Annotated in this window: 48 protein-coding genes, 3 pseudogenes and 1 riboswitch; of the genes and pseudogenes, 24 read left to right on the top strand and 27 right to left on the bottom strand. The window is 73.4% G+C overall.

Translation table 11 applies throughout. The features are described 5' to 3' along the window. The 3 genes and pseudogenes from ACWPXV_RS15260 to ACWPXV_RS15250 all read right to left on the bottom strand — a co-directional run. A pseudogene (locus ACWPXV_RS15260) lies at window positions 1-747 on the bottom strand (hypothetical protein); the annotation flags it as partial. Then, window positions 744-1,547: a PP2C family protein-serine/threonine phosphatase gene (locus tag ACWPXV_RS15255; RefSeq protein WP_454086015.1), complete on the bottom strand. Its 804-nt coding sequence runs from the start codon at window positions 1,545-1,547 to the stop codon at window positions 744-746. The pseudogene ACWPXV_RS15260 and the gene ACWPXV_RS15255, both read right to left, overlap by 4 nt. Window positions 1,548-1,603: 56 nt before the next feature. Continuing rightward, the gene (locus ACWPXV_RS15250) at window positions 1,604-3,085 is read right to left on the bottom strand and encodes an alpha/beta hydrolase family protein (RefSeq protein ID WP_454086014.1); all 1,482 of its coding nucleotides are present in this window, start codon (window positions 3,083-3,085) and stop codon (window positions 1,604-1,606) included. Between the two features lie 233 nt (window positions 3,086-3,318). Here ACWPXV_RS15250 and ACWPXV_RS15245 point away from each other — a divergent pair, with 233 nt between their 5' ends. After that, on the top strand, window positions 3,319-3,639 hold the full coding sequence (locus ACWPXV_RS15245; RefSeq protein ID WP_454086013.1) for a hypothetical protein: 321 nt from the start codon (window positions 3,319-3,321) through the stop codon (window positions 3,637-3,639). 114 nt (window positions 3,640-3,753) lie between these two features. Here ACWPXV_RS15245 and era read toward each other — a convergent pair whose 3' ends face one another. The 7 genes from era to hrcA all read right to left on the bottom strand — a co-directional run bounded on the left by era (window position 3,754) and on the right by hrcA (window position 10,519). Continuing rightward, window positions 3,754-4,659, bottom strand: a complete 906-nt coding sequence (gene era, locus ACWPXV_RS15240; protein ID WP_454086012.1) for a GTPase Era — start codon at window positions 4,657-4,659, stop codon at window positions 3,754-3,756. Further along, window positions 4,656-5,960, bottom strand: a complete 1,305-nt coding sequence (locus ACWPXV_RS15235; RefSeq protein WP_454086011.1) for a hemolysin family protein — start codon at window positions 5,958-5,960, stop codon at window positions 4,656-4,658. The genes era and ACWPXV_RS15235 overlap by 4 nt, the downstream gene beginning before the upstream one ends. A gap of 1 nt (window position 5,961) precedes the next feature. After that, window positions 5,962-6,414, bottom strand: a complete 453-nt coding sequence (gene ybeY, locus ACWPXV_RS15230; protein ID WP_454086010.1) for an rRNA maturation RNase YbeY — start codon at window positions 6,412-6,414, stop codon at window positions 5,962-5,964. Next, a complete protein-coding gene (locus tag ACWPXV_RS15225; RefSeq protein WP_454086009.1) occupies window positions 6,411-7,457 on the bottom strand; it encodes a PhoH family protein in 1,047 nt (348 codons plus the stop codon). Before ACWPXV_RS15225 ends, ybeY begins: the two co-directional genes overlap by 4 nt. A gap of 122 nt (window positions 7,458-7,579) precedes the next feature. Beyond that, window positions 7,580-8,338, bottom strand: coding sequence for a 16S rRNA (uracil(1498)-N(3))-methyltransferase (locus tag ACWPXV_RS15220; protein WP_454086008.1), 759 nt, complete (start codon window positions 8,336-8,338; stop codon window positions 7,580-7,582). Beyond that, the gene (gene dnaJ, locus ACWPXV_RS15215; protein WP_454086007.1) at window positions 8,338-9,456 is read right to left on the bottom strand and encodes a molecular chaperone DnaJ; all 1,119 of its coding nucleotides are present in this window, start codon (window positions 9,454-9,456) and stop codon (window positions 8,338-8,340) included. Before dnaJ ends, ACWPXV_RS15220 begins: the two co-directional genes overlap by 1 nt. Before the next feature lie 46 nt (window positions 9,457-9,502). Beyond that, window positions 9,503-10,519 (bottom strand): heat-inducible transcriptional repressor HrcA, encoded by a 1,017-nt coding sequence (gene hrcA / locus ACWPXV_RS15210; protein WP_454086006.1) that lies wholly within the window; start codon window positions 10,517-10,519, stop codon window positions 9,503-9,505. Between the two features lie 141 nt (window positions 10,520-10,660). On the opposite strand from hrcA, the gene ACWPXV_RS15205 reads away from it, so the two are divergent. The 3 genes from ACWPXV_RS15205 to ACWPXV_RS15195 all read left to right on the top strand — a co-directional run bounded on the left by ACWPXV_RS15205 (window position 10,661) and on the right by ACWPXV_RS15195 (window position 13,924). Then, window positions 10,661-11,557: a DUF3097 domain-containing protein gene (locus ACWPXV_RS15205; RefSeq protein WP_454086018.1), complete on the top strand. Its 897-nt coding sequence runs from the start codon at window positions 10,661-10,663 to the stop codon at window positions 11,555-11,557. Continuing rightward, window positions 11,554-12,834 (top strand): SNF2-related protein, encoded by a 1,281-nt coding sequence (locus ACWPXV_RS15200; protein WP_454086005.1) that lies wholly within the window; start codon window positions 11,554-11,556, stop codon window positions 12,832-12,834. The genes ACWPXV_RS15205 and ACWPXV_RS15200 overlap by 4 nt, the downstream gene beginning before the upstream one ends. 91 nt (window positions 12,835-12,925) lie before the next feature. Continuing rightward, window positions 12,926-13,924, top strand: a complete 999-nt coding sequence (locus tag ACWPXV_RS15195; RefSeq protein WP_454086004.1) for a DEAD/DEAH box helicase — start codon at window positions 12,926-12,928, stop codon at window positions 13,922-13,924. 12 nt (window positions 13,925-13,936) lie between these two features. Here ACWPXV_RS15195 and ACWPXV_RS15190 read toward each other — a convergent pair whose 3' ends face one another. Continuing rightward, window positions 13,937-14,461, bottom strand: a complete 525-nt coding sequence (locus tag ACWPXV_RS15190; RefSeq protein WP_454086003.1) for a DUF4825 domain-containing protein — start codon at window positions 14,459-14,461, stop codon at window positions 13,937-13,939. A 75-nt stretch (window positions 14,462-14,536) separates the two neighbouring features. On the opposite strand from ACWPXV_RS15190, the gene ACWPXV_RS15185 reads away from it, so the two are divergent. The 4 genes and pseudogenes from ACWPXV_RS15185 to ACWPXV_RS15170 form a co-directional block, all read left to right on the top strand. Continuing rightward, window positions 14,537-15,142, top strand: a complete 606-nt coding sequence (locus ACWPXV_RS15185) for a dihydrofolate reductase family protein (RefSeq protein WP_454086002.1) — start codon at window positions 14,537-14,539, stop codon at window positions 15,140-15,142. Further along, window positions 15,139-15,810 (top strand): hypothetical protein, encoded by a 672-nt coding sequence (locus ACWPXV_RS15180; protein ID WP_454086001.1) that lies wholly within the window; start codon window positions 15,139-15,141, stop codon window positions 15,808-15,810. The genes ACWPXV_RS15185 and ACWPXV_RS15180 overlap by 4 nt, the downstream gene beginning before the upstream one ends. Before the next feature lie 49 nt (window positions 15,811-15,859). Beyond that, window positions 15,860-16,120 (top strand): annotated as a pseudogene (locus ACWPXV_RS15175) (dihydrofolate reductase family protein); the annotation flags it as partial. Window positions 16,121-16,160: 40 nt separating this feature from the next. Continuing rightward, window positions 16,161-16,337: pseudogene (locus ACWPXV_RS15170) on the top strand (dihydrofolate reductase family protein); the annotation flags it as partial. Window positions 16,338-16,622: 285 nt separating this feature from the next. Here the strand turns inward: ACWPXV_RS15170 and hemW are convergent. Continuing rightward, window positions 16,623-17,861, bottom strand: coding sequence for a radical SAM family heme chaperone HemW (hemW, locus tag ACWPXV_RS15165; protein WP_454086000.1), 1,239 nt, complete (start codon window positions 17,859-17,861; stop codon window positions 16,623-16,625). Beyond that, a complete protein-coding gene (lepA, locus tag ACWPXV_RS15160; RefSeq protein ID WP_454085999.1) occupies window positions 17,858-19,732 on the bottom strand; it encodes a translation elongation factor 4 in 1,875 nt (624 codons plus the stop codon). Before lepA ends, hemW begins: the two co-directional genes overlap by 4 nt. Window positions 19,733-19,860: 128 nt before the next feature. Between lepA and ACWPXV_RS15155 the strand changes: the two genes are divergently transcribed. Continuing rightward, window positions 19,861-20,001 carry a hypothetical protein gene (locus ACWPXV_RS15155; RefSeq protein ID WP_454085998.1) on the top strand — a complete coding sequence of 47 codons (141 nt, stop codon included), beginning with the start codon at window positions 19,861-19,863 and terminating at the stop codon, window positions 19,999-20,001. A 97-nt stretch (window positions 20,002-20,098) separates the two neighbouring features. Here the strand turns inward: ACWPXV_RS15155 and ACWPXV_RS15150 are convergent, their stop codons facing one another. Next, window positions 20,099-20,662, bottom strand: coding sequence for a hypothetical protein (locus ACWPXV_RS15150; RefSeq protein WP_454085997.1), 564 nt, complete (start codon window positions 20,660-20,662; stop codon window positions 20,099-20,101). A 97-nt stretch (window positions 20,663-20,759) separates the two neighbouring features. Here ACWPXV_RS15150 and ACWPXV_RS15145 point away from each other — a divergent pair, with 97 nt between their 5' ends. The 5 genes from ACWPXV_RS15145 to ACWPXV_RS15125 all read left to right on the top strand — a co-directional run bounded on the left by ACWPXV_RS15145 (window position 20,760) and on the right by ACWPXV_RS15125 (window position 25,546). Continuing rightward, window positions 20,760-22,487, top strand: a complete 1,728-nt coding sequence (locus ACWPXV_RS15145; RefSeq protein WP_454085996.1) for a BCCT family transporter — start codon at window positions 20,760-20,762, stop codon at window positions 22,485-22,487. 186 nt (window positions 22,488-22,673) lie between these two features. Continuing rightward, window positions 22,674-22,934, top strand: coding sequence for a 30S ribosomal protein S20 (rpsT, locus tag ACWPXV_RS15140; RefSeq protein WP_110850608.1), 261 nt, complete (start codon window positions 22,674-22,676; stop codon window positions 22,932-22,934). An 86-nt stretch (window positions 22,935-23,020) separates the two neighbouring features. Continuing rightward, window positions 23,021-23,977: a DMT family transporter gene (locus ACWPXV_RS15135; RefSeq protein ID WP_454085995.1), complete on the top strand. Its 957-nt coding sequence runs from the start codon at window positions 23,021-23,023 to the stop codon at window positions 23,975-23,977. A gap of 64 nt (window positions 23,978-24,041) precedes the next feature. After that, window positions 24,042-25,040 carry a DNA polymerase III subunit delta gene (holA, locus tag ACWPXV_RS15130; protein ID WP_454085994.1) on the top strand — a complete coding sequence of 333 codons (999 nt, stop codon included), beginning with the start codon at window positions 24,042-24,044 and terminating at the stop codon, window positions 25,038-25,040. Continuing rightward, window positions 25,037-25,546, top strand: a complete 510-nt coding sequence (locus ACWPXV_RS15125; protein WP_454085993.1) for an NUDIX domain-containing protein — start codon at window positions 25,037-25,039, stop codon at window positions 25,544-25,546. Before holA ends, ACWPXV_RS15125 begins: the two co-directional genes overlap by 4 nt. Here the strand turns inward: ACWPXV_RS15125 and ACWPXV_RS15120 are convergent. The 3 genes from ACWPXV_RS15120 to ACWPXV_RS15110 form a co-directional block, all read right to left on the bottom strand. Continuing rightward, complete coding sequence (locus ACWPXV_RS15120; protein ID WP_454085992.1) at window positions 25,537-27,441, bottom strand: ComEC/Rec2 family competence protein; 1,905 nt, start codon at window positions 27,439-27,441, stop codon at window positions 25,537-25,539. The two genes, ACWPXV_RS15125 and ACWPXV_RS15120, sit on opposite strands and share 10 nt — an antisense overlap. A gap of 436 nt (window positions 27,442-27,877) precedes the next feature. Beyond that, complete coding sequence (locus ACWPXV_RS15115; RefSeq protein ID WP_454085991.1) at window positions 27,878-28,915, bottom strand: ComEA family DNA-binding protein; 1,038 nt, start codon at window positions 28,913-28,915, stop codon at window positions 27,878-27,880. Window positions 28,916-29,029: 114 nt separating this feature from the next. Further along, window positions 29,030-29,935: a DegV family protein gene (locus ACWPXV_RS15110; RefSeq protein ID WP_454085990.1), complete on the bottom strand. Its 906-nt coding sequence runs from the start codon at window positions 29,933-29,935 to the stop codon at window positions 29,030-29,032. Window positions 29,936-29,994: 59 nt separating this feature from the next. Here ACWPXV_RS15110 and ACWPXV_RS15105 point away from each other — a divergent pair, with 59 nt between their 5' ends. After that, the gene (locus tag ACWPXV_RS15105) at window positions 29,995-30,615 is read left to right on the top strand and encodes an AAA family ATPase (RefSeq protein ID WP_454085989.1); all 621 of its coding nucleotides are present in this window, start codon (window positions 29,995-29,997) and stop codon (window positions 30,613-30,615) included. A gap of 65 nt (window positions 30,616-30,680) precedes the next feature. On the opposite strand, the gene ACWPXV_RS15100 is transcribed toward ACWPXV_RS15105, so the two are convergent. Further along, window positions 30,681-31,655, bottom strand: coding sequence for a hypothetical protein (locus ACWPXV_RS15100; RefSeq protein WP_454085988.1), 975 nt, complete (start codon window positions 31,653-31,655; stop codon window positions 30,681-30,683). A gap of 284 nt (window positions 31,656-31,939) precedes the next feature. After that, window positions 31,940-32,064, bottom strand: a riboswitch (SAM riboswitch). Between the two features lie 134 nt (window positions 32,065-32,198). Here ACWPXV_RS15100 and ACWPXV_RS15095 point away from each other — a divergent pair. Both ACWPXV_RS15095 and ACWPXV_RS15090 read left to right on the top strand, forming a co-directional pair. Next, window positions 32,199-34,028, top strand: a complete 1,830-nt coding sequence (locus ACWPXV_RS15095) for a DUF222 domain-containing protein (protein ID WP_454085987.1) — start codon at window positions 32,199-32,201, stop codon at window positions 34,026-34,028. Between the two features lie 115 nt (window positions 34,029-34,143). Continuing rightward, complete coding sequence (locus tag ACWPXV_RS15090) at window positions 34,144-34,659, top strand: flavin reductase family protein (RefSeq protein WP_454085986.1); 516 nt, start codon at window positions 34,144-34,146, stop codon at window positions 34,657-34,659. Window positions 34,660-34,723: 64 nt separating this feature from the next. Here the strand turns inward: ACWPXV_RS15090 and leuS are convergent, their stop codons facing one another. After that, window positions 34,724-37,633 (bottom strand): leucine--tRNA ligase, encoded by a 2,910-nt coding sequence (leuS, locus tag ACWPXV_RS15085; RefSeq protein ID WP_454085985.1) that lies wholly within the window; start codon window positions 37,631-37,633, stop codon window positions 34,724-34,726. Between the two features lie 252 nt (window positions 37,634-37,885). Between leuS and ACWPXV_RS15080 the strand changes: the two genes are divergently transcribed. Further along, window positions 37,886-38,344 (top strand): Dps family protein, encoded by a 459-nt coding sequence (locus ACWPXV_RS15080; protein ID WP_454085984.1) that lies wholly within the window; start codon window positions 37,886-37,888, stop codon window positions 38,342-38,344. An 83-nt stretch (window positions 38,345-38,427) separates the two neighbouring features. Here ACWPXV_RS15080 and ACWPXV_RS15075 read toward each other — a convergent pair whose 3' ends face one another. From ACWPXV_RS15075 to ACWPXV_RS15065, 3 genes are read right to left on the bottom strand one after another with little or no spacing between them, the layout of a single operon-like run. Next, on the bottom strand, window positions 38,428-39,204 hold the full coding sequence (locus tag ACWPXV_RS15075; protein WP_251840040.1) for an ABC transporter ATP-binding protein: 777 nt from the start codon (window positions 39,202-39,204) through the stop codon (window positions 38,428-38,430). A 47-nt stretch (window positions 39,205-39,251) separates the two neighbouring features. Beyond that, a complete protein-coding gene (locus ACWPXV_RS15070; protein ID WP_454085983.1) occupies window positions 39,252-41,813 on the bottom strand; it encodes an ATP-dependent DNA ligase in 2,562 nt (853 codons plus the stop codon). A gap of 35 nt (window positions 41,814-41,848) precedes the next feature. After that, window positions 41,849-42,217: a DoxX family protein gene (locus tag ACWPXV_RS15065; RefSeq protein WP_454085982.1), complete on the bottom strand. Its 369-nt coding sequence runs from the start codon at window positions 42,215-42,217 to the stop codon at window positions 41,849-41,851. A 169-nt stretch (window positions 42,218-42,386) separates the two neighbouring features. Between ACWPXV_RS15065 and ku the strand changes: the two genes are divergently transcribed. From ku to ACWPXV_RS15040, 5 genes are all read left to right on the top strand, one after another. Then, window positions 42,387-43,349 carry a non-homologous end joining protein Ku gene (gene ku, locus ACWPXV_RS15060; RefSeq protein WP_454085981.1) on the top strand — a complete coding sequence of 321 codons (963 nt, stop codon included), beginning with the start codon at window positions 42,387-42,389 and terminating at the stop codon, window positions 43,347-43,349. 167 nt (window positions 43,350-43,516) lie between these two features. Further along, complete coding sequence (locus ACWPXV_RS15055; RefSeq protein WP_251302855.1) at window positions 43,517-43,819, top strand: DUF1540 domain-containing protein; 303 nt, start codon at window positions 43,517-43,519, stop codon at window positions 43,817-43,819. A 47-nt stretch (window positions 43,820-43,866) separates the two neighbouring features. Beyond that, a complete protein-coding gene (locus ACWPXV_RS15050) occupies window positions 43,867-44,523 on the top strand; it encodes a DsbA family oxidoreductase (RefSeq protein WP_454085980.1) in 657 nt (218 codons plus the stop codon). Next, entirely contained in the window at window positions 44,520-44,681 is a 162-nt protein-coding gene (locus tag ACWPXV_RS15045) for a hypothetical protein (protein WP_454085979.1), read from the top strand. Before ACWPXV_RS15050 ends, ACWPXV_RS15045 begins: the two co-directional genes overlap by 4 nt. A 51-nt stretch (window positions 44,682-44,732) precedes the next feature. After that, on the top strand, window positions 44,733-45,524 hold the full coding sequence (locus ACWPXV_RS15040) for an NAD-dependent epimerase/dehydratase family protein (protein WP_454085978.1): 792 nt from the start codon (window positions 44,733-44,735) through the stop codon (window positions 45,522-45,524). Here the strand turns inward: ACWPXV_RS15040 and proB are convergent. From proB to ACWPXV_RS15015, 5 genes are all read right to left on the bottom strand, one after another. Further along, on the bottom strand, window positions 45,521-46,624 hold the full coding sequence (gene proB / locus ACWPXV_RS15035) for a glutamate 5-kinase (protein WP_454086017.1): 1,104 nt from the start codon (window positions 46,622-46,624) through the stop codon (window positions 45,521-45,523). The genes ACWPXV_RS15040 and proB overlap by 4 nt on opposite strands. Before the next feature lie 34 nt (window positions 46,625-46,658). Continuing rightward, a complete protein-coding gene (gene obgE / locus ACWPXV_RS15030) occupies window positions 46,659-48,200 on the bottom strand; it encodes a GTPase ObgE (RefSeq protein ID WP_454085977.1) in 1,542 nt (513 codons plus the stop codon). 83 nt (window positions 48,201-48,283) lie between these two features. Then, window positions 48,284-48,541, bottom strand: a complete 258-nt coding sequence (gene rpmA, locus ACWPXV_RS15025) for a 50S ribosomal protein L27 (protein ID WP_454085976.1) — start codon at window positions 48,539-48,541, stop codon at window positions 48,284-48,286. Window positions 48,542-48,597: 56 nt separating this feature from the next. Then, window positions 48,598-48,906 (bottom strand): 50S ribosomal protein L21, encoded by a 309-nt coding sequence (gene rplU / locus ACWPXV_RS15020; protein WP_454086016.1) that lies wholly within the window; start codon window positions 48,904-48,906, stop codon window positions 48,598-48,600. Between the two features lie 205 nt (window positions 48,907-49,111). After that, window positions 49,112-49,771, bottom strand: coding sequence for a VOC family protein (locus ACWPXV_RS15015; protein WP_454085975.1), 660 nt, complete (start codon window positions 49,769-49,771; stop codon window positions 49,112-49,114). Window positions 49,772-49,844: 73 nt separating this feature from the next. Between ACWPXV_RS15015 and ACWPXV_RS15010 the strand changes: the two genes are divergently transcribed. Beyond that, the gene (locus ACWPXV_RS15010; protein WP_454085974.1) at window positions 49,845-50,300 is read left to right on the top strand and encodes a hypothetical protein; all 456 of its coding nucleotides are present in this window, start codon (window positions 49,845-49,847) and stop codon (window positions 50,298-50,300) included. Window positions 50,301-50,748 lie beyond the last annotated feature (448 nt).

The following is a 50,748-nucleotide window of genomic DNA, read 5'->3' as shown; positions in this document are numbered from 1 at the left end:
GCCCCAAGGAGCGCGCGCCGAGGGGGTCAGCCCGGCGTCAGCTGCACCAGGAGGCGCCTCGGCCGTCGGTGCCGCGGCGCTCTTCGCGTCCTCGTCGGTGCGGACCGCACCGGCTGCGGCCCCGGCGGCGGTGCCGGCGCCGGCCGAGCCGGTGGCGGGCGGACCGAACTGGGCCGAGTCATCCGTCGGCGAGAGCTCGCTGGCCGTGTCGGGCGCCTCGGCGGGCGTGGCCGCAGACGCACCCGCGACCGCTGCCGCCAGGGCAGGCATGCGGGCCACGGTGAGCTCGACGTCGTCGTCCTCCTCCTCGACCGGCGCGACGGGGACCTCCTGGTCCACGGCGAGGCGCACGGCGGCGGCGCGGACGATGCCGCCGGTGAGGGGCAGCCACCCGCCGTCGTCGGCCGCGGCGCGGATCGTGACGTCGGTGGCCGCGGGCACGACCTCCTCGCGCCACGTCGCGTAGCCACGGGCGGACACGGTGCGACCGGCGATCTCGACGTCGACCTCACCGCGCACGAGCACCCGCAGGCCGTCGGGGTGGGCCTCGACCATGGCAAAGGACGGGAGCGTGGCGATGCCCCGCGAGGCGAGGTACTCGACCCACGCACCCAGGCGCCGCCCGGTGGTCGTCAGCTGCCACAGCTCGCGGGCGACGTCGTCGGCCACGCCGGGGTGGAGCAGCGCGAGTGCGCCGTCGGTCACGAGCGCCGTCCAGCCGCCCGTCTGGTACTCGTGCGCCGTCATCGACCGGCTCCTGCCTCGGCGCGCGGGATCGTGGACCCGTGGTCCTCGCCGGCACGCCGCCCGGTGCTGTCGACGTCGTCGTCCCCGCCGGCCGCGACGACGACGACGGAGACGTTGTCGTTCGCGCCCCCGCCCTGCACGGCGCGGTCGAGGAGGGTGGCGGCGGCCTCGTGCGGGTGGGCGGCGGAGGAGACGATCTCGGCGATCTCGCCGTCGTCGAGCTCGCCGAAGAGGCCGTCGCTGCACAGGACGAGCCGGTCCGGGCCACCGGCGCGGAGCATCCAGAAGTCGATCTCGGGCACGCTGCCGGTGCCGACCGCCCGGGTGATGACGTTGCGCTGAGGATGGCGGCGGGCCTCGGCGCGGCTGATGGTGCCGGAGTCGACCATCTCCTGGACGAGGGAGTGGTCCACGCTCACCTGCTCGAGGTCCTGGGCGGTGCAGCGGTAGACGCGGGAGTCGCCGACGTTGAAGACGAGCCAGAAGGGCTGCCCGTCCTCCTCGGTGAGGATCGCGCCGGCCACCGTCGTGCCGGCCACCGCGTCCTCCCCCGCCATCGTGTCGCGGATCCGCTCGCCAGCGCGGACGAGCGCGGCGGAGACGTCCTCCGGGCGCAGCGGCCGGTCCGAGCGGGCCAGACCCTCCAGCTCGGCGACCACCGTGCGGCTGGCCATGTCGCCGCGCGCGTGCCCGCCCATGCCGTCCGCGACGGCGAAGACGGGAGGCTGCGCGAGCACGGAGTCCTCGTTCGCCTGGCGTCGGCCGCCCGCGTCGGTGGCCACGCCCCAGTGGATCTGCATCCGCTTCCTCTCGCTGTTCCGAGGGGGATCCTACGGGAGCGCGGAGCGCCCCGCGGTCACCAGACCGTGGGGAAGACGCCCCAGTAGCCCGCGGCGAGCAGCAGCACGAGCGCCCCGAGGTGGACGCCGACGAGCGTGATCGTGCCGACCGTCCCGGTGCGCACGCCGCTGCGCCGCACGCGCAGCCAGGTGGTGGCGGACCAGACGCCCACCGCCGTCGTCCCGATGGCGACGGCCTGTACCCCGAGCCAGCCGCCCTGGACGGCGAAGTCGTTGGTCTCGTAGTTGAGGGCGAGGTCCGCGACGACGAGGAGGTAGGAGACGAAGAGCGTCCACACGGCGAGCACGCCCATCGCGAGCGCCGCGGTGGTCCGGGCCAGCGGCGAGGGCAGGGTCTCACTGGGGCGGCGCACGAGCCGGGTGAGCAGCCACAGCACGGGCCCGAGGGCGAGGAGCGCGAGCGGGCCGACGAGGGTGAGGACGATCATGTCGCCCGAGGCGTACCACCGGGGGCTGTCGACCGGCTCGGCGCGGAAGCGCTGCTCGGGCTGGCCGCCGGCGAAGCGCGGCTGGGCGTCCGCGGTCTCGGGCAGGCCCTGCACCCACCGGGCCAGCACCTCCGGGAAGCCGGGCGCGAGCTCACCGTCGATGCGGATGCCGTGGTTGGCGCCCTCGAAGTAGCGCACCGTGTAGCCGTTGTTGCCGGCCTCGGCGAGGTCGGCGATGACCTTGGCGGGCGCCTGGACCACCGGCATCGACACGTCCTCGGTGCCGTAGACCATGAGGACGGGCTGGTCCATGCGCTGCTGGTAGGGGCTGACGTCGAAATCGGCGTAGACGAAGCCGCCGCCGGGGATCTCGCTGCCGAGCAGCCGGGGCACCGCGCGAAGGAGCTGCTCGGGGGCACCGAGGTTGCGCAGGTAGGTGTCGGTGGCGAGGGCGAACTGCTCGCGCGCCGGGACGACGGGCGCGGAGACGAGGACGAGGTGAGCGACCTCGGGGTGCTCGGCCGCGGCGACCGGTGCGACGAAGGCACCCTCGCTCTCGGCGTAGAAGCCCACCCGGTCCGGGTCGACGCCGGGCCGGGCCGCGAGCTGCCGGAAGCTGTGCATGTAGTCCTCGGCCATCGCGGGGTAGTCGCGGTAGCGCGCGCTGTAGGTGTCCATGCGCTTGTCCGGGACCATGGCGACGACGCCGGCGCTGGCGAGCGCCTCGCTGATCTGCCAGAAGTTGTCGTGGGTGGCGGTGCCGGCGCCGTGCATGAACACGAGGCCGGGGCGCAGGCCCGGGGCGCCGACGGGCTCGTGGACGGTGGCCCGGACGGTGGCGCCGTCGAGCTCGACGGTGAAGGTCTCGGTGCGGGTCTCGTAGGTGCCGAGCGGGTCGGTGGCGACGTCACCGCCGATGGCGACGTCAGGGGTCTGGACGACGAGCGTCTGATCCAGCGGCTGGGGGTGCCAGCCCGGGCCCGCGACGGTGCCGATGAGCCCGAACACCAGGACCGCGACCACCGTCACGGCGACTCTCCACGACCTCACCGAGCCAGGGTAGACGCATGCCCGCCCGGGCCAGGTCGCCTCGCCCCCTGCGCGGCCGCTGGACTACTCTCGCCCGCGTGACGGAGACCACTGCCGGACGTTGGTCCGCCTACCCCTTCCCAGGAGCAGTCCGACGCGCTTCGGCCACGTCTGCGTCGTCAGCCGACGGGGCAGTCGTCGGGGTCGGCGCCGTCTGCGATGTCGCGCTGCCGTGGGACCCGGTGACGCAGTCCGTGAGCCTCGCACTGAGCGAGTACGTCGACCTCGAGTCGGGCGAACGCGTGGTGCTCCACAGCGACCGCGGCGTCACCGTGGGCACGCCCGGCGAGGAACTCGCGCCGACGTTCACCGAGGACGAGATCCGTGAGCTCTGCCTCGGTGCACTCCTCCCGGACGAGGGCGACGATCCGGGCGAGGCCCACCCGTGGAGCTGGCTCGAGGAGCTCGCCGCACAGCGCGGCGTGGACGTGAGGCCTGAGGAGCTTCGCCGGCTGCCGTACAGCCTCATTCTCCAGCCGGCCGTTCGAGATCTCCTCCGACCGGCCCCGGGCTGAGCCCACGCCGACGCGTGCTGGATCCCGTTCATCAGCGGGTCCGGATCCAGCACGGCAAAGACGGGCATGCCCGGGAAGCAGCGGTGCGCGACGCCTGCGGCCGGCCCCGTGGGGCTAGAAGCCCAGTCGGTGGAGCAACTTGGGGTCACGCTGCCAGTCCTTGGCCACCTTGACGTGGAGGTCGAGGTACACCCGCGTGCCGAGGAGCATCTCGATGCCCCGGCGGCTGCGGGTGCCGACCTCGCGCAGGCGGGAGCCGGCCCGGCCGATGACGATGGCCTTCTGCGAGTCCCGCTCGACGTACAGGTTGACGCGCACGTCGAGCAGGTCCTTGCGACCCTCCCGCTCGACGATCTCCTCGACGACGACGGCCAGCGAGTGCGGCAGCTCGTCACGCACGCCCTCGAGGGCGGCCTCGCGGACGAGCTCGGCGATCATCACGAGCTCCGGCTCGTCGGTGAGCTCCCCCTCGGGGTACAGCGGCGGGGACTCGGGCATCTGCCCGAGGAGGACGTCGGCGAGGACGTCGACCTGCTCCCCCCGCTTGGCCGAGACGGGCACGATCTCGGCCCACTCCCCGAGCGCGTCGATCTCCAGGAGGTGCTCGGCCAGCCGCTCGCGGCTCACCTTGTCGCTCTTCGTCGCGACGGCGACGACGGGGGTGTGCAGCTCAGCGAGCTCACGGGCGATGAACTTGTCACCGGGACCGATCTTCTCGTCGGCGGGCAGGCAGAAGACGACGACGTCGACCTCGCTCATCGTGTCACGCACGAGGTCGTTGAGCCGCTCGCCCAGCAGGGTGCGCGGGCGGTGCAGGCCGGGGGTGTCGACGAGCACGAGCTGCCCGTCCTCGCGGTGCACGATGCCGCGCACCGCGTGCCGGGTGGTCTGGGGACGGCCGGAGGTGATGGCCACCTTCTGGCCGACCAGCGCGTTGGTCAGGGTCGACTTGCCCGCGTTGGGGCGTCCGACCATCGAGGCGAACCCCGCTCGGAAGCCCTCGGGCCACGAGTACGTCATGAGCTCTCGTCCTCTTCGTTGGGCTCGGGCGCCTCGACGGCCCGCGCCAGGATGGTGGCGATCTGGCGGCGTCGTCCGCCGGCACGCTCGGCCTGCAGGTGCAGGCCGGCGACCTCGACCTCGGCCCCGGGGATCGGGACCTTGCCCAGTGCCTTGGCGAGCAGGCCGCCCGCGGAGTCCACGTCGTCGTCGTCGAGCTCGAGACCGAAGAGCTCACCGAGCTCGTCGACGGGCAGCCGCGCGGGCACCCGGACGAGGCCGCCGTCGAGCTCCTCGACGACGGGCTCGGCGCGGTCGTGCTCGTCGGTGAGCTCACCGACGAGCTCCTCGAGAAGGTCCTCGATGGTGACGAGGCCGGCGATGCCGCCGTACTCGTCGACGACCATCGCGATGTGGAAGTTCTTCGCCTGCATGTCGCGCAGGAGGTCGTCGACGAGGATCGTCTCGGGCACGAAGACGGCCTCGCGGGCGACGGACTCGACGAGGTCGGAGCCGGCGTCGGGCCGCATGTGGGTACGGCGCAGGACGTCCTTGAGGTAGAGGATGCCGCGCACGTCGTCGACGGACTCCCCGACGACCGGCACGCGGGAGAAGCCGGAGCGCACGAACAGGGCCAGCGCCTTCGTGAGCGGGCGGTCGGCGTCCATCGTCACCATGTCGGGGCGCGGCACCATGACCTCGCGCACGAGGGTGCTGCCCAGCTCGAACATCGACTGGAGCATCGAGCGCTCCTCGTCGGCGAGCTGCTCGGACTGGCTCACGCGGTCGACCATGTCGCGCAGGTCCTCGGCGGCCTCCTCGCGCGCCTCGGCCTCCGTGAGCGTCGGCTTGGGTGTCAGCGCCCGGGCGACGGCGACGGCGGGGCGAGTGACGGCGAGGACGACGCCGACGAGGGGCAGCAGCGCGTGGAGCACGCGGCCGGGCTGGCGGGTGCCCAGGCGCCTCGGCCCGGAGCCGGCGACGACGGCCACGAGCAGCGCGGTGACGACGACGGCGGTGAGCAGCACCTGCCACCACTCGGGCAGGAGGTCGGCGACGACGAGGGTGAGGGCGACCGCCGTCGTCATCTCCGCGAGGACGCGCGCGAGGGCCAGCGCGGGCAGCGCCGCCTCACGGGAGTCGGCGAGCTGCTCGACGCGGCCGGCGCGCGGCCGGTCGGCGACCTGCAGCTCGCTGAGGGCCGTACGCCCGATGCGCCGCAGCGCCGCCTCGGCCGCAACGAGCACGGCGGTGAGGACGAGCATGATGAGGGCGAGGACGAGCAGCCACCACTCGGGGATGTCGGAGAGCAGTCCGTCCATGTCAGCGCTCGGCGAGGAAGGTGAGCAGCAGCTTGCGCTGCAGCGCGAACATCTCCTTCTCCTCCTCGGGCTCGGCGTGGTCGTAGCCGAGGAGGTGGAGGATGCCGTGCGTGGTGAGGAGGAGGAGCTCCTCGGCCGTGCTGTGGCCGGCGGTCTTGGCCTGCGCGGCGGCGACCTCGGGGCACAGCACGATGTCACCGAGCATGCCCTCGACGGGCTCCTCGCCCGGCTGGCCGGGACGCAGCTCGTCCATGGGGAAGGACAGGACGTCGGTGGGGCCCGGCTCGTCCATCCACTTGACGTGGAGCTCGGTCATGACGTCGGTGGTGACGAACATGATCGACAGCTCGGCCTGGGGGTGGACGTGCATCTGCTCGAGGACGTAGCTCGCGAGCGCGGAGAACTCCGCCTCGTCGACCTCGTAGCCGGACTCGTTGGCGACCTCGGTGCTCATGCTCGTCCCTCCCGGCGTGCGCCGGTCCGTCGCTGGGCGCGGTTGGCACCGCTCGGTCCGGCGTCCCAGCGCTCGTAGGCGTCGATGATCTCCGAGACGAGACGGTGGCGGACGACGTCGGCCGAGGTGAGGCGGCAGAACGCGACGTCCTCGATGCCGTCGAGGATGCCCTCGACGACCCGCAGCCCGGAGGCCGTGCCACTGGGTAGGTCGACCTGCGTGACGTCACCGGTGACGACGACGCGCGAGTTGAAGCCGAGCCGGGTGAGGAACATCTTCATCTGCTCGGGCGAGGTGTTCTGGGCCTCGTCGAGGATGATGAAGGCGTCGTTGAGGGTGCGCCCGCGCATGTAGGCGAGCGGCGCGACCTCGATGGTCCCCGCGGCCATGAGCTTGGGGATCGACTCAGGGTCGAGCATGTCGTGCAGGGCGTCGTACAGCGGCCGCAGGTAGGGGTCGATCTTGTCGTTGAGCGTGCCGGGCAGGTACCCCAGCCGCTCCCCCGCCTCGACGGCCGGACGGGTGAGGACGATGCGGTTGACGCGCTTGGACTGCAGCGCGTGCACGGCCTTGGCCATGGCGAGGTAGGTCTTGCCGGTGCCGGCCGGGCCCACGCCGAAGGTGATGGTGTGCTCGTCGATCGCGTCGACGTAGGACTTCTGTCCGAGCGTCTTGGGCCGGATGGTGCGGCCGCGGCTGGAGAGGATGTCGAAGGTGAGGACGTCGGCGGGCCGCTCGGCGGTGGGCGCGGTGAGCATGCGGATGGCACGCTCGACGGCGTCGGCGGTCAGCGCCTGCCCGCTGCGGGCGACCTCGGCGAGCTCGTCGACGAGGCGCTCGGCGAGCGCGACGTCACCGGCGGGGCCGGAGAAGGACACGACGTTGCCACGGACGTGGATGTCGACGGCGGGGAAGCCCGACTCGACCGCCCGGAGGACCTCGTCACGCTGGCCGAGGAGGAAGACCATGGGCACGTCGTCGGGGATCGTGATCTGGTGCTGGAGCATCGCGTCCGGCCTGGACGCGTCGTCGCTGTGTGGCATGGGCAGGGGCGCGGCCCCGGTTCCTCCTGGGTGGGTGACAACGTACGCACGAGCATAACGGCGAGGTCCAGCCGAAACTTCCCGATCCGGCGCGGCCGCGGCCGGGTGTCGTCCGGCGGCGGTCAGGACCAGCGGCCGAGGCGGTCCGCCAGGAGCGCGGCGGCCACCGGGCCGGCCGTCGAGGTGCGCATGACGTGGGGGCCGAGGCGGACGACGACGGCGCCCCGCTCGGTGAGGTCCGCCACCTCCCGCTGGCTCAGGCCGCCCTCGGGGCCGACGACGAGGAGCACCTCTCCCGCCTGGGGCAGCGTGACCGTGGACAGCGGCACGGTCGCCTCCTCGTGGAGCACGACGACGGCGCCCCCGCCGTCGACGACGGACGCGACGCGGGCGAGCAGCTGCTTGCCGACGAGGAGCTCCTCGACCTCCGGCAGGCGGGCGCGGCGGGACTGCTTGGTCGCGGCGAGCGCGACGGCCTGCCAGCGCTCGCGCCCCTTGGCGGCCTTCTTCCCGGCCCACACGGACACGCAGCGCTCGCTCTGCCACGGCAGGACGGCGTCGATCCCCACCTCGGTGGCGGTCTCCACGGCCTGCTCGTCGCGTCCGCCCTTGGCCAGGGCCTGGACGAGGACGAGCCGCACCGCGGGCGCGGGCTCGCGGGTGACCTCGGTGACGTGGACACCGAGCTCCTCCCCCGCGGCGGTGGTGACCGCCCCGCGGGCGCGGGTGCCCTCGCCGTCGACGACGTCGACGACCTCACCGGCCCGCACGCGTCGCACCGAGACGGCGTGGCGCGCCTCGGGGCCGCGGACGGTGAGGACCGCCCCGGCCCGCGTCGTCGCCAGGTCGGCGGGGTCGCCGAGGAAGACGGGCACGCTCATCAGCGGCCGGAGAAGCGGTCCCGCAGGCGGGAGAAGACGCCGCTGGACGCGGGCGTGAGGCGAGGCTCGGCCCGCTCCTCCCCGCGGAGGGTGGCGAGCTCGAGGAGCAGCTCGCGCTGGCGGTCGTCCAGGGCCGTGGGCACCTCGACGTCGACCTGGACCTTGAGGTCGCCGCGGCCGGGGCCGTTGAGGCGGCCCACGCCCAGGCCCTCGAGGGTGATGACCTCCTCGGGCTGGGTGCCGGGGTCGATGTCGATCTCCTCGGGGCCGTCGAAGGTCTCGAGGTGGAGGACGGTGCCGAGCGCGGCAGCGGTCATCGGGACCTCGACGCGGGCGTAGAGGTCGTCGCCGCGCCGGGCGAAGACCGCGTGGGGACGGACCCGGAGCTCGACGTAGAGGTCGCCGGCGGGGCCGCCGCCGGGGCCGACCTCGCCGCTGCCGGTGAGCTTGATCCGGTTGCCGGTGTCGACGCCCGCGGGCACCGAGACGGGGATCGTGCGGCGGTTGCGCACGCGCCCCTGGCCGGAGCACTCGGGGCAGGGGTCGGGGATGGTCGTGCCGTGGCCGCCGCAGGCGGAGCAGGGCGAGGTCGTCATGACGTTGCCGAGGAAGGAGCGGGCCACCCGCTGGACCGAGCCGCGGCCGTGGCACACGGCGCAGGTCTGCACGCTCGTGCCCGGGCGGGTGCACGTGCCGTTGCAGGTGCCGCACAGGACGGCGGTGTCGACCTGGACCTCCTCCTCGACGCCGAAGACGGCGTCCCGGAGCTCGACCTCGAGGCGGATGAGGGCGTCCTGGCCGCGCCGGCCGCGCGGCGCGGGGCCGCGGCTGGCGCCGCCGGCCGCACCGAAGAAGGTCTCGAAGATGTCGGAGAAGCCGAAGCCGGCCCCGCCCCCGCCGTTGCCGCCGAGCGCCGACTCCCCGCCGAGGTCGTACATCTGCCGCTTCTCGGGGTTGGACAGGACCTCGTAGGCGCGCCCGACCTCCTTGAACTGGTCCTCGGCCTCGGGCCCGGCGACGTCGGGGTGGAGCTTGCGCGCCTGCTTGCGGTAGGCGCGCTTGATCTCCTCCTGCGTCGCGGTACGCGGCACGCCGAGGATCTCGTAGTAGTCGTTCACCAGGTCACTTCCTGTGGGGGTTCTTCGGGCGGGTGTCGAGGGCCGGTCAGCCGGCGAGGATCCGCGACAGGTAACGGGCCACGGCCCGCACGGAGGTCATGGCCGAGGGGTAGTCCATGCGCGTGGGGCCCAGCACACCGAGGCGGGCGACGCCCTCGCTGCTCCCCCCACCGTAGGCGGTCGCCACGATCGATGCCTCGGACAGCGACTCGTGCCGGTTCTCCTCGCCGATGCTCACGGCGACGGCGTCGTCCTCGGCCATCTCGTGGAGCAGCCGCAGGAGGACCACCTGCTCCTCGAGGGCCTCGAGGACGGGGCCGATGGTGCGGGAGAAGTCGACGTCGGAGCGGGCGAGGTTCGCGGTGCCCGCCATGACGATGCGCTCCTCGGCGTCCATCCGCAGCGTCTCGGTGAGCGCCTCGACGACGCGCGCGACGAGCGGGCGGTGCTCGGGGGCGAAGCGGTTCGAGGTGTGCTCGAGCGCGGAGCCGATGTCGGCGGCGCGGCGCCCGATGCTGCCGGCGTTGATCCGTGCGCGCAGCTCGGCGATGACGCCGAGGTCGAGCGGGGTGTCGACCTCCAGCGCCCGCTGCTCCACGCGCCCGGCGTCGGTGATGATGACGACGAGCAACCGGTGCTCGGAGAGCGGGACGAGCTCGACGTGCCGCAGCGCGGAGTTGCGCAGCGAGGGGTACTGGACGACTGCGACCTGGTGGGTGAGCTGGGCGAGCAGGCGCACGGTGCGCTCGACGACGTCGTCGAGGTCGACGGCACCCTCGAGGAGGTGCTGGATCGCGCCCCGCTCGGCCGCGGACAGCGGCTTGAAGGTGGACAGCTGGTCGACGAAGAGGCGGTAGCCCTTGTCGGTGGGCACGCGCCCGGCGGAGGTGTGCGGCTGGTGGATGTACCCGCTCTCCTCCAGGACGGCCATGTCGTTGCGGATCGTCGCCGGTGACACACCGAGCGAGTGGCGCTCGACCAGGGCCTTGGAGCCCACCGGCTCACGCGTGTGGACGTAGTCCTCGACGATCGCTCTCAGCACATCGAGTCGGCGGTCAGCCAACGGGTTCCCTCCTTACGGCGCTCGGGGCCGGGTCGGCGTGGGCCGGCGGTCAGCACTCACCGGTCCGGAGTGCTAATTCTACGCGCCACGCCCCCGGGTGTCTCGTGACCTCCCCCACCGCGCGCCTACCCTGCGGGGGTGATGGATCGCTACGGCTCGGACGTCCTGTCCTCCGACCCCCACCGCACCGGTGCCCACGCCCACCGTCCCACGGTCCGCGACGAGCCCGCCGAGCTCGGTCTCGTCGTCGAGGACGTCGAGACCGGCTGGGTCGGCGCGGTGACGGCCGTGGAGAAGTCCGGCGGGATGCACGTCGTCGTCCTTGAGGACCGAGGCGGACGCACCCGCACCTTCCCGCTCGGCTCGGGCTTCTGGGTGGACGGCAAGCCGGTGCACCTCGTCCCGCCCGCGCGGAAGGCAGCACCCCGCGGCCCGGTGACGGCCGGGGGGCGGCGGCTCACGGCGTCGGGCTCGATCGCCGTCGACACGAGCCGCGCGCGGGTCGCCCGCGCCTCGCGGATCTGGGTCGAGGGACGGCACGATGCCGAGCTCGTCGAGCGGGTGTGGGGCGACGACCTGCGGGTGGAGGGCGTCGTCGTCCAGCTGCTCGAGGGCGTGGACAACCTCGCCGAGGTGCTCGCCGACTTCGCGCCCGGGCCCACCCGCCGGGCGGGTGTGCTCGTCGACCACCTCGTCCGGGGGTCCAAGGAGACGCGGCTCGTCGAGGAGGCGCTGCGCACCCTGGGGCGCTCGGCACGGCACGTCAAGGTGCTCGGCCACCCCTACGTCGACGTGTGGCAGGCCGTGCGGCCCGAACGCGTGGGCCTGAAGGCGTGGCCGGACGTGCCGCGCGGCACGGACATCAAGTACGGGACGCTCGCGGCGCTCGGCTGGCCGCACGCGGACCAGGCCGACGTCGCCCGCGGCTGGAAGCGCATCCTCGGCACCGTCCGCAGCTACAAGGACCTGTCCCCCGCCCTGCTCGGGCGGATGGAGGAGCTCATCGACTTCGTCACCGAGGTGCCGGAACAGGCATGACGACGGCGGTGCGGCCCGGCGCCGACGTCCGGGAGCTCCTCGCCGAGCGGGCGTCCCTGGCCGAGGCCGCCGCCGCGGTCCTGCGCGAGGAGGCGCGGCTGCGCCGGGGCGTGGTCGCGCTCGTGGACACCTACCGCGACGGGCGCGTGCACGCCGAGCTCGGCGGGATCGAGGTCGGGCGCCTGCGGGAGACCACCGAGCGCAACCTGCGGCTGCAGGCGCTGGAGGACGCCGGCGTGCGGACGGTGCGCGACGTCCTGGACGCCGGGACGGACCGGCTGGAGGCACTGCCGGGGGTCGGCCCGCACACGGCGCGGGCCGCGGCCGCGGCGGCGGAGCGGCTGGCCGAGACCTTCCGTGCCGGGGTACCCGTGCGGATCGAGCCGCGCAGCGACGGGCCGCTCGGGCTAGGCCTTGCGTCCCTGCTGTACCGGCTGGACCGGGTGTCCGGGCCGCTCGAGGCGCACCGCGACGAGCTGGCGGACTTCGCCTCGACGGTGGCGGCACAGGTGCACCAGGCAGCGCCGGCACGGAGCCGGCTCGGGCTGCTGCTGCGCCTGCCGAGCACCCGCGACCGCGCCCGCGAGGCGGTGGAGGCGCTGGCACGGTGGGAGCCGTGGCTGGCCGCGACCGGCCTGCCCGGCACGGTCCGCGAGCTGGGCGCGTTGCTCGCCGAGCCCGGCCCGCTCACCGTGTGGGAGCACCTCGAGCAGCACACGCCCCGCTACTACGCGCTCCTCGACGAGATCGTGCCCGGGCTGGGTGGGGCCGCCGCCCAGGGCACGCTGCCCGCCGAGCTCGTCGAGCGGATCAGCGCCTTCCCGCTCGACGAGTCGCTGCTGCTGGCGCGGCTGCGCGGCTACCAGGTCTTCGGCGCGAAGTTCGCCCTCAACCAGGGCCGGGCGCTCATCGGCGACGAGATGGGCCTGGGCAAGACCGTCCAGGCCATCGCCGTCATGGCCCACCTCGCGGCGGCGGGTGAGGACCGGGCGCTCGTCGTGTGCCCGGCGAGCGTCGTCGTCAACTGGTGCCGGGAGGTCGCGCTCCACAGCGAGCTGCGCGTCCACCGCGTCCACGGCCCCGGCCGCGAGGAGGCGCTGGCCGCCTGGCACCGCGACGGCGGCGTCGCCGTCACCACCTTCGCCACCCTCCCCACCATCCCCTCCCGCCGCCCACCCCTCCCCGCCCACAGCGCCCCCTCCCGCCGACAGCTGACTTGTTACCGCCGTCGCCCATCCCCTCCCCGCCGGCAACGCCCCCTCCGCGCCGGCAGCTGACTTGTTACCGCCGTCGCCCATCCCCTCCCCGTCGACAGCGAGATCACACCCGCCGGCGCCCGCCCTCCTCGTCGTCGACGAGGCCCACTACGTGAAGAACCCGCGGGCACTGCGCAGCCAGCAGGTCGCCGCCTGGGCCGAGCACGCCCCGCGCGCTCTCTTCCTCACCGGCACCGCGCTGCTCAACCGGGTCGAGGAGCTCCGCTCGCTCGCCGGGATGTTGCAGCCGGAGCTCGTCGCCTCCCTCCCGCCGGACCTCGGCCTCGCGGGCGCCGACACCTTCCGCCGCCACCTCGCCCCGGTCTACCTGCGCCGCAACCTCGACGACGTCCTGGTCGAGCTACCACCGCGGGTGGTGACGGACGAGTGGGAGACCATGACGCCGACGGCGGAGCAGCGCTACCAGCAGGCCGTCGCCTCCGGCAACCTCATGGCGATGCGCCGCGCAGACCTCACCGTCGCCGACCCCGCCGACTCCGCCAAGCTCGAGAGGCTGCTCGAGATCGTCGAGGAGGCCCGCGACGGCGGGCAGCGCGTCGTCGTCTTCTCCTTCTTCCTCGACGTCGTGGCGCGGGTGGCCGAGCAGGTGGAGCAGCTGGACGGGGTGCAGGCCTTCGGGCCGATCACGGGCTCGGTGCCCGCGGCCGAGCGGCAGAAGATCGTCGACGCCTTCACCGCGGGGCCGGCCGGTTCGGTGCTCGTGAGCCAGATCGGCGCGGGCGGGGTGGGGCTCAACGTCCAGGCCGCGAGCGTCGTCGTCATCACCGAGCCGCAGCTCGTCCCGGCCGTGGAGGACCAGGCCATCGGGCGGGTGCACCGGATGGGCCAGCAGCGGCCGGTACAGGTGCATCGCCTCCTCACCGAGGACAGTGTCGACGAGCGCATCGAGGAGCTCCTCGCGGGCAAGCGGCAGGTCTTCGACGCCTACGCCGGGGAGTCCAGCCTCGCCCAGGCGGCACTGGGCGCCGTCGACGTCACCGAGGCCGAGCTCGCCACGCGGGTCGTCGCCGCCGAGCAGGCACGCCTCGGCTACGGCCCGGTGTGGGACGAGCTCTCGGCCACCGAGCCGGGTGCGACGGAGACTCGGTAGCGGCCGGCTGCGCTAGCCCTCCTCAAGACGCGAGACGAGCTCTTCCAGGCCCTCCGCCGTCGCCCCGATGTCGGCCACCGAGGACCCGACGAGCGCGTCGGCCTCCGCCCGGGTGAGCACGCCGCCCTCGCCCTGGTCGACGTCCTCGGGCAGCGTCCAGCGGACCTCGTCGACGTTGTCGATCGTCGCGAGGAGGAGAGCCGCGCGATCCGTCATGAGGTCGTCCGCGACGTCGGCCGTGACGCCGTCCGCAACGGCGGAGAAGTTGAGCACGAGCCCGTAAGGCTGCTGGTCGGTCCGCAGCTCGAGCGTCGACTCGCCGACGGCCCGGGGACCTGTCGCACCGACGAGAGCGACCACCCGGCTGTTGTCGCCCAGGTGTGGCGTGCGGTTCTCCTCCAGCGACGCGACGTCGACGGCCTCGGACAGCGCCGAGTCCATCGTCACGTCAGCACGTTCCGCCGAGCCGTCACCGGCACAGCCCGCGAGCACGACCGGGACAACGCTGACCGCCGCCATGCGGCCGGGACTCCCCATGCGCCGAGCATGCCAGATGAGTTCGTGGCTTGGAGCCGGTCCAATCGCGTAAGACCTGACGAAAGGAACAGCGCCATGTCAGAGCTTCTCGTCGACTTCATCACCTCCCTCGACGGCTACGCCTCGGGCGAGGGCTGGCCCGGGTTCTGGGGCCTCGAGGGTCCGGAGTACCTCGCCTGGCTCGGGGAGCAGCCCGCGGCCACCTACCTCATGGGAACGAACACCTACCGCCTGATGTCTGGTTTCGCCGCGGGCGAGGTGCCGAACGGCCAGGAGGACTTCAGTGCAGAGGAGGAGGCCAGCGTCGACGAGCTCACGCAGGCGCCCAAGGTGGTGTTCTCCTCCTCGCTCGAGGAGCCACTGACATGGGCGAGCTCGACGCTCGTCCGCGACGGCGCCGTCGAGACGGTCCGTGCCATGAAGGCCAGCGGCTCGGGGCTCCTCAGCACGATCGGCAGCATCAGCCTGTGCCGGTCACTGCTGACGGCCGGACTCGTCGACCGCTTCCGGGTCGTCATGTTCCCGGTGATCACCGGCGCCACGGGAGCAGAACGCATCTATGACGGCTACCCGGACGTCGCCCTCGAGATGACCGAGCACCGGAACTTCGACGGCCGGATCCAGCTGGTCGAGTACCGACCACGGGTGCTCGAGCACCCGCCGCTGGGCTCCGCTGCGTGACCGCGCACGACGCGATGGACGAGTCCGCTCTGCTGCAGCGCGCCCGCGCCGGAGATGCCATGGCGTTCGAGGAGCTCGTGGCGCCGCACCGCGCCGCGCTCCATGCCCGCGGCTACCGGATGCTCGCCTCCGCCCACGATGCCGACGACGCGCTGCAGGAGACGAGTGAGGCCGCCGAGACGCTCGGCCTCAGCGTCGCGGCCGTCGACAGCCAGCTCCAGCGCGCCCGCGCGACCCTCGCCCGCCGGCTGCCTGACCGGAGCCAGCAGGCGGTCCGCGCCGAGCTCGGCACCGAGGCCGAGAGGCGCCTCGTCGCCGATCTGGTCGCGGCCTGGGAGGTGCAGGACGCCGGGGGCCTTCGTCGCGCTCCTCGCCCACGACGTGCGGCTGTCGATGCCGCCACTGCCCGCCCGGTTCGACGGCGTCGAGTCCGTCCGGGGTTTCGTCACGCGGATGCTGCAGGCCCCGTGGCGGCTCCGCATCACCTCGGCCAACGCCCGGCCCGCGCTGGTCTGCTGGCAGGCTTCCGGCGCCACCTACGCCCCGGGCGGGTTGACTGTCCTCACCTCGACGGCGCGCGCATCGGGGCGCTCACCTGCTTCCTGCCCCCGCTCGCCGAACGCGTGCTCCGGCAGACCGATGAGCTCGGTTCGGCGGGCGGCTCGTGACGGGTGAGCGCGCGAGCCCCGTGTCCCACCACACCGAGAGGAGCCGACCATGCGCAAGGTTGTCGTCACCATCCTGATCTCCCTGGACGGTTATGCCGCCGGACCCGGCGGAGACTTCATGGCGCTGCCCCTGGACGAGTCGTTCAGCGCCTACAACCTTGAGCGGCTGCGCGCCGCCGACACCCTGCTGCTCGGCCGGACGACGTTCCTGGGGTTCCGCTCGTACTGGCCCCCGGTCGCCGCGGACCCCGAGCAGCCCGACGTCGAGCGGGAGATCTCCCGCCTGAACACTGCCGCGCACAAGGTCGTGGTGTCCGACTCGCTCTCCGCCGAGGACGTCTCCGGCTGGGGTGAGTCGGAGCTGGTCCGGCGCGCGGCCGCCCCACGACACCGTGCGCGGGCTCAAGGCCCAGGACGGCGCAGACATCCTCGTCTTCGGCAGCATCCCGGTCTGGAACGACCTGCTGGCCGCGGGTCTGGTGGACGAGCTGCACGTCATGGTCGGCAACGGCGTCCTCGGCGACGGCGTGCCCGCCTTCACCGCGGGCCTCACGGAGCGGTTCCGGTTACGGGAGGCTCGTCAGCTCACCGGCTCGGACCACGTGCTGCTGGTCTACGCCACCGGCGACCGCGGCCCGCGCACGCCGGGGACGGATCCGACCGACGTCCCGCCGCCGCCCCCTGATTCCCACCGTCCCGGGCCCCGTATGCGCCGAGCGCTGAGTTGTTCCGGGGAACAACTCAGCGCTCGGCGCGAGCGAACCGGGGAACCGGGGAACAACTCAGCGCTCGGCGCGAGGGGAACCGGGGCGTCAGTCGGTGAGGGCGCGGACGACGGTGTCGGCGAGCAGGCGGCCGCGGCGGGTGAGGAGGATCCGGCCGGCGCGGGCGGCGGGCATGTCGATGAGGCCCTCGGCGATGAGCCCGGCCACGGCCTCACGGTGCTTCTCCGGCACGCGGCCGGTCCCCGGCGCGAGCTCCAGGCCCTCGGCCAGCCGCACGCCGAGGAGCACCCGTTCGAGCTCGCGGGCGGTGTCGTCGAGCACCTCGTGCCCGGCGCCCGGGCTCAGTCCCTGGTCCAGGCGGTGGGCGTAGGCGCGCGGGTGCTTGACGTTCCACCAGCGCACCCCGCCGACGTGGCTGTGCGCGCCGGGTCCGACCCCCCACCAGTCGGCACCCCGCCAGTAGTTGAGGTTGTGCCGGCACGCGTGCTCCGGCGTCGTCGCGAAGTTCGACACCTCGTACCAGGACAGGCCCGCGGCCGTGAGGACGTCGTCGGCCGCCTCGTACTTGAGGGCCGCGTCGTCGTCGTCGGGCATGGGGAGCTCGCCGCGACGGACCTGCGCGCCCATCTTCGTCCCCGGCTCGATCCCGAGCGCGTAGGCGGACACGTGGTCCGGCTCGAGGGCGACGGCGGTCTCCAGGCTGGTCCGCCAGTCGGCGGCCGACTCGCCCGGGGTGCCGTAGATGAGGTCCACCGAGACGTCGAGACCCGCGTCGCGCGCCCAGCGGACGACGTCGGGCAGGCGGGCGGGGTCGTGCGTGCGGTCGAGGGTGGCCAGCACGTGCGGGACGGCGGACTGCATCCCGAAGGACACGCGCGTGAACCCCGCGTCGGCCAGCTGCTCGAGGGAGGCAGGCGTCACGGAGTCCGGGTTGGCCTCCGTCGTCACCTCGGCGCCGTCGGCCAGGCCCCACGTGGCGCGCACGTGGGCGAGCATCGTGGCGAGGTCGGCGGCCGGCAGCAGCGTGGGCGTCCCGCCGCCGACGAACACGGTGGACACCTCGCGTCTGGCCACGCCCGCGCGATCGAGGACCACGGCGGCGAGGTCGATCTCCCGCCGCGCGGTGTCAGCGTAGGCCGCCTGGCTCGCACCACCCCCGAGCTCGGTGGCGGTGTAGGTGTTGAAGTCGCAGTACCCGCACCGCACCCGGCAGAACGGCACGTGGAGGTAGACGCCGAAGGCACGCTCGGCCGATCCGGCCGCCGCCGACGCCGGCAGGGCGCCGTCGGCGGGAACCGGGTCGCCCGCGGGAAGGGCAGGACTCACTTCTTGGCCTTGGCGTCCTTGCCCGTCGGGGTGTCGGACGACAGCGCGGCGATGAAGGCCTCCGGCGGGACCTCGACCCGGCCGATGTTCTTCATCCGTTTCTTGCCCTCCTTCTGCTTCTCCAGGAGCTTGCGCTTACGGGAGATGTCACCGCCGTAGCACTTGGCGAGCATGTCCTTGCGCAGGGCGCGGATCGTCTCGCGGGCGATGATCCGCGCGCCGATGGCCGCCTGGATCGGCACCTCGAACTGCTGCCTCGGGATGATCTCGCGGAGCTTGCCGGCCATCTCGACGCCGTAGGAGTAGGCCTTGTCCCGGTGGACGATCGCGCTGAAGGCGTCGACCTGCTCGTGGTGGAGCAGGATGTCCACCTTGACGAGGTCGGCGGCCTGCTCGCCGTCGGCCTCGTAGTCGAAGGAGGCGTACCCGCGGGTGCGGGACTTGAGCTGGTCGAAGAAGTCGAAGACGATCTCGGCCAGCGGCAGGTGGTAGCGCATCTCCACCCGCTCCGGGGAGAGGTAGTCCATGCCGTCCTGGACGCCGCGGCGCTGCTGGCACAGCTCCATCACCGTGCCGATGAACTCCGCCGGCGTGATGATCGTCGCGCGCACGACCGGCTCGTAGACCTCGGAGATCTTCCCGTCGGGGTACTCGCTCGGGTTGGTCACCTGGGTGCGCTTGCCGTCCTCGGTGACGACGTTGTAGACGACGTTGGGGGCGGTCGAGATGAGGTCGAGGTCGAACTCGCGCTCGAGGCGCTCGCGCACGATCTCGAGGTGGAGCAGGCCGAGGTAGCCGCAGCGGAACCCGAAGCCGAGGGCGACGGAGGTCTCCGGCTCGTAGGCCAGGGCGGCGTCGTTGAGCTTGAGCTTGTCCAGCGCGTCACGCAGCACCGGGTAGTCCGAGCCGTCCACCGGGAAGAGCCCGGAGTAGACCATCGGCTGCGGGTCGCGGTACTCGCCGACGGCCTCGGTCGCCGGCCGGGCGGCGTTGGTCACCGTGTCACCGACGCGGGACTGGCGCACGTCCTTGACGCCGGTGATGAGGTAGCCGACCTCACCGACGCCCAGGCCCTTGGTGGGCTTGGGCTCCGGGGAGCTGACCCCGATCTCGAGGAGGTCGACGCTCGTGCCCGTCGACATCATCGTGAGCTTCTCGCGGGGCTTGATCGCGCCGTCGACGACGCGCACGTAGGTGACGACGCCGCGGTAGGTGTCGTAGACGGAGTCGAAGATCATCGCGCGCGCCGGGGCGTCCGGGTCCCCCACCGGGGCGGGGATGTCGCGGACGAGGCGGTCGAGGAGCGCGGGGACGCCGACGCCAGTCTTGCCCGACACCTGCAGGCAGTCCTCCGGCTCGACGCCGATGAGGTTGGCCAGCTCCTCGGCGTAGCGCTCGGGCTGGGCGCCGGGCAGGTCGATCTTGTTGAGGACCGGGATGATCGTGAGGTCGTTCTCCATCGCCAGGTAGAGGTTGGCGAGAGTCTGCGCCTCGATGCCCTGCGCGGCGTCGACGAGGAGCAGCGCGCCCTCACAGGCCGCGAGCGAGCGGGAGACCTCGTAGGTGAAGTCGACGTGGCCCGGCGTGTCGATCATGTTGAGCGCATAGGCGGTCTCGCCGACCTGCCACGGCATGCGCACGGCCTGGGACTTGATCGTGATGCCGCGCTCGCGCTCGATGTCCATCCGGTCGAGGTACTGGGCGCGCATCGCCCGGTCCTCGACGACCCCGGTGAGCTGCAGCATGCGGTCGGCCAGGGTCGACTTGCCGTGGTCGATGTGCGCGATGATGCAGAAGTTGCGCAGCAGCTCGGGCGCGGTCGCCGCGGGGGCGATCGCTGCGGTCAGCGCGGGGCTGGGGATCGGGGACACTCACGTTCCTTCAAGCGACGACGACGCGCGGAACACCTTCCGCGAGGACACACTCCTCCCATGGTCCCACGAGGCGGCGACAACCGGCGCCTCCGGCCGGGGCCCGTCCGCCGAGGAGAGGAAGCACGATGTCGACACTGCCCGACGAGCCCACCGGCTCGGAGCAGCCCGCCCGCTACGAGGACCCCGTGGTGCTCGAGGAGGACGAGACCGTCCCGCCGCGGCCCGAGGAGGAGATCGCCGACGAGCTGCGCGCCAACCCGACGTAGCCGCCGCCCGCTCGGACCGTGGCCCCGGAGGAATCCGGCTCTCGGCGGAAGGAGGGGTACCCCCTCCCCCCTTCGTCGAGAGCCGGATTCCTCCCGCTCAGGACAGGAGCAGGGCGAAGGCGCTCATGAAGGCGCCGAGGATCCCGAGCGGGATCGCGGCGACCGTGCCGAGGAAGGCGACGAGCGTGATGCGCAGGTCGTCCCGCAGGTAGGGCGCCCGCACGGGGCCACCCGCCGCCCGCAGCAGGGCGCGCTGGGTGGCCTCGACGCGCGGGAGCCAGCGGGCCGTGCGGACGCGTCCCTCGTCCATCGCCTCGGTGAGGGTGGTGAGCTCCTCCTCGAGGGCGGCCTGCGTCGGCTCCCCCGTCACGACGACGACGCCACCCGCCGTCGTCACCGGACCGTCGCCGATGTCCGCCGTCGTGCGCTGCAGCCGCTCGCGGCGCACCGCGAGGACGGCGACGGGCACCGCGAGCACGAGCCCGAGCGCGAAGGGGACCCAGCCGCCCCACGACTCGGCGTCCAGGCCGAGCAGCAGGCCGAAGAGGAGGAAGACTCCGACGGGCACCGCGGCGCCGACGAGGAGGAGGTACCCCGGCCGGCGCGCGAGGCGCACGACGTTGACGACGATCTGGTTCATCGCGTCGTTGGTCGCACTCATGGATCCAGCCTCCCACGCTGCCCGGGAGGCGGTCCCCCGGGCCCCCGGATAACGTCGGGGCGTCCTTTTTGGTTCCCGAGGCAGGAGCTCCCTCCCCATGAAGCCGCTCGACCGGATGCACGACGCGCTGGGACTGCGCACGAGTCCCCGGATCTTCTTCCCGGCGGCGCTCGTCGCGATCATCTTCGTCGTCGGGACGATCCTGTTCACCGAGCAGGTCGATGCCGCTTTCGCCGGCGCGTCGGGCTGGATCATGTCGAACCTCGGGTGGTTCTACATCCTCGGAGTCACCGTCTTCCTGCTCTTCCTCGTCTACCTGGCGGCCAGCCGCTTCGGACGGGTGCGCCTGGGCGACCAGAAGCCGGAGCACTCGGGCCTCACCTGGTTCGCCATGCTCTTCGCGGCCGGCATCGGCTCGATCCTCATGTTCTGGGGCGTCGCGGAGCCGATCAACCACTATGCGAACCCGCCGATGCAGGACGTCGCGGGCCAGACCCAGGCCGCCGCGCGCGAGGCCATCGCCTTCACGCTCTACCACTTCGGCCTCCACACCTGGGCGATCTTCGCCCTGCCGGCGCTGGGCTTCGCCTACTTCATGTACCGGCGCAACCTGCCCCCGCGGGTGAGCTCGATCTTCCAGCCCCTGCTGGGTGAGAAGATCCACGGCCCGGTGGGCGCGGCGATCGACGTCGTCGCCGTCGTCGGCACGATCTTCGGCGTCGGCGTCTCCGTGGGCCTGGGCACCCTGCAGATCAACAGCGGCCTGAACACGCTGTGGGGTCTCGGGGAGAGCCGGCTCATCCAGGTGCTCATCATCGTCGCGGTCTCGGCGATCGCCGTCGTCTCCGTGAGCGTGGGGCTGGAGAAGGGCATCAAGCGGCTGTCGAACATCAACATCGTCCTCGCCGTCGGCCTGCTGTGCTTCGTCGTCGCCACCGGTCCCACTCTCTTCCTCGTCAAGGGGACGATCGAGTCGGTGGGCATCTACGCCTCGGCGCTGCCGCAGCTCGCGTTCTGGAACGACACCGCGGGCGACTCGGGCTGGCAGAACCAGTGGACGGTCTTCTACTGGGCGTGGACGATCTCGTGGTCGCCCTTCACCGGCATCTTCATCGCGAAGATCTCCAAGGGCCGCACGATCCGCCAGTTCGTCAGCGGCGTGCTGGCCGCGCCGGTGCTCTTCAGCATCGTGTGGTTCGGCGTCTTCGGCTGGGCCTCCTTCGGGATCGAGCAGGACAACCCGGGTGAGCTCGTCGGGCCGGTGGTCGAGCAGGGCGACGTCGCGACGGCGCTGTTCGTCTTCCTCGAGAACTTCCCGTTGACGACGGTGACCCAGATCCTCGCCGTCGTCCTCGTCGTCATCTTCTTCACGACGTCGGTCGACTCGGCCGGCCTGGTCATCGACTCGATCAGCAACGGCTACGAGGAGGAGGCGCCGGCCCGCCAGCGCGTGTTCTGGACCGTCGCGATGGGCGCCGTCGCCGCGACCATGCTCGCGGCCACCGGAGAGGGCGGGCTCGCGGCGCTGCAGCAGGTGATCATCGTCGTCGGCCTGCCGTTCTTCATCATCGGCTACGTGATGATCTACACGATCCTCGCGGCCCTGAAGGAGGACGCCGGGGAGTCCCCGCCCGTGCGGGCGCTGCGCTGGCGGCGGGTGCTGCCGCCGGAGGAGGCCGCGCGGCGCACCGAGGACGAGGAGTACGACAACGACACGTTCACCGTCGTCCCGGAGATCGAGCCGGGCCAGGAGCCCATCCCGGTCGACCCGATCCTCGCCGAGGACGACGACGAGTCGGCGACGGCGGAGCATCCTCGCCCATGACGGGCGCCACACGTGCACCGCTGCGGCCGGGTACCTGGTAAAGTACCTCGCTGAGCCTCCGCCGGTCGTGCGGGGGCCGGCTTGCGGCCGACCACGGGTGTCCCCACTCCCCAGTCCCGGTCGTTGGCACAGCCCTCACCGACCCATTGTCTGATCGCTTCGGCGAAATGTAGGAGAAGTCCACACGTGGCGAACATCAAGTCCCAGAAGAAGCGCATCCTCACCAACGAGAAGGCGCGTCTCCGCAACAAGGCCGTGAAGTCCGAGCTCAAGACGCACGTGCGTCGGGTCCGCGAGGCTGTCGCCGCCGGTGACAAGGAGACCGCGGCCACCGCGCTCCAGTCCGCCGGGCGCAAGCTCGACAAGGCCGCGAGCAAGGGCGTCATCCACGCCAACCAGGCCGCGCAGCGCAAGTCCAAGCTGGCCAAGCAGGTCGCCGGCCTGTAAAGACCCGGCCCTCCCAACGACGGCGCCGTTCCCCCACCCGGGGAGCGGCGCCGTCGTCGTCTGCCAGCCCTGCTCGAGGAGAGCCGATGACCCACCGGACCACCGCCCTGCCCGTCTGGCTGGCGGCGCTCCTCGCCGCCGCGATCGGCGCCGTCGTGCCCGTGCAGTCGCGCATCAACGGCGAGCTCGGCGCGCAGCTGGAGGACCCGGTCCTCGCTGCCGCGATGAGCTTCGGCGGCGGGCTGGTCGTCATGGTCGCCCTCGCGCTCGTGCTGCCCCGGGTGCGCCGCGGGGTGCTGCGGCTGCCGGGAGCGGTCCGACGGCGGGAGCTGCCGGCCGCCTACCTCCTCGCGGGCACCATCGGCGCGCTCCTCGTCCTCACCCAGTCCGCCGTCGTCGCCGTCATCGGGGTGGCGGTGTTCACGGTCGCGGTCGTCGCGGGGCAGACGCTGAGCGGGCTGCTCACCGATGCGATCGGCTTCGCGCAGGACGTGCGCCGGCGGCCGACGCCGCAGCGGCTCGTGGGCGCCGGGCTCGTCCTCGTGGCGGTGGCGGTCGCCGCGTCCTCCTCCTTCACCGGCGACAGGCCGTGGCAGGAGCTGCTCCTGCCGGCCCTGCTGCCGCTCGTGGCCGGGCTGCTCACCGGGTTCCAGCACGCCGCGAACGCGCGCGTGGGGGCCGTGGGGGGCTCGCCGCTCACGGCGACGGTCGCGAACTTCGTCGCCGGGTCGGTCGCGCTCGTCGTCGCGGTGCTCGTGCGCGGCCACGGGCTGCCGGACGAGCTGCCCGGGGAGTGGTGGCTGTACACGGGCGGGCTCTACGGCATCGTCTTCATCGCCGGCTCGGCGGCGATCGTGCCGCGGACCGGCGTGCTGGTCCTCGGGCTCGGCTCGATCGCCGGCCAGCTCATCGGCTCGCTCGCGCTGGACCTGCTCGCGCCGGTGGCCGGCTCCGCCGTCAGCCCGACGACCGTGGCCGGGACGCTGCTCGCGCTCGTCGCGATCTCCCTCGCCTCCCTCCCCCGGCGCGGCGTGCGGCGGTAGCGACCGCTGCCCCGCCGCCGGGGACGGTGCGGGCGGTGTGGGCGGTCCGTGGCACGCTTGGGGCGTGCCCCCGAAGACCCGTCGCAGCGCCCCGTCCGGATTGAGCTGGGACGAGGCCCCGCTGGCTCCGGTCGTGCTCGTGCGCGGCGCCGAGGGCGTGCTGAGCGACCGCGCCGTCGCGCGGGTCGTCGAGCAGGCCCGCGAGGCGGACGCCGGCACCGAGGTCACCCGCCTCGACGCCGCCGCCTACGACCTCGGCCGCCTCGAGATGCTCGCCAGCCCCTCCCTGTTCGGTGAGGCGCGCTGCATCGTCATCAACGGCGTCGAGAGCTGCACCGACGCCCTCATCGACGACACGATCACCTACCTGCGCGCCCCCGCCGACGACGTCACCCTCGTCCTCCAGCACAACGGCGGCGTGCGCGGCAAGCGCCTGCTCGACGCCGTGACCAAGGCCGGGCACCCCGTCGTCGCCTGCGAGCCGGTCAAGCGCGACGCCGAGAAGGCGGCCTTCGTCGCCGCGGAGTTCAAGCGCGCCCGGCGCCAGATCGACCAGGACGCGATCCAGGCCCTCGTCCAGGCGCTGGGCTCGGACCTGCGCGAGCTCGCCGCCGCGTGCACCCAGCTCATCGCGGACACGACCGGACGCATCGGCGCGGACGTCGTCGAGCGGTACCACGGGGGCCGGGTGGAGGCGACGGGTTTCAAGGTCGCCGACGCCGCCATCGCCGGCCACGCCGGGCAGGCCATCACGCTGCTGCGGCACGCCGTCGAGACGGGCGCGAACCCCGTGGTGCTTGTCTCGGCACTGGCGGTCAAGCTCCGCACGATGGCCAAGGTCGAGGCGATGTCCGGGCGCGGCGGTGCGGGTGGTCTGGGCCTGGCGCCCTGGCAGGTGGACCAGGCGCGGCGCGAGCTCGCCGGCTGGGGACCGGAGGGCCTAGCCCGCGCGATCACCGCCGTCGCGGCCGCGGACGCCGAGGTCAAGGGCCTGAGCCGGGACCCGGTCTTCGCCGTCGAGCGGGCGGTGCTGCGCATCGTCGCCAGCCGGGGCCGGCGGTGAGTGACCCGTCCGGCGACGGCCCGGTCCACCGCTACCGGGTGGTGGCCGCCGCCTACGTCGTCCTCCTCCGCGAGGAGGCCGACGGCTCCGAGAGCGCGCTTCTCCAGCTCCGCACGGGGACGGGTTTCATGGACGGGCACTGGGCGTGCGGGGCGGCCGGGCACGTCGAGGCCGGGGAGAGCGTGCTCGCGGCCGCGGTGCGCGAGGCCGCCGAGGAGCTCGGCGTGGAGGTCGATGCCACCGACCTGCTGCCCCTCACCGTCATGCACCGCACCCAGGGCACCGGGCTGGCGATCGACGAACGGGTCGACTTCTTCTTCTCGTGCCGCCGTTGGCGCGGCGATCCGCGCCTGCAGGAGGAGAAGGCGGCGGACCTGCGCTGGGTGCGCCTCGACGCCCTCGACTCGCTCGCCGAGCCGGTGGTCCCCCACGAGCGGCAGGTCCTCGACGGCCTCGCGGCCGGCACCCTCACACCTGTGACGACCTTCGGCTTCGCTCAGCACTGAGCGGCCAGACCGCCGTCGCCGGGAACGACGACGACGGCGCCGCACTCGTCGGTCCGCAGCACCAGGGCGCCGCCGCGCCCGTACAGCTCGAGCGTCGCGGGAGCCGGGTGCCCGAAGTCGTTGTCCGCACCGACGCTGACCAGGGCGAGCCGCCCACCGACCGCCTCGGCGAGCGCGGGGAGCTGCGCCGCGGACCCGTGGTGCGGGACGAGGACGACGTCCACGCCGCCCGGCGCGAGCTCCCGGAGCACCCCGCGCTGCCCGTCCGGCTCGAGGTCGCCGAGAGCGAGGACCGACAGGTCCGCGGTCTCCAGACGCACGACGAGCGAGAGGTCGTTCGCGGCGTCGTCGTCGCCGGGAGCCGCCAGCTCGACCGCCCTCGGTGTGGGCCACAGCCCCTGCCACCGCACGCCCGCCACCTCACCGGCGGTGCCCGCGCCCGCGCGCTCGACCGTAGCCCCCTCGTCCGCGAGCGGCGCCAGCACCTGCCGCTCGGCGGTCGCCGGGCCGTCGAAGGGGGTGAGGAGGGCGTGGTGGACGTCGACAGCCTCCAGGACTTCCGGCAGCCCACCCACGTGGTCGGCGTGGAGGTGGGTGAGGACGAGGAGGTCGACCTCGCGCACACCGGCCGCGACGAGACAGTCCGCGGCGGCCGGCCCGGCGGGACCGACGTCGACGACGACGGCGGATCGCGGCCCGCTGCGCAGCGCGAAGCCACTCCCCTGGCCGACGTCGCACTGGACGGCGAGCCAGTCGTCGGGGACGCCGGAGACGAGGCCGCCCAGCGCCCTGCGCGGACCGGGGACGAGGGCGAGCACGAGGACGAGGGCCCCGACGCCGGCCCCGAGGAGCTGCGCGTGCCGGCCACGGCGGGCGAGCATGAGCGCGAGGACGGTGACGACGGCCAGCAGCACCGCACCGGCGAGCCCGCCCAGCCACGGCAGCCGCGCGCCGGGCAGCTCGGCCCAGCCGAGCGCGACCCACGCGATCCAGCCGGTGAACCAGCCGGCCGCCGCCGCGAGCGGCTCGCTGACGCCGGGCAGCCACGGTGAGACGACTGTCGCGACGACGCCGAGGACGGTCGCGGGAGGCACCGCGGGCGCGGCGAGGACGTTGGCGGGCACCGCGTAGGTGGCGACAGCCGGCTCGAGGAGGACGATGACCGGCGCACAGCACACCTGCGCCGCTGCTGGCACGGCGACGACGTGGGCCAGCGTGCGGGGCATGCGGTGGGACAGGGCCTCGGCCCACGGCCCGGACAGGACGACGAGGCCCGTGGTGGCGAGCACCGACAGGACGAAGCCGTAGGACCGCGCCAGCCACGGGTCGAGGAGGAGCAGGACGACGACGGCGCTGCACAGCGCCGGTAGGGCGCGCGCCGGACGGCCGAGCAGGAGGGCGAGGAGGGCGACGGCGCCCATCGTCGCCGAGCGGAGCACGCTGGCTTCTGGCCGGACGAGCACGACGAAGCACACGAGCACCGCACCGCCGACTGCCGCGCGGAACCAGCGTGGTGCCCAGCTGAGCGCGGCGAGCACTGCGCCCAGGACGATGGCGACGTGCGCGCCGGAGACCGCGGTGATGTGGGTGAGCGAGACGGCCGTCATGGCGTCGTCGAGCTCGGGTGGCAGGCGGGTGTCGTCACCGACGGCGATGCCGGGCACGAGGCCGCGGGCCTGCGCCGGGGCGTCCTCCACGGCGGCGACGAGCCCGCTGCGCATTCGGCTCGCGAGCCGCTGGTGCGCGGGTGGTGGCGCCTCGACCTCCGGGTCGGCGTGGACGATGACGAGCGCGACGACGTCCTCCCCCGGCTCGGTCTCGACGAGCCGACCGGTGAGGCGCACCCGGGCACCGAGCTCGACGCCGGTCCAGCTCGGTGGCGCGAGGAGGAGCACCGGGGCCCGGGGCGCGCCGTCAGCCCCCTGCCCACGACGAGGTCTGCCTGCACCGGGACGGTCACCCGCTCCCCGCCCCCGCGCTCGGGCGGGGTGGTGATGACGGCGGGGTCCCCGGTGACCGGCCCGGTCACCGTGACGACCGCCCCGGCGTCGACGAGCTCGACGAGCAGGCCGCTCGCCCGCTGGTGGACGTGCGCCGCGACCGCCCCGAGCAGGAGCGCGGTAACGGCAAGCGCGAGCGCCGCGGTGGCCTGCGGCGTCGGCCCGGCACGGTCGCGGTGCCGCCCGCCACCGCGCAGCGACCACGCGGCGCGGGCGGCGAGGAGCACGAGGAGCGCGGCGCCGGTGACGGCGACCGGTGGAGGCAGGAGGACGCCGATGAAGGCGGCCGTCCAGGCGGCGAGGGCGGCGGGCACAAGGCGCAGGTCGAGGGTCATACGCGGACCCGCTCGCGCAGCTTCTCCAGCGTGGCAGGACCGATGCCGGAGACCTCGAGCAGCTCCTCCACGGAGTGGAAGGGCCCGTTCGCGTCGCGCCACTCGAGGATGCGCTGCGCGATGGCTGGTCCCACCCCGGGCAGGGTGTCGAGGGCGGCGAGGTCGGCGGCGTTGAGGTCGACCACCCCACCCTCGGCGGCAGACTCACCCGCGACCGGTCCCGCGCCCACGTCCGGTGGCGCTCCCGCCGCGCCCGGTGGCTCCTCCCCCACCCGCGGCACGTACACCTGTTCCCCGTCGACGAGCGGCCGCGCGAGGTTGACCACTGCCAGCTCGGCGTCCGACTGCTCGCCGCCAGCGGCGGCGACGGCGTCGGCCACGCGTGCTCCCAGTGGCAGCTCGACGACGCCGGGCTCGTGGACCGCCCCTGCGACGTGGACGACGACGACACCCGCCGGCTCGGCCTGCGGCTCCCCCGGCGGCTCGCCCGTAGCCGCGTCACCCGGCGCAGGAGGCGAGGCAGCGGGCGGCGAGGCGGCGGGAGGCGACTCCGGCGTGGCCGGCTCCACGACCGCGGTCACCTCGGGCACCGGGACGGCGTCGGACGGCCCGAGGGCGATCGCACGGGCCACGACCGCCCCCGCGAAGGCCGCCACCACCGCCAGCACGACGATGACCGCCCGGCCCGAGACGCTCCACCGGCGCACCGGCATCTGCTGCGCGCCCACGGACCGTCGCTCGCCGCCCGCGCGGCCCACCGCGCCACCGCCGTCCCGGCTCCCGCGAGCTGTCGCCGCGCCGTCGCCCCAGCTCCCGGGAACTGGCGCCGCGCCACCTCCCCAGCCGTCGCCCCGGCTCCCGCGGCCTGCCGCCGCGCCGTCTCCCCAGCCCTCGTCCCCCTCACCGCTGACGATGCGGTCGAACTCACGCCCGGCGTCGTCGTCGAGGTCGAGGTGCCCGGACGTGGCCGTGTAGGCGCGACGGGTCAGCGCCCGCAGCCGGGCCGCGGAGTCCGTCCGCCTCGTCGGTGCCATGCGCGTGACCGTACGGACCGCGGCCCACGCCACCCCTTACGGAGGTGCCCGCTCGGGGACGGCACCTTCCCGCCGTCGTCCTGTGGAGCAGTGCTCAGCTCGGGGCGCGGACCGTCACTCGCCCGCCGGGGCGAGGGCCACGCCCACGACGCCGGGACCCGTGTGCGCCCCCACGACGGCGGTGACCTCGCTGCGGACGATGCTCGCCACCCGCGCGCCCGTCTCCGTCAGGCGCTGCTCGAGCGCCGCGGTGAGGGCGTCGGCGGCGTCGGTGTCGGCGAAGTGGTGGACGGCTACCCAAACCGGGCCGCCGTCGCCGCGTGGGGTAGCCGCCCCCGGTCCGCCCGCGGCCCGGACGGCGAGCTCGACGATGCGGCGCTGCGTGCGCGCCGCTCCCCGCGCCGTCTCGGCGACCGCGAGCCGCCCGCCCCGCAGCGCGAGGATCGGGCGCACCCCGAGCGCCGAGCCGAGGAACGTTCGCGCGGGGCCGATGCGGCCGCCGCGGGCGAGGTGGTGGAGGTCCGGGACGGCGAAGAGGACGCTGCTGCGGGCGGCGGTCTCCCGGGCGGCGGCGAGGACGCTGTCGGCACCGGCACCGGCGCCGCGTGCCGCGCGCTCGGCGGCCGCGAGCGCCGCGAAGCCCGTCCCCGCGCCGACGGTGCGCGTGTCGACGACATGCACGGGTGTCCCCCGACGCTCGCTGACCTCCTCGGCCGCGAGGCGCGCGTGCCCGACGGTTCCCGACAGCTCGGCCGACAGGTGCACGCACACGACGGCGGAGGCACCGTCGTCGACGGCCGCCTCCATCGCGTCGGCGAGCGCCTGCCGGGACGGGCCGGACGTCGTCGCCGTCCCGCCCGCTCGCAGGTGCGCGGCGAGCTCCTCGCGGCTGAGGGCGTCGTCGGGGTGGTCGGCGCCGTCGAGCAGGACGCGCAGCGGGACCACCCGGATGCCCAGCTCCTGCGCCGTCTGCGGCGACAGCGAGGCCGTGGAGTCGGTGAGGACCACGACGCCGGGCATCGACCCATCATCGCACCCTGGCCGGATCACGAGGCGACCGCCTGTGGCAGAGTCGCGCCATGCGCCTGCTCGTGATCTTCGGCCCTCCCGCCGTGGGCAAGATGACGGTGGGGCGCGAGGTCGCCCGGCGCAGCACCTTCCGCCTCTTCCACAACCACGCGCTCATCGAGCCGCTCTTGGAAGTGTTCGACTACGGCACGCCCCCGTTCACCCGGCTGCTCACCGAGTGGCGCGCACGGGTCGTCCAGGAGGCGGCCGTGGCGGGCACCGACCTGCTGCTCACCTACGTCTGGGGCCTGGACCTGCAGTCCGACCTCGACGAGCTGATCCAGCAGGTCCGTCCCTATGTCGAGGCGGGCGCCGAGGTGTCGTTCGTCGAGCTGGCGGCCGACCTCGACACACGCCTCGAGCGGAACCGGACCGAGCTGCGGCTCGCCGACAAGCGGTCCAAGCGGGACGTCGAGTGGTCCGACGCCAACGTCCGCGAGATGGAGCGGTTCGTCATGAACACCGGTCCCCGGCCCGACGGCGGCCCGCCCCTGCCGGGTACCCGTCTCCTCGCTCAGCACCGGCACCTGCGGCTCGACAACCGCGACCTCGCTCCTCACGAGGCGGCCGACCGCATCCTCACCTGGCTCGAGGGTCCCCACGAAGCGCTGCCCACCGCCCCACCGTCCTAGGTGTGGCCTCCTGGACCTTGGAGGACCAGGACTCCACACCTAGGCGGTCGGGCCGCGGTGCCGGCTCACGCCGGAACCGGCTGCGCCTCCGTGGTCGCCCCGGCGACCGACACCAGGCCACGGGCCTGGAGCGCCGGGATGATCCCCCGCAGCAGCCGCTGGACGTCGGCGGGGATGGAGCCGGGCAGGACGACGAAGCCATCCGCGGCACCGGCCTCGACCCACCGCTCGATGGTGGCGACGACGTCGCCCACCGTGCCGACGGCCTCGAGCGCACCCGACCACCCGGCGTCGCCGCCGGCGATGTCGGTGAGGAGGTCGGCGCGGGCGCGGGCGGACTCGTAGTCGGCGGCGATGACGGTGCGCAGGTCGACGAGGACGCGGACGGGGCCACGGCCTGCGGCACGCGCGGCGGAGCGGACGGCGAAGCGCAGCTCGCGCGCCCAGCTGAGGTCGGCCTCACGGAGGCGGACGACGTCGGCGAGCTCACCCGCGGCGGCGAGGTCGGCCTCCTCCTCGAGCGGGACGACGACGGTGGGGCGCTGGCTGGAGCGCGCCTCCGTGCTTCGGACGAGCTCCTCGAGGAGGTCGCCGAGCTGGGGCAGTGCGGCCACCGGCGCCTGCTCGCCGCGGGCCACCTGCAGGCCGGCCCACGAGCCGCTCTTGCGGTTGAACTGCGCGAGCTCGGCGGCCACGGCCGAGTCGGCGCGGCCGAGCTGGACGGTGGGCACGAGGCCCGTGCCGCCGGCGCTCGGGCTGATGCGGCGCGCGGCGATGACCGGGTCGAGCCAGGCGTTGGGGCGCGGTGCGGCGTCGGCGCGGAGCCGGAAGTCCTCGCCGAGCGTGACGAAGGAGACGCCACCCTTGTGGGCCGCACGGGCGTAGGAGGCGAGGCGGACGAGGTTGGCCTGCTCGGCGGGCAGGCCGGCAGCCGCCTCACGGTCGTGGGCGGGGGCGCCGAGGCCGGAGAGGTCGAGGGCGATCGTCGCCGTGGTCGAGGTCGTCGCGGTGGTACGGGTGGGCAGGAACGCAGCAGTCATGGCAGCACCTATCGAGGTCGCAGCGCCTGGGGCGCAGGGAAGGACGTGAGACCTGATACGCCGGATCCGGCGCCTGGCGTGTCACTCGCCGGCGGCTCGGGGGCTTGGATCAGGGGTGACGCGTCAGCGCGGCTCGCGCCGAGGGCGTCGCTTCCGTATGTCTCAGACCGACATACACGGACGACCGCACATGCACATGCTGCTGCCGCAACGGCTGGTGATCTGCCGGGGGCTGAGGTGCGTGGTCATCCTGGTACGTCCTTCGCGTGCTGGCACTCTCGCGGTGCGCTCCGTTGTCCCGACGGTCGCGGGACCAGGTCATCACCCGGGGCACCCACCGCACGTGGCGGGTTGCCGACCAGCAAGCCGGGGCTTAGCGCACTCGAGGTACGCACTGGTGCTCTGAACCTGTCGCAGACGCTAGCGGCGCCTCACTTCATGTGTCAACTGTCACGCGGTCGAATGTCAGTGGGCGGTCATACGGTGGAGTCATCAGGTTCACAGCACCGAGGTGGTGAGCGAGATGGCGGCGACGCAGGGCCAGTGGCTGAGCGCGGCCGACCTCGCCGGTCCCCGCCCTGGCTCGTGCTCGACGACGGCCCCGCCGAGCTCCCTCCCTTCCGCCCGACCCGCTCCCGCCCGGTGCCGGCCCTGACGAGCGTTGCGCCGAGGAGGTCCCACTCGAGGACGACGGCCCGCCCGAGCTCCTCCTCTCCTCCCGACCCTCTCTTCCCAGCAGGCCGGCGCGGGCACACGGACGACGACGACGGCGCAGAGCTGGGTGGCCTGCTCACCTCCCTGGCCCCGGGGCCAGCCCTGGCGGAGACTCTCGAGGCTCTCGACCCACGCACCGTCGACCTGTACGCGCTGGTGGAGATGGTCGCCGGCTACCAGCGGGTCGCCTCGTGGGCGGCCGCACGGGTCACCGAGCTCAGCGGTCTCCTCGCCGGGCGGCCCGGCATCAACCCGCACCACCCGCTCCCCGGCGGGAAGATCGCTGCCGACTCGGCCGCCGCCGAGCTCGCCCCGCGACTGGGGATCACGCGGTTCACGGCGCGGCGGATGGTCGAGCGCGCACGGCTCTTCCGGGACAAGCTCGACCAGACGGCGAACGCCCTCGAGCAGGGGCTCATCGACCCGGCCAAGGCGGCCGTGCTCACGCGTCACCTGGCGGAGCAGCCGGCGGACGTCGCCTGGGAGGTCCAGCGGGTCGTCCTGCCCGACGCCCCGCAACAGACCCCCAGCCAGCTCGCGCGTGCCGTGGAGAAGGCGATCATCGCGATCGACCCCAGCCGGGCGGTCCAGCGGCACCGCCGGGCGCGCGAGGAGCGGCGCGTGGACCACCCGCGGCCACTGCCCGACGGCATGGCCTCGATCCACGCGTTCCTTCCCGCCACCGACGCTGCGGGCTTCGACCTCGCCCTCGAGGCCGCTGCCCGCAGCGCCAAGGCGGCCGGGGACAGTCGCACCATCGACCAGCTGCGTGCCGACGTCCTCGCCCTCATGGGCCACACCGCGCTCGAGCAGGGCTACATCGGGCTGCCGGACATGAGTGACACGGACGCGGCCGCGGAAGCGGGCGACGAGGACTCCCGCGAGGTCGACGCCGACGACGGCGTGCCCACGGCCCCGTCGGCCGCGACCGGCACGCCGGACCTCCAGCCCGTGAGCGACTACCTGAGGATGCTCCACATGCCGGTGGGCACCATCGGCGGCAGGCGTGCGGTCATCCGGGTGGACGTGCCGCTGTCGGTCCTCGTTCTCCCACCGGAGACGCAGGGTGCCTTCCCCGCGTACGGCGAGTGCTGGGACCACCTCACCGGAGACACCGACGACGCCCCAGGGGCGAGCCCTGCCCACGACCCTCCAGGGGACAGCCCTGCCGACGACGGCCTGCTGCCGATGGCCGAGGTCGCCGAGCTCGAGGGCTACGGCCCCATCACCCCGGACGTCGCCCGCGCGCTGGCGATGAGCGCAGGCACCTGGCAGCGCATCGTCACCGACCCGCTGAGCGGGGAGGTCCTCGACGTCGGCCGCACCCGCTACCGCCCACCCGCCGCCCTGGCCGAGTTCGTCCGGGCCCGCGACCGCAGCTGCGTCATCCCGGGCTGCTCCACCCCGGCCCACAGCTGCGACCTCGACCACGTCGTCCCCTTCCCCGACGGCCCCACGAGCGCGTCCAACCTCGGTGCCGGGTGCCGACCGGACCACACCATCAAGACGCTCGGCCAGTTCCGCCTCGAGCACCTGGGAGGCGGCACCTTCCGCTGGATCACGCCGAGCGGTCACGTCTACCAGCGCGACCACCACGGCCGGGTGACCTGGGTGCGGACGGACACCGGCAGCATGGACGCCGCCGAGCCGCCCTTCTGAGACGGATGGCCTAGGTGCGTCCAGGGACTGGGAGGTCACACCCGCTGAGCGCCCACGGCGGGCACGCCTGGTCGACAATGGGGAGAGCCCCAGACTCGACCGCGAAGGACCGTTGATGACCGCCGAGCAGCCCGCCGCCCCCACCTCCCTGCCCGCGTCGGTGGACAGTGAGGAGTTCAAGGCCGTCTTCCGCCGCCACCCGGCAGGCGTCGCCGTCATCACCTGCGCCACCCCGGACGGGCCTGCCGGCTTCACCGCCACCTCGGTCATCTCCGTCGCCGCGAACCCCGCCATGCTGGCCTTCTCGGTGGCCGCGGGCTCCACCTCGCGCCGCATCCTCGACAGCGCCCCGAGCGTCGTCGTCAACTTCCTCAGCGAGGACCAGCAGGACCTCGCCCGCCGCTTCGCCGCCCGCGGCGCCGACCGCTTCGCCGGGATCGAGCACTGCTCGCTGCCTACCGGCGAGCCCGTCCTGCCCGGCACCACCGCGTGGATCCGGGGCGTCGTCGAGCAGCGCGTCCCCGTCGGTGACAGCCTGCTCATCACCCTGCGCGCCGTCCTCGCCCACCGCGAGGTCGACACCCAGCCGCTCGTCTACCTCGACCGGTCCTTCCCGCGCCTCGAGGGCTGACCGAGAAGCCGAGAGCCGGACCCCTCGCGAGGAGGGGTCCGGCTCTCGGTGCGTGGACGGGCGGCTACGCCGGCACGATGTTGACGAGCTTGGGCGCCCGAACGATGACCTTGCGCACCCCGCGGTCACCCAGCGCCCGCTTGACGCCCGGCGTCTCCAGGGCCAGCCGCTCGAGCTCCGCGGCGTCGATCGAGACCGGCACCTCGAGCTTGTCGCGCAGCTTGCCGGCCACCTGGACCACGCAGGTCACGGTGTCCTGGACCAGCAGCGCGGGGTCGGCGACCGGGAAGGGCTCGTGGGCCAGCGACCCCTCGTGCCCGATCCGCCGCCACAGCTCCTCGGCGATGTGCGGGGCGATGGGCGCGAGCATGAGCAGCAGCGGCTCGACCGCCTCGCGCGGCGTAGCGGCCAGCCCGGTGAGGTGGTTGTTGAGCACGATGAGACGCGCGATCGCGGTGTTGACCCGCATCGCCGCCATCTCGGTCTCGACGTCGGTGATCGTCCGAGCGACCAGTCGGCGGGTCTCCTCGTCGGCCGGCTCGTCGGTGACGAGCAGCTCCCCGGTCTCCTCGTCGACGACGTTGCGCCACAGCCGCTGGAGGAAGCGCTGGGAGCCGACGACGGCGCGCGTGTCCCACGGCCGCGACAGGTCCAGCGGCCCCATCGACATCTCGTACACCCGGAAGGTGTCGGCGCCGTAGGCCTCGTACATGTCGTCGGGCGTGACGATGTTCTTGAGGGACTTGCCCATCTTCCCGTACTCGCGAGAGACCTCCTGGCCCTGCCAGCGGTAGCTCACCTCGCCGGAGCCGTCCTCGGCCGCGACCTCCTCGACCTCGTCCGCGGGCACGTACTGGCCGCGGGCGTCGGCGAAGGCGTAGGCCTGGATGTAGCCCTGGTTGAAGAGCTTGTGGAAGGGCTCGACGCTCGAGACGTGCCCGAGGTCGAAGAGCACCTTCTGCCAGAAGCGCGCGTAGAGCAGGTGGAGCACGGCGTGCTCGACGCCGCCGACGTACAGGTCGGCGCCACCGCAGGACTTCTCGGCAGTCGGGCCCATCCAGTACTGCTCGTTGGCCGGGTCGACCAGGCGCTCGGTGTTGTTCGGGTCCAGGTACCGCAGCTCGTACCAGCACGAGCCGGCCCAGTTGGGCATCGTGTTGGTGTCGCGGCGGTAGGTCTTGACGCCGTCACCCAGGTCGAGCTCGACGGTGACCCAGTCCTCGGCCCGCCCGAGCGGGGGCTCCGGGGAGGAGGTCGCGTCGTCGGCGTCGAAGGTGCGCGGGGAGAAGTCCGGGACCTCGGGCAGCTCGACCGGGAGCATCTGCTCGGGCAGCACGTGGACGCGGCCCTCCTCGTCGTAGACGACGGGGAAGGGCTCACCCCAGTAGCGCTGGCGGGAGAAGAGCCAGTCACGCAGCCGGTAGGTCGTGCGCGCCTCGCCGAGGCCGCGGGCCTGCAGCCACTCGGTGATCGCGGCCTTGGCCTCGGCCACGCCCAGGCCGTTGAGGGAGATCTCGTCGTTGGCGGAGTTGATGATCTCGCCGTCGCCGGTCCAGGCGCCCTCGACGTGCTCGGCGGGCGGCTGCACGGTGTGGACGACGTCCAGCCCGTAGGCCTGGGCGAACTCGTAGTCGCGCGCGTCGCCACCGGGCACGGCCATGATCGCGCCGGTGCCGTAGCCCATGAGGACGTAGTCGGCGACGAACACGGGCAGCTGGGCGCCGTTGACGGGGTTGGTCGCGAAGGCGCCGGTGAACACACCCGTCTTGGCGCGGCCCTCCTCCTGCCGCTCCTCGTCCGTCTTCGCGGCAGCCTGCGCGCGGTAGGCGGCGACAGCCTCGGCCGGGCTCGCGTGCCCACCCGTCCACGACTCCTGGGTGCCCGCCGGCCAGGCGGAGGGCACGGCGTCGTCGAGGAGCGGGTGCTCGGGGGCCAGGACCATGAAGGTCGCGCCGAACAGCGTGTCGGGACGGGTCGTGAAGACGTCCAGCGCCAGCTGTGCCGAGCCACCGGGCGCCTCCCCCGCGCTCACGCGGGAGGGCAGCGCGAAGGTGACGATCGCACCCTCGGACCGGCCGATCCAGTTGCGCTGCATCGTCTTGACCTTGTCGGGCCAGTCGATGCGGTCGAGGTCGTCGACGAGACGGTCGGCGTAGGCGGTGATCCGCATCATCCACTGGCGCAGGTTGCGCTTGAACACGGGGTAGTTCCCGCGCTCCGAGCGCCCGTCGGCGGTGACCTCCTCGTTCGCCAGCACGGTGCCCAGCCCCGGGCACCAGTTGACCGGCGCGTCGGACACGTAGGCGAGGCGGTGGGCGTCCAGGGCGGCGGCGCGCGCGTCGGCGTCCATGTCGGCCCAGTCCCGGCCCGACGGCGTGGGCCGGGTCCCGTCGGCGAAGGCGGCCTCCAGCTCGCTGATCGGGCGGGCCGCACCGCGGCCACCGCCGGGACGCTCGGCGTCCTCGTCGTACCAGGCGTGGTACATCTGGAGGAAGATCCACTGCGTCCAGCGGACGTACTCGGTGTCCGTCGTCGCGAAGGAGCGGCGGTCGTCGTGGCCCAGGCCCAGGCGCCGCAGCTGGCGGCGCATGTTGGCGATGTTCTCCTCGGTGGTGATCCGGGGGTGCTGCCCGGTCTGCACGGCGTACTGCTCCGCGGGCAGGCCGAAGGCGTCGTAGGCCAGCGCGTGGAGGACGTTCTTGCCCTTCATCCGCTGGTAGCGGCCCACGACGTCGGTCGCGATGTAGCCCAGCGGGTGCCCGACGTGCAGGCCCTTGCCCGAGGGGTAGGGGAACATGTCGAGCACGTAGAAGGTCGAGTCCGTCGCGTCCCCGGCGAGGTCGCCGACCGGGTTGGGAGCGTGGAAGGTGCCGAGCTCCTCCCAGCGGTCCTGCCAGGCCTGCTCGATCTCGCTCGCCAGCCGGGCGGTGTAGCGGAAGCGGGGCTCCGCGGGGACGGGGGTCTCGGTGCTCATGTGATCCTCACGGTGGGGGTGGTCGCTCCTGGCATGAGAAAACCTCCCCGCAGGGAGGTGGGCCGCGCTGATGCGGCGCCGTCGGCGCCCGCTGTGGTCAGCGCGGCTGCGTAAGGAGGACCCGTCGCGACATGTGGCCCACCTTACCGCAGCGGCTGCGGGAGGCGGCCGACCGGGCCCCGCCATATGCTCGACAACGTTCGTCATCGTCATCGCGGGCACAGGACGTGCGCCGCGGAAGGGAGAGAGCAGATGGCTGCCAAGCCCACGGAGAAGGTCCTCACCGGTCTTCAGGAGACCCTCGTCGACCTCATCGACCTGTCCCTGCAGGCCAAGCAGGCCCACTGGAACATCTACGGGTCGCACTTCCGCTCGGTCCACCTGCAGCTCGACGAGGTCACCGCCGAGGTCCGCCTCGCCTCCGACGACGTCGCGGAGCGGCTCGTGGCGATCGGCGGTGAGCCGGACGGCCGAGCCTCCACCGTGGCGAGCTCCACGCAGGTCGAGTCGCTCTCGGGCGGCCGCCTCCCCGACGACAAGGTGATCCGCCAGTTCGAGGAGCGCCTCCAGTCGGTCGCCGACCGCATCAAGTCCAAGCTCGACGACATCGAGGAGAGCGACCCGCTGAGCCACGACCTCCTCGTCACGGTCGCCAGCGGCCTGGAGAAGCAGGCCTGGATGTTCCGCGCCGCCAGCGGCGACGCCAGCTGACCCAGCCCCACCCCACCCCACAGACGCCGACAGCCGGATTCCTCCGCGGAGGAATCCGGCTGTCGGCGTTAGTGCGAGGGGCGTCAGCGGAAGCGCTGGACGGCGAGCGGCGCAGCCTCGGCCAGCTCGCGGACCGTGGGGTGCTGGTCGACGTCCCCGAGGAGCTCCCCGAGCGGCCCGGTGGCCACGAAGGTCCCCTCGGCGAGGATGTGGACCTCGCGGCAGGTGCGCTCGACGAGCTCGAGGTCGTGGGACACGAGGACGACGGCGGTGTCGAGCTCGGCGAGCAGGCCCGCCAGCCGCCGGGCCAGGTTGACACGGGACTGCGGGTCGACGGCGGTGAGCGGCTCGTCCAGGACGAGGATCTCCGGCCGGGTCGCAAGCGCCGCCGCGACCGCCACGCGCTGCTTCTCCCCGCCCGAGAGCGTGACGAGCCGGCGGGTCGAGAAGGCCGCGGGGAGCCCGACGGCGTCGAGCAGGTCCCCCATCGACGTCGCGTGGGTCCGCCCCGCCTTGCGCGCCTCGCCCAGCGCGAGGCCGAGGCTGCGGGCAACGGTGAGCCGCGGGTCGGTGACGGTGAGCGAGTCCTGGGAGGTGAAGCGCACCGAGGCCTTGAAGGTCTTGCCCTCCCGGCGCGGCAGGCGGTGGACCGGGCGGTCGTTGAAGGTGACCGTGCCCTGGACCGGCCGGATCTGCCCCTGCAGCGCGCGCACGAGCGTCGTCTTCCCGGCGCCGGAAGGCCCCACGATGCCGAGCGGAGCGTCGCCGGACCGGATCTCGAGGTTCACCCCACGCAGCACGTGCGTCCCGGGGTAGCCCGCCCACAGGTCGTCGGCACGGAGGACCGCGCGAGTCGCCATCCCAGCTCCTTTCGTCCGAGCGCACTCTACGTCCTCGGACTGAGGGCTCAGGACTCCAGGACGACGTCGGCCGGCTCCTTGTCCGGGCGCCAGCCTCGCCACCGCGGGTGACGCAGCCGCCCGGTGGAGGTCCACTCGGCGAACTCGACCTCCGCCACCCGGCGGGGCGTCACCCAGCGGGCGTCGCGGGCCTCGGGCCGGGGCACCTCCAGCGGGGCGGTCTTGCGCTCCTCGCGGCCGAGCTCCTTCGCCCACCGGGCGGCGTCCCGCTCGGAGAAGCCCGTCCCGACCCGCCCGATGTAGCGCAGCTCGCCGTCGTCGGGCAGGGCGAGGAGGAGGGAGCCGACCTTGCCGGCACGGTTGCCCTGCCCGGGCCGCCAGCCGACGACGACGGCCTCCTGGGTGCTCGCGTGCTTGATCTTCAGCCACGAGCGGCTGCGGCGTCCGGGCGTGTAGGCGGAGTCGCGCCGCTTGGCCACGACGCCCTCGAGCTGCCACTGGCGGCTGGCCGCGACCGCTGCCTCGAGGTCGCCGTCGAAGGCGGGCGGGATCTCGACGAGGGCGCACCCGCCGGGGTCGACGGCCTCCTCGAGCACCTCCCGCCGCTCGTCGTAGGTCCGGCGCAGCAGGCTCGTGCCGTCGACCGAGATGGCGTCGAAGAGCATGAGGCGGACCGGGTTCTCCTCCGCGGCTCGCGCGATGGCGCGGGCGTCGGCGAGCTGGATGCGCTGCTGGAGGAGGCCGAAGTCGGGGCGGCCGGTGTCGGTGAGCGCGACGATCTCCCCGTCGAGCACCGCGGTGCGCGCGTCGACGCACTCGGCGAGGCCGGCGAGCTCGGGATAGGTGTCGGTGACCTCCCGGCCGCTGCGGCCCACGAGCCGCACGGCCCCGTCCTCGACGAGGACGACGGCGCGCACCCCGTCCCACTTCATCTCCACCGCCCACTCGGACGAGGCGTCCAGGACCGTCGCGTCGCTGAGGGTGGCGAGCATCGGGACGACGAACTCGGGAGCCGCGGTGTCAGTGGCCGCGCCGTCCGTCTCCCGTGCCGAGGAGTTCCGCGTTCGGCGGGAGGACGAGCTCGGCTCTCGGCGAGGGGCCGAGGAATCCGGCTCTCGGCGAGAAGGGGAAGGGGAGGGCGAGGAATCCGGCTCTCGGCGAGTGGAGGGGGACGTGGAGGCGTCGGGCGTCGACATGAGGTGGATGAGCCAGTGGTTGGACTCGTCCTCGGACCGGCCGCCGGTGTGGATGAGTGCGAAGCGGCTCGTGCGGCCCGGGCCGTCGGGGCCGGCGAGACCGCCGTCCTCCTGGCCGGTGAGCGTGACGATGACCTCCTTGCCCTCGCGCCACTTCTCGAAGGTGTACGTCCCGGTGTCCCAGATGGTCATCTCCCCGGCGCCGTACTCGCCCTTGGGGATGGCGCCGGAGAAGGTGAGGTACTCCATCGGGTGGTCCTCGGTCTGGACCGCGAGGTGGTTCTTCTTCGGCGAGGTCGGCACGCACTTGGGAAGCGCCCAGCTGACGAGGACGCCGTCGTGCGCCAGGCGCAGGTCCCAGTGCAGCCGGCTCGCGTGGTGCTCCTGGATGACGAAGGCGAGGGTGCCGTCGTCGGGAGCGACGGCGGCCGGCACGGGCTCGGGCGTCCGCGCCGCGTCGCGCTTGGCCCGGTACACCTCGAGGCGGTCGCGCCTGGGCTGCCCGCCCGCCTGGTCGGCGGCCTCCCCCAGCTCGGCCATCGGGTCCCCGCGCCGCTCGACGCGCTCGACGACCTCCCGCAGGTCCAGGTGCCGCAGTTTCGGGTGGGTGAGCTCGCGCCACGTCCGGGGGGCGGCGACCATCGGGCGCTCCCGGCCCCGCAGCGAGTACGGCGCGATCGTCGTCTTGTTCCCGTTGTTCTGCGACCAGTCGACGAGCACCTTCCCGCGGCGCAGGTCCTTCTTCATGTTCGACACGACGAGGTCGGGGTGGTCGGCCTCCAGCGTGCGGGCCAGCTCCTTGGCCACCTCGCTCACCTCGTCCGACGTGGCCGTGCCCGGCAGCGCGGAGTACAGGTGGATGCCCTTGGACCCGCTCGTCACCGGGACCGGGTCCAGACCCATCCCCTGGAGGATGTCGCGGGCCAGCACGGCCACCTCGACGCACTCGGCGAGGCCCGCGCCCTCCCCCGGGTCGAGGTCGAGGACGAGGCGGTCGGGGTTGCCGCGCTTCCCGTCGCTGCCCACTCGCCACTGGGGGACGTGGACCTCGAGCGCGGCGACCTGGGCGAGCCAGGCGAGCGTCGCGGCGCTGTCGACGAGCGGGTAGGTGTTGACGTGGTCGCTGTGCTCGATCTCCACCCGCTCGACCCAGTCCGGCGCACCGGACTCGACGTTCTTCTGGAAGAACACCTGGCCCGGGTCCTCCTCCGAGCCCGTCCCGTTGGGCCAGCGCTTGCGGGTGGCGGGACGGCCGGCGCAGTGGGGCAGCATGACCGGCGCGATCCGCGAGTAGTACTCGAGGACGTCGGCCTTGGTCGTGCCGGTGGCGGGGTAGAGGACCTTGTCGAGGTTGGTCAGGCGCAGCCGGTGGCCGTCCACCTGCACGACCGTGGGTCCGCTGTCCTTCGCCATGGCGCCATGCTGCCCGGCGGGCGCAGCACCCGCACCTACACCGGGTACTCGGTGAGCCGCAGCGCCGTGAGCGCCCCGGCGACGACGGCGAGGGCGAGCGGGACGACGAAGGGCTCGCGGCGGCGCAGGTGGAGGGCGGTCGCGACGAGCATCATGACCGCGAGCGCTCCCGAGGCGACGGGCACGAGGTGGACCGAGCGCTCGAGCACCGGTGGCAGCACCAGGCCGAGAGCGCCCGCGAGCTCGAGCAGCCCGATCGCCTTGAGCGCCGCCGGGTGGACGTCCTGGACGTAGGTCATGCCGCTGTCGTAGAGCGCCTGCCGCGAGCTGACGACCTTCGAGACCCCCGACCCGAGGAAGACGACCGCCACCAGCGCCGTGACCACCCACAGCCAGATCTCCACACCCGCTCCTCTCGCGCGTCGTTGCGCCGGCTCCACCGTAGGGGTCAAGGCCCCGTCCCGTCCGGGCTTTCGGCGCCCCCTCTCCCGGATCTCCGCTGGCGGGAGTACGGTACGGGCACTTCACTGGGGGCAGACGGACGAGGGCCGGCCCCGCCGGCGAGGAGGCAGCATGCGCGCGATCTGGAAGGGCTCGATCACCTTCGGGCTCGTCAACGTCCCCATCTCGGTCTTCAGCGCCACGGAGAGCCACGACATCCGCCTGCACCAGGTGCACGACGCCGACGGCGGGCGGATCCGCTACCAGCGCCGCTGCGAGATCTGCGGGGAGCCGGTCGAGTGGGACCACATCAACAAGGCCTTCGACGACGGCGACCGGACCGTCGTCATCACCGACGACGAGCTCTCCGAGCTGCCGACCGAGAAGTCGCGCGAGATCGAGATCCTCCAGTTCGTCCCCAGCGACCAGGTCGACCCCATCATGATGGCCAAGACCTACTACCTCGCCCCGGCGTCGACCTCCGCGAAGTCCTACGCGCTGCTGCGCCGCACGCTGGAGGAGAGCGACCGGACGGCGATCGTGTCCTTCACGCTGCGCCAGCGCACCCAGCTGGGGGCGCTGCGCGTGCGTGACGACGTCATGCTCCTCCAGACCCTCCTGTGGGACGACGAGGTGCGCGAGCCCGACTTCGCGGGCGTCGACAAGGACGTCCGCATCAGCGCCAAGGAGCTCGAGATGAGCCAGGCGCTCGTGGAGAACTTCTCCGGCGACTTCGACCCCTCCGAGTACACCGACGAGTACCAGGCGCAGCTGCGCACCCTCGTCGAGGCCAAGCTCGAGCAGGGCGACACCGTGGACACCGAGGAGACCTTCGGCACCGACCGTGAGGAGGGCGAGGAGGCCGAGGTCCTTGACCTCATGGAGGCCCTGCGCCGCTCCGTCTCCGCCGCCAAGGAGAAGAAGTCCGGGTCGGGGTCCGGCTCCGGCAGCTCCGGGTCGAAGGCGTCCTCGTCGTCGACCGCGAAGAAGTCGACCTCCTCCTCCTCCTCCAAGGACGAGGAGAAGAAGCCGGCCGCGAAGAAGAAGACGGCCGCGACCGCCCGCAAGAAGACGGCGAGCAAGAAGACCGCCTGACGGTTAAGGACACGCACTCGCTGCGTTTATCGGAATTGCTGAGGTAAGGCTTTCCTCACCTATTTCGCTCGCCTTTTTCTCCTGCTTTCTTCGCCATTTCGGTCTACTGTCGTTCTCACGACGCCCGCGACGAGACGGGCGCCACGGAGACGACGAGGAGCACGACGATGAGCGCTCTGGCGGAGCTGCCCCCGGTCACCGACTGCACCGTGACCGGCTGCGGGTTCAACCACGACCACGACTGTCACGCGGCGGCGGTCACCATCGCCGGGGCGAGGGGCGACGCCGCGTGCGTCACCTTCATCCCGCTGGGCACGAAGGGCGGCCTGGACACGGTGCTCGCCCACGTCGGCGCCTGCCAGCGCACCGACTGCGTCCACAACGCCGATCTCGAGTGCACGGCGAGCGCGATCCGCGTGGGCGCCGGAGGGTCCGCGGCCGACTGCCTCACCTACACCGCGCGGGCCTGAGGAACGCCGTCGGGAAGAAGCCGGCGGCGCCCGTGGTTGGCGCAGGTATGACCACCTCACCCATCCACGTCGACATCTGGTCCGACATCGCCTGCCCCTGGTGCTACATCGGCAAGCGCAAGTTCGAGGCCGGGGTCGCCGCCTTCGACGGCGACGTCACCGTCACCTACCACTCGTTCGAGCTCGCCCCGGACACGCCGGTCGACTTCGAGGGCAGCGCCGCGGACTTCCTCTCCCAGCACAAGGGCATGCCCCGCGAGCAGGTCGGGCAGATGCTCCAGCAGGTGACGGCGATCGCCGCCGAGGTGGGGCTGGAGTACGACTTCGGCTCCGTCCACCAGACCAAGACGCTGCTCGCCCACCAGGCCCTCCACCACGCCCGCGAGCAGGGCCGCCAGCTCGAGCTCGTCGAGCGGCTGTTCGAGGCCTACTTCGTCGAGGGCCGCCACGTCGGCAAGGTCGAGGAGCTCGTCGCGCTGGGCGCCGAGGCCGGGCTCGACGCCGACACCCTGCGGACCGCCCTGGAGGAGGGGACGCACGCCGACGCCGTCGCCGCCGACATCGCCCAGGCCCGCGCCTACGGCATCCAGGGCGTGCCCTTCTTCGTCATCGGCGGGAAGTACGGCGTGTCCGGCGCGCAGCAGCCGGCCGTCTTCACCCAGGCCCTCGAGCAGGTCCGCAGCGAGGCGGTGACGGTCCGGTGACCGAGCCGCTGCTGCCCGCCTTCCCGCCGCCCGCCGGCCTCACGATGGTGGGTGCCGAGGACGCCGCCGTGTGCGTCGACGGCGTCTGTGCCGTCCCGGCCCCACCCGAGGAGCCGGTGGCACCCGCAGCGCGGGAGGACCCGGCGCCCACCCGCTGAGAAGCGCGCCTGCGGAGGCGAGCGCCCGGGTCCCGCTGCACGATGGTGGCCATGAGCTCGAACACGCGACGGACCAGGGTGCTGCTCACGGGTGCGACCGGCGGCATCGGAGTACTTCTCGAGGAGCGCCTCGGCGGCGACTACGACCTCGTGACGCAGGGGCGCCACCCGGCCACCGAAGAGCAGGAGGAGACGCTCCACCTCGCCGACCTCGACGACTACGACGAGGTGCTCGGGCTGATGGACGGCGTCGACGTCGTCGTCCACCTGGCGGGGGCCGCCTCCCCCGAGTCCGAGTGGGACGCCGTGCTCGCCGCCAACATCGTCGGCACCCGCAACGTCCTCGAGGCCGCGCGGGAGGCCGGCGTGCGGCGCGTCGTCTTCGCCTCGTCCAACCACGCGATGGGGATGTACGACCGGCACGGTGACTGGCCCGTCTACCCCCACCACCTGCCGCGCCCCGACTCCCTCTACGGGGTGTCGAAGGTTTTCGGGGAGACGATCGGGCGGTTCTACCACGACGAGCACGGCCTGGAGTTCATCGCCCTGCGCATCGGCTGGTACACCGACGACCCGCTCGACGCCGACGAGGACGTGCTCCGGGCGATGTGGCTGAGCCCGGACGACTGCGAGCACGTGGTCCGCCGCGCCATCGAGGCCGAGGTCCCCTACGGCGTCTACTACGCCGTCTCGGACAACCCCAACCGCCGCTGGGACCTCACCAACACCATGCTCGAGCTGGGCTACCGCCCCAAGGACGACTGGACCGAGCTGCCCGGTGCCCAGGAGGACGTCGTCGAGGGCGGCAAGGGCGCACCGGACAGCTGGCCGGCGGGCTCCTAGTAGCGGGAGACGATGACGAGGTCGTCGCGGTGGACGACCGGCCGCGGGTGGGCGGTCCCGTCCCGCTCCTGGAGCTCCGCCGTCGTCCGTCCCTGCATCTCGCGGACCTCACCGGCGCTGTAGGCGACGAGACCGCGGGCGGTGACGACACCGTCGGGCGTGGCGAGCTCGACCGGGTCGCCCGGCTCGAAGTCCCCCTCGACGCCGGTGATCCCGGCCGCGAGGAGGGAGCGCTTGCCGTGGGTGATGGCGTGGATCGCGCCGTCGTCCAGGACGAGGCGCCCGCTGGTGCGGGCGGCGTGGGCCAGCCACAGCCGCCGGGTGCTCTTGCGGCGGCCGGTGGCGGCGAACCACGTGCCCACCGGCTCCCCCAGCAGCGCCCGCTCGACGTTGTCGGCGGCCGTGAGGACGACGGGCACGCCGGCGCTCGTGGCGATCGAGGCGGCCTCGAGCTTTGTCACCATGCCGCCGGTGCCGATCGACGTGCCGCGGCCGGTCACCTCGACGCCGGCGAGGTCCTCCTCGCTGCGGACCTCGGGGATGCGGCGGGTGCCGGGCCGCGAGGGCGGGCCGTCGTAGAGGCCGTCGACGTCGGTGAGGAGGACGAGCGCGTCGGCGCGGACGAGGTGGGCGACGAGCGCCGCGAGGCGGTCGTTGTCCCCGAAGCGGATCTCGTCGGTGGCGACGGTGTCGTTCTCGTTGACGATCGGCACGACGCCGAGCGCGAGCAGCCGCGCGAGGGCACGCTGCGCGTTGCGGTAGTGCTGGCGGCGGATGAGGTCCTCGGCCGTGAGGAGCACCTGGCCCACGCGGCGGCCGTGCTCGGCGAAGGCCTCGGTGTACCGGGCCACGAGCAGCCCCTGCCCCACCGACGCCGTCGCCTGGGCGGTGGCGAGGTCGGTGGGCCGCATCGGTAGCCCGAGCGGGGCGATGCCTGCCGCGATCGCACCGGAGGAGACGAGGACGACCTCCTGGCCGGCGGCCCGCCGCTCGGCGACGACCGCCACGAGCCGGTGGATCCGGTCGAGGTCCAGCCGGCCGCCCGGCGCGGTGAGCGACGAGGAGCCGATCTTGACGACGACCCTCCCGGCGTCGGCCATCGCGGAGCGGTCGAGCAGTGGCGGGGTCACGGCCCTATTGTGCCGTGGGCGGGTCCTCGGGCTCGGGCGTGGCCCAGTGTCCGGACTCGCGCTCGGTCCACAGCTCCTCGCGGGCGGCGGTCTTGGCGTCCATCCGGTCCTGGTACTGGCGGCGCTTGTCGGCGCGCGTGGAGCGCGGGGCGTACGCCGCGTCCTCCAGACGCAGGTCGCTGCCGCGGGGGCCGAGCAGCTCCGCGCCGGTGGCCATCGTGGGCTCCCAGTCGAAGATCACCCCGCCCTCGACGGAGCCGATGACGACCTCGTCGCCCGGCTTGGCGCCGGCCTTGAAGAGCTCGTCCTCGACGCCCAGCCGGGCGAGACGGTCGGCGAGGAAGCCGACGGCCTCGTCGTTGGCGAAGTCGGTCTGGCGGACCCACCGCTCCGGCTTGGAGCCGCGGATCTGGAAGAAGTAGCCCTCGTGGCGGTTGCGGCGGCTGACGGTGAACCCGGCGTCGTCGACGGCGCGCGGGCGCAGCACGACCCGCGCCGGCTCGGCGGGCGGCGCGGCGGCCCGCGCCTCGGCGACGAGGCCGGCGAGGGCGAAGGACAGCGGCCGCAGGCCCTCGTGGCTGGCGGCGGAGACCTCGTGGACGGGCAGGCCCCGCCCCTCGAGCTCGCCGCGCACCATCTCGGCGAGCTCACGGGCCTCGGGCACGTCGATCTTGTTGAGGACGACGACGCGCGGCCGCTCGCCCAGCGGCTGCCGGCCGCTCACCGTGAGGTCCTCGGCGTAGGCGGCCAGCTCGGCCTCGATCGTGTCGAGGTCGCTCACCGGGTCGCGGCCCGGCTCGAGGGTGGCGCAGTCGAGGACGTGGACGATGACGGCGCAGCGCTCGATGTGGCGCAGGAAGTCCAGGCCCAGGCCCTTGCCCTGGCTCGCGCCGGGGATGAGCCCGGGGACGTCCGCGACGGTGAAGCGCTCGTCGCCCGCCTGGACGACGCCGAGGTTGGGCACCAGCGTGGTGAAGGGGTAGTCGGCGATCTTCGGCCGGGCCGCGGACAGCGCCGCGATGAGGCTCGACTTGCCGGCGCTCGGGAAGCCGACGAGCGCGACGTCCGCGACGCTCTTGAGCTCGAGGACGAGCTCGGCGGTCTCCCCCTCCTCACCGAGGAGGGCGAAGCCGGGCGCCTTGCGACGCGGGGAGGCGAGGGCGGCGTTGCCCAGGCCGCCACGTCCGCCGGCGGCGGCGACCAGGCGGGTACCGGCACCGACGAGGTCGGCCAGCACCTCGCCGTCAGCGGTCTTGACGACCGTGCCGTCCGGCACCGCGAGGACCAGGTCCTGACCGTTCTTGCCGTTGCGCATGTCCCCGGCGCCCTGGCTGCCGTTCGTGGCGCGCCGGTGCGGGGAGTGGTGGTAGGCGAGCAGCGTCGTCGTCTGCGGGTCGACCTCGAGGATGACGTCACCGCCGCTGCCGCCGTTGCCACCGTCGGGGCCGCCGAGCGGCTTGAACTTCTCACGACGGATGGAGGCGACACCGTTGCCACCGTTGCCGCCGGCGACGTGCAGCACGACGCGGTCGACGAAGCTGGCCATGGTTCCTCCTGGGGCCGGGTACGGACGAGGGGGCGGACGGCTCGTGCCGTCCGCCCCCGCCGGGAAGTGTGAAGCGCTGTCGATCAGGCCTCGGCCGCGACGATGTTGACCGTCTTGCGGCCACGGCGCGTGCCGAACTCGACGGCACCGGCGGCGAGGGCGAACAGGGTGTCGTCCTTGCCACGGCCGACGTTGTCGCCCGGGTGGAACTTGGTGCCGCGCTGGCGGACGATGATCTCGCCGGCGTTGACGACCTGGCCACCGAAGCGCTTGACGCCGAGGCGCTGCGCGTTCGAGTCGCGGCCGTTCCGGGTGGAGCTGGCGCCCTTCTTCGTTGCCATCTCAGTCCTGCTTTCGTGTGGTGCGAACGGGGGTGTGCTGGCCCGGGGGCCGCGGACTACTTGATGCCGGTGACCTTGACGCGGGTCAGCTCCTGGCGGTGGCCCTGGCGCTTGCGGTAGCCGGTCTTGTTCTTGAACTTCATGATCGTGATCTTCTTGCCGCGCTCCGCGCGCACGATCTCTGCGGTGACGGTGACCTTCGCGAGGTCGTCCGTCCCGGTGGTCACCTTGTCGCCGTCCACGAGCATGAGCGGGGTGAGGTTGACGGTGTCCCCAACCTTGCCGTCAACCCTGTTCATGACGACGACGTCGCCGACGGACACCTTCTCCTGTCGGCCGCCGGCCTTGACGATCGCGTACACCACGTTGCTGCTCATCTCTGTCGTTACGGGGCCCGGCACTCACCGGCCGAGCCGGTGCGCGGGGCGCACAAGGGAGGGCGCGTCCGGGACGCACCGACGTTCAAGAGTACGCCGCGCGCCCCCGCCGAGCAAATGGCTCAGCGGCGCCAGCACCGGGGAAACGGTGTGGTTTCGCGCACAGTGGGTACCGGGCGCACGCCCAGCATAGTCAGTGCCGGTCGTGCCACGTGCACACGCGGACCTCGGCGCCCTCGGGGTCGGCGAGGACCCAGCGCGCGGGCGCCTCCGCGTCGGACACCAGCCGCCCGCCCGCGGCCACCGCCGCCCGGACCCGGTCCTCGGCGACGTCGTGCGGCACGTGCACGTCGAGCTCGAGGTCACCGCGGGGCGGCTGCGCCGGCACCCGGTGGAACCACACGTGCGGCAGCCGCCCCTGCGGGTCGGACAGCTCGCCGTCGTCCTCCTTGTACCCGAGCACCGCCGACCAGAAGGCGCGGACGCGCGCGGGGCTGATGACGGCGATCCCGATCTCGAGGTCGTTGACGCGGCCGGGCGCGAGCGGCACGCCGAGCTCCTCGGCGATCGCGGAGATGCGCTCGGCGAGCGCGACGTCCGCCTCGGTCAGTGTGCCGCGCGAGTGCGTGGTCACCGAGACGTACAGCGTCCCGTACCGCAGGTCGAGGTCCGGGTGGTGGTCCATCTCCTCGGCGGCATCGACGATCCGGCTGATGAGATGGGCACCGACGGGCATGGCCCCGGTGCGCAGCGTGGTGCGCAGGAAATGGCGCACCACCCTCCACCCGCTGAGAGTGGTTCGCGCGGAAGCGTCCTCCGCGCTGACTGGTCTGTTTTCAAGCACGCTCCCCATCTGCGTACCCTCGCACCGGCCGCGCGGAGCGACAAGCCGGAGCGATGTCGGTGGTCGGTGGGACGCTTCACACATGGACGACGACGCACGGGTACCGCTGTCGGGGGCGCAGCTCCTCGCGTCCTTCTTCGCGTCCGCACCGACCGCCGTTCACCCGGCGATCCGCGCGCGGATCCCCCGGGTGCGCGCGCACCTGCTCACCTACCTCGACACCGAGGCGGAGGCGTGGCTCACGCCCGACGAGCTCGTCCTCGTGGGCGCGGAGCGGCAGCTCGAGCCGCAGGACGCCGTCGTGCGGGTGACGGGTGTGGAGGTCGTCGTCGCGGCGCTGCCGGGCTTCTGCCACCCGGCGTGGCTGCTGCCCGCCCCGCTCGACGCCCGGGCACAGCTGCGCCTCGTGGCGGCGCTGCGGCAGTGGGCAGCCGAGCACGGGAAGCTGTCCGCGCAGGCCACCATGCACCTGCTCCCCCGGGTGGACGAGGCGGTGCGGCGCGCACAGGCGGGACTCAACGGCTCACCCGCCCCGTGACGAGCACGGGGCGGGTGAGGACGTCGGAGGCTCAGGCGGTGATCGGACCGCCGGAGGTGACGCGGCGCGAGCGGCGCTTACGCGTGCCGGACTGCTCCTGGGCGTCGGTCGCCGCGGCCTGAGGGTCCGCGGCGGGTGCCGGGTCCTTGGCGGGCGCCGGGTCCTTGGTCGGGGCCGCGTCCCTGGGGGCTGCCCGGGCGGGCGCAGCCTCCCCGGCCCGGGCCCGGGCCCGCCCCGGCGCCGCCGCCCGGGGGCGGGGGGGGAGCGGCGCCCGAGCCGCCACGGCAGGGAGGGGGAGGCCCCCCCCCCCGCTGGGGTGGGGCACGCGACCGCCCCGCCGGCGCGCGTCCGCGACGATCTGGCCGTGGAAGGCCGTGTTGTGGTTCCAGTACGTCGCCGTCACTGCGCTCCCAGCTCCACGAGGAGGACCCCCGCGGCGATGAGCACG

The organism is Georgenia sp. Marseille-Q6866, assembly GCF_965111665.1.
The sequence above is the reverse complement of the archived record's forward strand: the minus strand, read 5'-3'. Positions and strand labels throughout refer to the sequence as shown.

Coding starts and splice junctions, on each gene's coding strand:
- ACWPXV_RS15185 (WP_454086002.1), top strand. CDS start 14,537: ATGTCAGAGCTTCTCGTCGACTTCATCACCTCCCTCGACGGCTACGCC.
- ACWPXV_RS15145 (WP_454085996.1), top strand. CDS start 20,760: ATGAAGCCGCTCGACCGGATGCACGACGCGCTGGGACTGCGCACGAGT.
- ku (WP_454085981.1), top strand. CDS start 42,387: ATGCGCGCGATCTGGAAGGGCTCGATCACCTTCGGGCTCGTCAACGTC.
- ACWPXV_RS15200 (WP_454086005.1), top strand. CDS start 11,554: ATGACGACGGCGGTGCGGCCCGGCGCCGACGTCCGGGAGCTCCTCGCC.
- ACWPXV_RS15050 (WP_454085980.1), top strand. CDS start 43,867: ATGACCACCTCACCCATCCACGTCGACATCTGGTCCGACATCGCCTGC.
- ACWPXV_RS15225 (WP_454086009.1), bottom strand. CDS start 7,457: ATGCCACACAGCGACGACGCGTCCAGGCCGGACGCGATGCTCCAGCAC.
- ACWPXV_RS15235 (WP_454086011.1), bottom strand. CDS start 5,960: ATGGACGGACTGCTCTCCGACATCCCCGAGTGGTGGCTGCTCGTCCTC.
- ybeY (WP_454086010.1), bottom strand. CDS start 6,414: ATGAGCACCGAGGTCGCCAACGAGTCCGGCTACGAGGTCGACGAGGCG.
- ACWPXV_RS15100 (WP_454085988.1), bottom strand. CDS start 31,655: ATGACTGCTGCGTTCCTGCCCACCCGTACCACCGCGACGACCTCGACC.
- ACWPXV_RS15190 (WP_454086003.1), bottom strand. CDS start 14,461: ATGGGGAGTCCCGGCCGCATGGCGGCGGTCAGCGTTGTCCCGGTCGTG.
- ACWPXV_RS15110 (WP_454085990.1), bottom strand. CDS start 29,935: ATGCCCGGCGTCGTGGTCCTCACCGACTCCACGGCCTCGCTGTCGCCG.
- ACWPXV_RS15105 (WP_454085989.1), top strand. CDS start 29,995: ATGCGCCTGCTCGTGATCTTCGGCCCTCCCGCCGTGGGCAAGATGACG.
- era (WP_454086012.1), bottom strand. CDS start 4,659: ATGACGTACTCGTGGCCCGAGGGCTTCCGAGCGGGGTTCGCCTCGATG.
- ACWPXV_RS15055 (WP_251302855.1), top strand. CDS start 43,517: ATGAGCGCTCTGGCGGAGCTGCCCCCGGTCACCGACTGCACCGTGACC.
- ACWPXV_RS15205 (WP_454086018.1), top strand. CDS start 10,661: ATGGATCGCTACGGCTCGGACGTCCTGTCCTCCGACCCCCACCGCACC.
- ACWPXV_RS15015 (WP_454085975.1), bottom strand. CDS start 49,771: ATGGGGAGCGTGCTTGAAAACAGACCAGTCAGCGCGGAGGACGCTTCC.
- proB (WP_454086017.1), bottom strand. CDS start 46,624: ATGGCCGACGCCGGGAGGGTCGTCGTCAAGATCGGCTCCTCGTCGCTC.
- ACWPXV_RS15155 (WP_454085998.1), top strand. CDS start 19,861: ATGTCGACACTGCCCGACGAGCCCACCGGCTCGGAGCAGCCCGCCCGC.
- leuS (WP_454085985.1), bottom strand. CDS start 37,633: ATGAGCACCGAGACCCCCGTCCCCGCGGAGCCCCGCTTCCGCTACACC.
- ACWPXV_RS15090 (WP_454085986.1), top strand. CDS start 34,144: ATGACCGCCGAGCAGCCCGCCGCCCCCACCTCCCTGCCCGCGTCGGTG.
- rpmA (WP_454085976.1), bottom strand. CDS start 48,541: ATGGCAACGAAGAAGGGCGCCAGCTCCACCCGGAACGGCCGCGACTCG.
- ACWPXV_RS15080 (WP_454085984.1), top strand. CDS start 37,886: ATGGCTGCCAAGCCCACGGAGAAGGTCCTCACCGGTCTTCAGGAGACC.
- ACWPXV_RS15150 (WP_454085997.1), bottom strand. CDS start 20,662: ATGAGTGCGACCAACGACGCGATGAACCAGATCGTCGTCAACGTCGTG.
- ACWPXV_RS15040 (WP_454085978.1), top strand. CDS start 44,733: ATGAGCTCGAACACGCGACGGACCAGGGTGCTGCTCACGGGTGCGACC.
- ACWPXV_RS15070 (WP_454085983.1), bottom strand. CDS start 41,813: ATGGCGAAGGACAGCGGACCCACGGTCGTGCAGGTGGACGGCCACCGG.
- obgE (WP_454085977.1), bottom strand. CDS start 48,200: ATGGCCAGCTTCGTCGACCGCGTCGTGCTGCACGTCGCCGGCGGCAAC.
- ACWPXV_RS15010 (WP_454085974.1), top strand. CDS start 49,845: ATGGACGACGACGCACGGGTACCGCTGTCGGGGGCGCAGCTCCTCGCG.
- ACWPXV_RS15115 (WP_454085991.1), bottom strand. CDS start 28,915: ATGGCACCGACGAGGCGGACGGACTCCGCGGCCCGGCTGCGGGCGCTG.
- ACWPXV_RS15135 (WP_454085995.1), top strand. CDS start 23,021: ATGACCCACCGGACCACCGCCCTGCCCGTCTGGCTGGCGGCGCTCCTC.
- ACWPXV_RS15220 (WP_454086008.1), bottom strand. CDS start 8,338: ATGAGCGTGCCCGTCTTCCTCGGCGACCCCGCCGACCTGGCGACGACG.
- ACWPXV_RS15255 (WP_454086015.1), bottom strand. CDS start 1,547: ATGCAGATCCACTGGGGCGTGGCCACCGACGCGGGCGGCCGACGCCAG.
- ACWPXV_RS15075 (WP_251840040.1), bottom strand. CDS start 39,204: ATGGCGACTCGCGCGGTCCTCCGTGCCGACGACCTGTGGGCGGGCTAC.